Source organism: Streptosporangium sp. NPDC002524 (assembly GCF_040295985.1).
Classification (GTDB): domain Bacteria; phylum Actinomycetota; class Actinomycetes; order Streptosporangiales; family Streptosporangiaceae; genus Streptosporangium.
Genome location: NZ_JBEOWK010000016.1, coordinates 151,336 through 207,851, shown reverse-complemented (window position 1 = coordinate 207,851; position 56,516 = coordinate 151,336). Strand labels below are relative to the sequence as shown.

Genomic DNA, 56,516 nt, shown 5'->3' with positions numbered 1-56,516 from the left:
CGGAGGCGTACAGAGCATTGTTCTGGGAACGGTGTTGACCATAGGGTGACCACGGTCGCCACGGGCCCCGGTACGAAGCGAAGTTACTCGTCGGTAGGATTCGTGGAGACCTCTTGTCATCGTGGATGACCGGCGGTCGTACGCTGGCAGCCAACGCCGTCTGTGGGAGGACCCGTGCTCTGGGTAGCGATCATCGGGCTGGTCATGACAGCCGTCGCGGTCGCGCTTGCCGCGCGCCGCGTGTTGTTCCTGTACAAGCTCGCCACCGTCGGGCCCGCCGCGCCCGAACGCGTCGCGTACGCCAGGAGCCACCTGGGTGAGGAGATCAAGGCCCAGCTGGTCGAGGTCCTCGGGCAGCGGAAGCTGCTGAAGTGGACGGCGTCGGGCGTCGCGCACTTCTTCGTCATGTGGGCGTTCCTCATCCTGGCGACCGTCTATCTGGAGGCGTACGGCGCGCTGATCCAGGGGGCCGTCACCGGCACCCCCGACTTCCACATCCCGCTGGTCGGGACGTGGGCGGTCCTGGGCTTCCTGCAGGACTTCATCGCGGTCGCGGCCCTGCTCGGCCTCCTCGCCTTCGCGATCATCAGGATCAGGAACTCGCCGAAGAAGCTGGGCCGCAGGTCCCGCTTCTCCGGGTCGCACCTCGGCGGCGCCTGGCTCGTCCTCTTCATGATCTTCAACGTGATCTGGACGATGCTGCTCTTCCGCGGCGCGGCGGCCAACACCGGCAACCTGCCCTACGCCTCGGGGGCGTTCGCCTCCGACGCGGCCGCGGCCCTGCTGCGCCCGCTGGGGGCCTCGGCCAACGAGGCGCTCGAACACGTCGGGCTGCTCCTGCACATCGGCGTCATGCTGGTGTTCCTCGTGATCGTGGTGAACTCCAAGCACCTGCACATCTTCACCGCGCCGCTGAACGTGGCGTTCTCCCGGCGTCCCGACGGCAACGGCGCGGCCCAGCCGATGCGGATCGACGGCAAGCTCGTCGACTTCGAGGACGAGGAGCTCGACGGCGACCGGCTCGGCCGGGGCAAGATCGAGGACACCACCTGGAAGGGCTTCCTCGACTTCTACACCTGCACCGAGTGCGGACGCTGCCAGGACCAGTGCCCGGCCTGGAACACCGACAAGCCGCTCTCGCCGAAGATGCTGATCCTGGAGCAGCGCGACCACGCCTTCAAGGTCGCGCCGTACCTGACGGCCACCCAGGAGGAGCGGGCGGGCTTCCACGAGGACGTGCTGGCCCTGCTGGAGAAGCCGCTGGTCGGCGAGGACGGCGTCATCCACCCCGACGTGCTGTGGTCCTGCACCAACTGCGGCGCCTGCGTCGAGCAGTGCCCGGTCGACATCGAGCACATCGACCACATCCTCGACATGCGCCGCTACCAGGCGATGGTGGAGTCCAACTTCCCGTCCGAGGCCGGCGTCATGGTCAAGAACCTGGAGAACAAGGGCAACCCGTGGGGGATGTCCGAGACGAAGCGGGCCGACTGGATCGAGGAGCTGGCCGGACGCGAGGTCGACCCCATCGAGGTCACGCTCATCGATGACAAAATGGGCGAAGATGTCGAATATCTCTTCTGGGTCGGTTGCGCGGGAGCCCTGGAGGACCGGGCGAAGAAGACCACCAAGGCGGTCGCGGAGCTGCTGCACGTCGCGGGCGTCAAGTTCGCGGTGCTCGGCCCGATGGAGGCGTGCACCGGCGACCCGGCCCGCCGCCTGGGCATGGAGTATCTCTTCGACATGCTGGCCAAGCAGAACATCGAGACCCTCAACGAGGCCGGGGTCAAGAAGATCGTCGCGACCTGCCCGCACTGCTTCAACACCCTCGCCAACGAGTATCCCCAGCTCGGCGGCACCTACGAGGTGGTGCACCACACCCAGCTGCTCGCCAAGCTCGTGGACGAGGGCAAGCTGGTCCCGGTCACGCCGATCGAGGAGAAGATCACTTACCACGACCCGTGCTTCCTCGGACGCCACAACAAGGTTTACTCCCAGCCCCGCGACATCATGGCCAAGGTGCCCGGGGTGAAGACCCAGGAGATGCACCGCCACAAGGACCGCGGCTTCTGTTGCGGCGCGGGCGGCGCGCGGATGTGGATGGAGGAGCGGCTCGGCAAGCGCATCAACACCGAGCGGGTGGACGAGGCGCTGACCACCGAGCCGGACACCATCTCCACGGCGTGCCCGTTCTGCCTGGTCATGCTCGGTGACTCGATCAACGAGAAGAAGAACACGGGAGAGGCCAAGGAGACGCTGGAGGTCGTCGACGTCTCCCAGCTGCTGATCAAATCGATCAAGGGCCAGCCCGTCGAGGCGTCCTGACATCCGGCCGACAACCGCTCGGAGGGGACATCTTCCCGATGTTCCCTCTGACATATGGTCAAGTCATCGGGAAAAGGATGTCAGGTCCGAAAACCTTTCTCCACATAACGGGAAAATCACGGTAACCTCAACGTCGCGTAGCTCATTCAACGGGGAGGGGGCTTGACGATGCCCGTCGTCGTCAGCGATGCCGAGGTTACCCTGGCCGATGTTCTCTCACTTCGGCTGGCCGTCGACGAACCTCTGGCCGACGGCACCGAACTGGTCCTGCGTAACCGGGCCACCACGGTCGAGAGCCGGGTGCCGCTGGGCACGCCGGACGCACAGGTGCGCGAGGCGGAGCTGGCGGTCTCGCTCGCGCCGCTCGAACTCGGTCCCGGCCGCTGGGACACCTACCTGCAACAGGGCGCGGCGCGCACGCGGCTGCGCAGCGTCGATCCCGGATTCTCCCTCGACCACCTCGACGCGTACGCGCTGAGCCGCCGCACCCTGGCCTACCGCGCCTACCGGACCCGCAACGGTTTCCTCGCCCTGAAGGTCGACGACGCCCGGCCGGCGGCCGAGGTCCGTTCCGTCTGGTTCAGGGAGGGTCGCTTCGAGGTCACCGGGCTGCTCGCCTTCACCGGCCTCGACGACGACGAGGCGCGGCACGAGGCGAGGCTCGCCCTGCGCCGCAGCCGGCCCGACGCGGAGCTGACCTCCGTTGCAACGGTCCAGGGTGTGCGCTTCCACGCCGCGCTCTCGCTGTGCGACGTGCTCGCCGCCGCCCCCGACCAGACCGGCACCTGGGAGCCCTCGCTGGAGGTGCGCGGCGTGGCCACGCCGCTCCGCCTGGGCTCCCGGCTGGACGACGTCGACGGCAAACGCCGCCGCCTGCACTACCCCGCCGCGCGGATCGACGGCGTGCCGATCCGGCCCTGCTACACGGCGGACGACGAGCTCAGGATCGAGGTCGGCGGGTGAGGATCTGCCTGCTCACCCCCTCCGTCTACGGCATGCGCGGTGACGTCCGCTCGATCGTCAACCTCGCGGGGGAGCTGGCACGACATCACGAGGTCGAGATCATCAGCGTCCGCCGCCACCGGGAGAAACCGTTCTTCCCGGTGGCGTCCGGCGTGAGGCTCTCCTGGGTGGTCGACGCCCAGCCCGGGGTCAGATACCTGCTTCCGCGGGGCCAGATGCGCACCGAGGTCGCCCTCTGGCGGCGGCTGCGCGGGCTGCGGGCCGACGTGCTGATCAGCACCCGGCCGGGGCTGAGCGTCCAGGTGGCCAGGCACGCGCCGCGCGACGTCACGCGGATCGCCCGCGAGTGGGGCCGGCCGCCGGTGCCGGGGCCGATCAGGAAGTTCTACCCGCGCCTGGACGCGGTCGCCGCCGCCACCGAGACGAGCCGGGAGGAGTGGGACCGGCTGCTGGAGGGGAACGTCCAGGTGACCACGATCCCGGACGCGCTGCCCGCCGGGCCGTGGCCGCGCTCGCGGATGGACAACCGCATCGTCGCCGCGGGCGGGCGCCTGGTGCCGGTGAAGGCCCACGACCGGCTGATCCGCGCGTTCGCCGTCGTCGCGGGCAAGCGCCCCGACTGGCGGCTGCGGCTGTACGGCGGGGGTCCCGAGGAGAAACGCCTGCGCGCCCTCGTCGGCGACCTGGACCTGCACAACCACGTCTACTTCATGGGGACGACCTCCGACCTGACCGGCGAGTTCGCCAAGGCGTCGATCGTGGCGACGACCTCCAGGACGGAGGTGCTCGGGATGACCGTGATCGAGGCGATGGCCAGCGGGGTGCCGGTGATCGCGTTCGACGGCCCCCGGGGGCCGGGCGAGTTCGTGGCCGACGGTCGGAACGGGGTGCTGGTCCCCGAGGGGCCCGAGGGGGAGGACGAGATCGAGGCGTACGCGTCCGCGCTGCTCGCGCTCATCGACGACGAGCGGCGGCGCAGGGAGCTGGCCGCGGGCGCCCTGGAGGTCGCGGCGGGCCACGGCGCGGCCTCGGTGGCCGACCGCTGGGAGAAACTGATCGCGGCCGCGTCCCATCGCGCCTGACACCGGTACCGTTGGGACATGCATGGGTACAGCGGTGACAAGCAGGCTTATCTGACCCGGTTGCGGCGCATCGAGGGGCAGATCAGGGGCCTGCAGCGGATGGTCGAAGAGGATGCCTACTGCATCGACGTGCTGACCCAGGTCTCGGCCGCCACGCGGGCGCTCCAGGCGGTGGCGCTCGGCCTGCTAGAGGACCACATCGGGCACTGCGTCGCCGACGCCATCAGCACCGGGGGGCCGGAGGCGGAGGAGAAGGTGAAGGAGGCCTCGGCCGCGATCGCCCGTCTCGTCCGTTCGTGACTAGTCACATGACTATCTTTTCCGACCACGTCCCGGACCCCGTTGGAGGGTCCGGGACCAGGTCTTGGAAACGGTTCTTCCCGAGGCCTCAGCAAACAGCCGAAGCACTCAATCCGAGCGCGTTGTCGAGCTCCACCAAGGTGAGGGGCCGTTCGCTGATCGCGACGGCGGACAGCACCTCGGCATAGAGCGCGATCTCGTCCAACGCGACACGGTCGTGGACCCTAGAGTCCAGGTCGTCGTGCCCCACCGCGTCGTCCTTCCTTCCGCAGCCCACACCCACTTCGAGGTTACGGCGGGCGGTCATCGGTGCCCATGGCCCATCGGGACCATTCCTCGCCCCGCCCGTCACATCCTCAAGGAGGATCATTTCCCGTTTAGGAGATCACAATTCAGCTAATTGTCTGATGCGTAGGGGGGTAGAAGGATATAGGGAGAGTAAGGATGAAATAACTGTATTTGTGGTTTAGGTATACCGACGCGTGTCAGAAGTGACGGGGGTACGTTCCCGATACGCCGGGGACGGGATCGTCGCGCTCGTGCGTGAGCCGGTGCACCACCGCGGAGGCCGTCGCGAACCCGCGCTCCGGTATCTCGGTCCCCGTGAGGCGGCACCACGCGAGCCCGGTGGCGTAGGCGGCGCCGAGCAGGGCCGCCGCCGCGGCCCGGTCCGGCGGGTGGAGCGCCGAGGGCAGCTCCCCCGAACGCGGCCAGCACCCCCGCAGCGGGTGCGAGGCGTCGGTGAGCACCACGTGGAGGATGTGCCGCAGCTCGGGGTCCAGCCACGGGTAGAGGGCGTCGGCCGCCCTGGGCGCGACGCCCGACAGGTCGGCGGCGAGCAGCGAGGCGGCCACCGCCCTGGGGTCGGCGCCCATCGGGGCGAGGAAGCCCAGCGCCTGGACCAGGTCGTAGACCGCGTGCTGGAAGTACTCCCCGGGCGAGCTGTCGGGCAGCGTCAGGTGGGACGGGCAGCGCGAGAGCCACGCGTGCCGCAGGGCCTCGTCCCCCCGGTGGGCCACGGCGGGGTCCTGGCAGGCCCGGCGGAGCAGCGGCTCGACCATGGACAGCAGGGCGTCGGCCCTCGGCCTGAACCTCGGGTCCTCGCGCACCACGGCGGCGGTGTCGGCCATCAGCGCGACCAGCCGCAGGCCCGCCTCGGGGTGCCCGGCCCTGACCCGCTCGCCGTACAGCGCGACCAGGTCGTCCAGCGAGGTGGGCGGCAGCCAGCGGACCCACTCGTCACCGGGCAGCGGGCGGGCCAGGAACTCCCCGAACATCGACAGCAGCACCTCGTTGCCGTCGAAGGCCGGGGCGTAGGCGCACCACATGAGCGTGCCCCAGATCGCGGCGACGGGACTGGCCACCTCCCTGGCGAAGAGCTCGGCGAACGGCCCGGTGATCGGGAAGTCCTCCCTGCGCCTGCCGCGCTGGGCGATCACCAGCTCGCGGACCCGCTCGGTGATCTCGTACGGCACGTCGGGGCCGACGAACCCCTGGACCGACCCCCGGTCGGCGACGAGGTCGGCACCGGACGGCACCAGGTGCGGCATGATCATCGAGGTGACGTCGACCACGTGCGCCGCGGCGCGGAAGCCGCGGTCGGCGGGGGGAGCGGTCAGGTACCAGCGGCCGTCGGCGGGATCCTGGCGGTACCACCGGGCGTGGGCGCCGAACAGCCAGCGCCCGCCGTCCGGGGTGCCCAGCGTGCGCCGCGCGATGGCCTGGGCGCGCGCGAGCGGCGGCAGCGCAACCCACCGGTGGTCGGCGACCATGGTCCGCACGTCGTTCTCGATGGCGTCGAACCCGTCCCACTGCCACGCGCCGGTCATCGGCATTCCGGGGCGATGTCCCCTGGCCTGCGCCACGGGCGGGATGCCCCTGCCTCCCTTCGGTCAAGGTCGTGCAGGCCCCGCGATCCCCCGATGGGGCCTGGCACGATCGTAAGGCCCTCCCCGCCGACGCGTCGGGGCGCGTCCGGTGCGGCCCGGGGCCGGGAAACCCGAAAACGTCCGGGCACCTGGGCGTCCGGAGCTTCTGGATCTTCCGAGTTTCCGGACGTCCGGTCGTCCGGGGCCTTCAGGCCGGAGGGAGCGCGGTCGCGGCCCGGTGGCGGGCCGCCTTGGCGATGTAGCCGTCCGGTGTGCGGGCGAACGAGTCGCGGTCGTCGTCGGTGAGCTCACGGACGATCTTCCCGGGGACGCCCGCGACGAGCACCCCCGCCGGGATCCGCTTGCCGGGGCCCACCAGGGCGCCCGCCGCGATCAGCGATCCCGCGCCGATCCTGGCGCCGCCGAGCACGATCGCGCCGATGCCCACGAGCGCGCCGGTCTCCACGTGGGCCCCGTGCACCATGGCCTTGTGGCCGAGGCTCACCCGGGGCTCCAGCACGGCCGGCTCGCCGGGGTCGGAGTGCAGGCAGCACAGGTCCTGGATGTTGCACTCCTCCCCGACCTCGACGTCCTCGTCGTCTCCGCGCAGGACCGAGCCGTACCAGACGTTCGCGGCGCGGCCCAGCCGTACCCTCCCGACGACCACCGCTCCGGGGGCGATGTAGGCGTCCGGATGGATCCGGGGGACCGCGTCGCCGTCAAGGGCGGCGATGTAGGGCGTGGCGTTCATGAGGATGATGGTACGAGGGGGCGATCTGCCCGGTATTTCCGCAAGCAGGTCGGGCGTTCCGGTTGCGGACTTGGGCAGTAAGCAGGAAAGTCGTCTCCTGACGTCTCCTTTCCCGCCACACGACCTCCACGGGCAGTGCCATGACAAACCAGCACGAGAGCTTTCCCGACCTGATGCATGAGGACTCGTTCGAGGTCGTCATGCGCGGCTACAGCCGTCGTCAGGTTCACGACTACATGGACCGCCACCGCCACCAGATCCGCGACCTGGAGGAGCGGCTCGGGCGCGCGATCGACCAGGCCGAGCAGGGCCGGGTCGAGCTGGCCGAGGCCCGCAGGAGGCTCTCCGACGCCCCGCAGGACTACGACGAGCTCGGCCAGAGGCTGAGCCAGATCCTGAAACTGGGCGAGGAGGAGGCCACCTCCAAGAAGCAGGTCGCCGAGGCGGAGGCGATCAAGCTCCGCGACGACGCGGCCGCGGAGGCCGAGCGGCTGATCACCTCCGCGCGCGACCGGGCCGAGGGCATCCTGAACGCCGCGCAGCAGGAGGCCGAGCGCCGGGTCGCCGAGGCCACCGCCGCCGCCGAGCAGATGCTCGCCCAGGCCGGCAACGACGCCGAGGAGACGCTCAACGCGGCCCGTGCCGAGTCCGAGGAGACCCTGCGCGGCGCCCGCACCGAGGCCGACCGGATGGTCACCTCGGCGAGGAGCGAGGCCGAGCGGACGGTCCAGGAGGCCCGCGCCGAGGCCGACTCCACGCTGAGCGCCGCCAGCGCCGAGGCGGAGGCGACCGTCCTCGCCGCCAACACCGACGCGCACTCCACGCTGTCGACGGCCCAGCAGCGCGCCGCCGCCCTGGACGAGACCACCGGCCGCCGGGTCGTCTACCTCACCGACACCCACCACGAGGTCATGCGCCGCCTGCACGAGATGGGCGCCGTCCTGGGGGACCTGCTCCACCGCGAGGGCGCGGCCGGACCGCTGGTCGACGAGAACTCCGTGCTGCCCCCGGCCCGGGTCCAGCCCGCGCTGGCCGCCCCGGTCACCCCGGCCGCCGATCCCGCCCCCGCTTCCCCCTCCGACTCCACCCCCGCTCCCACTCCCGGCTCCGCCTCCGGCTCCACCGAGGCTCCCGGCGACGTCCAGGGCGCACCCGCCGCGCCTGACGGCGCGGAGACGCCGTCGGGACAGGCCGGGCACGCCCCGCGGTCCGGGTCCGAGGACACGCGGGACACCGGCTACGACGGCTCGGCCGACCTGGAGTCCGTACGCGTGATCGTGGACGACGAGGCCCCCGCCAAGAGCGCGGCCGAGCGGCGCGACCGTTCCGGTGAGGCGCGTGCCGAGGCGTACGACGACACCACCGCCCTCGACACCGACACCGACCTTGGCCCGGCCACGGAGAAGGCCGGCAAGGCCGGTAAGGACGAGGAGAAGTACGCCGCCCCCAGGAGGAAGTAGGGGATCCGCCCCCGGAGACCGTGAAGCGGGTTCGTGCGGCCGTGGAGACGTCGCGCGTCACGGGTGGCGGAGTGGACCCGGGGTCGTTCGACGGGAGCGGCCCGAGGGGCGATGGACGCGGTCCCGCGGATCGGCGGGAGCGGTCCTAGAGGTGATGGGCGTGACCCCGGAGATCGACAGGAGCGGCCCGAGGGGCGATGGGCGTGGTCCCGCGGATCGGCGGGAGCGGTCCTAGAGGTGATGGGCGCGGCCCTCGAGATCGCGGGAGTGGCCCGGAGATCGGCGGGAGCCGTCCGGAGATCGAGCGGGAGTGGTCCGGCGACCGGTGGAAGTGGTGCGGAGACCAAGCGGAAGCCCCCGCCCCCGATAGGGTCGGGGACTTCCGCGATTGGGGGCCCGGCGCCGGGACCGCATCGGATCCGCTCATCCCGGCACCGGGCGGTCTTCAGGTGTCCGCTCTCGGCTCCGTGTCGCCGGAACGTTCCCGTTGGTCGAGTAGCTGCTCGCGCAGCCCTTCCGGATCGTCCGCGTCGATGGTCATCGCGCAGCCGACGTCACGCTGGGCGGAGGTCAGCGGGTGGTGGCGGGTGGCCCACCACCTGCCCGCGTCGCTCCGCCAGATCGTCCAGTCGGGGAACTCCCGGGCGATTTCAGCGAGATGTCGGTCGAAAGACATCTGTGCACCTTCCCCGCGCCCAGGCCCGCCTTTGCGACGTTCCACCTCTGACGGTGAGGCACTTCTCTAGAGAAATCAATGATCGCGGGGGACAGGTCAACCTATCGGTTGACGGATGGCCTTGATCTATGAGTCGAAGTCGTACTGAAGTACGTAAGAGGCGGCGTCGAGGATCATCTCGTTGACCTCGACGGCGACGCCGTCGGCGGTGCGGGCGACCCGGGCGATCACGATGACCGGGGTGCCCGCGGGCAGGTCAAGCTGGACGGTCTCGTGGGGATGGGGCATGCGGGCCTTGATCTCCTCGGTGAAGTGCGCCGGGGCGTGGCCGAGTTCGCCGAGGCGCGCGTAGACGCCCCCCGGGCCCGTGTCCTCTCTCGTGATCGCGGTTCCCTCCACCAGGGCGGCGGGAAAGTGGGAGACCGACAGCTGCACCGGCCGCTCGTCCACCGAGTAGCGCCGCCTGCGGACCCACACCTCGGGGCCGCCCAGCACCCGGGCGACGGCGTCCTCGGCGGTCTCCCGGTCGATGTACACCTCGTCCACGGTGTAGGGGCGCCCCCTGGTGTCGGAGTCCCAGATGGCCTCACCGCGTCCCCACTGGTCACGGGAGAGCCGCCGGGAGCCGTGCCGCCTGATGGGGCGGAACTGCCTGACGTACACCCCCGAGCCGCGTTTGGGGACGGCCAGTCCTTCGTTGATTAGTACGGACAGTGCCTGCCTGGCGGTGGCGCGGGCTATGCCGTGCCTCGCCATCAGGGCGTTCTCGCCCGGAAGCCGATCCCCGTCTCGGAGATCGCCGGACAGGATCGCTTCGCGAAGCCCGTCGGCGATGCGCCGATAGATCGGGGGCTCGGGAGGTACCGGGGACTGCTGCACGTTCGATCACCCTCTGTCACCAACCGGGTTTGGCGTCTCCAGAGAACTTGCCCCGCCTTGTCCACGATCGCACAGATACGGAGGTTGGTATCGTGCTTCTTTTGGGAGGATCGTGCCCGTGTGGCGATCTTAAAGAGTTTCTCCGGTCCGTTACCGTGGAACGGTCCCGGCCGGTATTCGGACGGCCCACCACCGGCGCGTGACGAGCGCGGCCAGCACGGCCCCCGCCGCGTTGACGATCACGTCGTCGACGGAGCTCACCCGTCCCAGGCGCAGGGCGTACTGGAGGACCTCCACGGTGAGCGACGCCCCGGCCGCGACGGCCGCGATCCGGGCGGGTGAGGCGAACCGCGCCGAACGGACCGGAAGCATGGCACCGAGCGCGGCGAAGACGAGAAGGTTGCCTCCGACCTGCACGAACGCCGCCTGTCCCGGCCCGTTGAGAGTCGCCCACAGGTCCGCGAACGGGACGAGGCTGACGCCCGAGACCCCCGCACCGGGGGTGAGGATCATCCAGATCCAGGGCGCCGTCCCGGCCACCGCGACCACGTCGGCCAGGGCGGTGCGCGCGGGAAAGGGGTGGCCGGCGCGGGTGCGGCGCAGGGTCAGCAGGCGGACGGCCACGACGGCCGCGGGGACCGCCAGGAAGGCCGCCAGAACGATGTTCCCCCACTGCTGCCACGCCTGGTGCATGAGGCAATGATCAACGATGCGGCGCGCGGAGGCCCACCCGGCGGCCTCCACGGGTACGAGAAGGTGACCTTCGAGTAAGGGCCGTTCTCATCCTCGGCGGCGCCGGGAAGGCGTCCGGGCGCGGGGAGGCGGGCGCGAGGGAGGGGCCGTCCGGCGCGTCCTCCCGGGGGCGAGGGCCGGAGGTGAGCCGTCGCGGACAAAGCATCTCCGGGCCGAGGGTGAGCCGTCGCGGACACGGCGTCTCCAGGACGGGGATCTCAGGGGAGGGAGGCCGGGGCGAGGTTGCGTCCCAGGAAGTGCACGGCCCGGTCCCAGGCGGCCCGCGCGGCCTCCGGGTCGTGGAACTGCGGGGCCTCGTGGTTGTGGAAGGCGTGCCCGGCCTCCTCGGCGACGTACACCTCGACGTTCGGCCGCCCGGCCGCGGCCTTCTCCACCACGGAGACCCGCTCTCGCGGGATGTAGGGGTCGGAGCCGCCGAACACGAGCAGCAGCGGGCAGGTGATCTTCTCCAACATGCCCGCCGCGTCGGGTACGGAGGATCCGTAGAACGACAGGACCGCGTCCACCTCGACCGTGGCCGCGAGCAGGTAGCCGATCGAGCCGCCCAGGCAGAACCCGACCACCCCAGCCCCGCCCTCCGCCTCGGGCAGCCCCCGCAGGTGCGTCAGGGCCACGGCCGAGTCGGCCACCCCGTGGGGGACGTCGAACGTGGAGACCATCTCGACCGACAGGTTCGTCCCGGCGTCGTCGTGGTCGGACACCCAGTTGGGCCGGATCCGCCAGAACAGGTCGGGGGCGCCGACGACGTACCCGAGCGCCGCCAGGTCCTCGGCCACCTTCCTGATGTACGGCCCCACCCCGTAGATCTCCTGGACCAGCAGGACGACCGGTCCCCGGCCGGACGGGGGCAGCCACAGGTGCAGGTCGAACGAGCCGTCGGCGACGGTGACCGTCTCGGTGCGAGCTTCCACGTGTTCCTCCTGCTGGCATATGGCGACGGGCGGGTGGTTGAGACGAGCGGGCAGTGAGTCGCATACCCGTCGAACGCGGACAGATGTGCGAGCGGGTACACGTCCTGCCCGTCAGATGGTCCTGGCCAGGGCGCGGGAGATGCCCAGCGCGGCGGCCTTGACGGCCGGGGCGAGCCGGGTGGGCTGGAAGCGGGCGAGCGGCACCGAGACGGACAGCGCGGCCACGGCCACGCCGTCGCCGAACACCGGGGCCGCGATGCACGCGCCGCCCAGCTGGGCCTCCTCCCGCTCGTAGGCCAGCCCCGCCGCCTGGATCTGGCCGATGGCCTCCTCCAGGCGCCGGGGGTCGACGATCGAGTGCGGGGTCAACCGGCGCAGCGGGCGGCCGAGGACCTCGTCGATCAGGTCGGGCCCCGAGTAGGCCAGCAGGGCCTTGCCGATCCCGGTGCAGGTCAGCGGGAGGCGCCCGCCGACGCGCGAGGGCAGCGCGAAGGTCTCCTGGCCGCGGATCTTCTCGACGTAGACGACGTCGAGGCCGTCGCGTACGCCCAGGTGGACGGTCTCGTGGGTCGCCTCGTAAAGGTCGTGCATGAAGGGCAGCGCCGCGTGTCTCAGGTCGCGCTCCAGGGGCACGATGCTCCCGAGCTCGAAGAGGCGGCGGCCTAGGTAGTAGCCGTCCGGGCGGCGGGTGATCGCGCCGATCGAGGTCAGCTCGGTGAGCAGCCGGAAGGCGGTGGTCTTGGGCAGGTGGCAGCGCTCGGCGACGTCGGCCAGCCGCAGCGGTCCTCCCGTGGGACGGAACGCGTCCAGCACGAGCCAGGATTTCTCCAGCACGGACAGCCGGTCGGGGTTCCGTTTCACGGAACGCATTCTTGCCTATGGGCCACTCACGGCTCTATACCCGTACATAGTGACCTTAAGGAGTACATCCCCGAGGAGCAGTCTTGTCTGACCAGGTGAACCACTTCATCGGTGGGGTGCCGGTCGCCGAGGGCGCGACGTTCACCACCCACGACCCGGTGACCGGCCTGCCGGTACGCGAGGTCCGTGAGGCGGACCGGGAGGTCGTCGGCAGGGCGGTGGCCGCCGCCCGCGCGGCCCTGCCAGGGTGGGCGGCGCTGCCGGTGGCGGAACGCGCCGCGTGGGCGCGCCGCCTCGCCGACGCGATCGAGGAGCGGTTCGAGGACCTGGTCGCGGCGGAGATCGCCGACACCGGCAAGTCGGTCACCCAGACCCGCACCCTGGACATCCCGCGCGGCGCCGCGAACTTCCGGTCGTTCGCCGAGATCGCGGCCCAGCACCCGGAGGACGCGTTCCACCTGACGGACGTGCTGAGCTACACCGTCCGCAAGCCCCTCGGCGTGGTCGCGGTGATCGTGCCGTGGAACCTGCCGTTCCTGCTCGCGACCTGGAAGCTCGGTCCCGCGCTCGTGGCGGGCAACACCGTGGTGGTCAAGCCCTCGGAGCACACGCCGGGCTCGGTCGCGGTGCTCGCGGAGATCGCCGCGTCGATCGGCCTGCCCCCCGGCGTCCTCAACGTCGTGAACGGCTTCGGCGGCGGCTCGACCGGCCAGTTCCTGGTGGAGCACCCGGGGGTGGACGCGGTCACCTTCACCGGCGAGAGCCGTACCGGATCGACGATCATGAAGGCGGTCGCGGACCGGGTCAAGCCCGTCTCGTTCGAACTGGGCGGCAAGAACGCCGGGCTCGTCTTCGCCGACGCCGACCTGGACGCGGCCGTCGAGGGGAGCGTGCGGTCGGTCTTCACCAACGGCGGCCAGGTCTGCCTGTGCACCGAGCGGCTCTACGTGCAGCGGCCCGTCTTCGAGGAGTTCACCGGGCGGCTGGCCGCGCGCGCCGGGGAGCTGCGGTTCGGCCGCCCCTCCGACGAGGACGCCACGATGATGCCGATGATCTCCGCCGAGCACCGGGACAAGGTGCTCTCCTACTACGAGCTGGCCAGGCACGAGGGCGCCGAGATCCGCGCCGGGGGCGGGGTGCCGCGCTTCGGCGACGACCGCGACGGCGGCTACTACGTCGAGCCGACCGTGCTGACCGGCCTGCCGCCCGGCTCGCGGGTGAACCGGGAGGAGATCTTCGGCCCGGTCTGCCACATCGCCCCCTTCGACACCGAGGCCGAGGCGGTCGGGCTCGCCAACGACAGCGAGTACGGCCTCGCGGCGACCGTCTGGACCTCGAACCTGAGCAGGGCCCACCGGGTCGCCAGGTCGCTGGAGGCCGGGCTGGTCTGGGTCAACACCTGGTACCTGCGCGACCTGCGCACCCCCTTCGGCGGGGTGAAGCTCTCCGGCATCGGCCGCGAGGGCGGTACGCGCTCACTGGACTTCTACTCCGAGCCCACCACGATCACCATCAAGCTGGAGCCTGGACATGACTGACGAGTGGAGCGAGGCCACCGACGTGCACGCGGAGGCGGCCGACCGGCTGCTGGAGGCGGCCAGGAGCGGCAAGCCGTGCGCCCCGGTGCGCGACACGCTGCCGAGCGGGAGCGCCGAGACCGGCTACGCCGTACAGGAGATCAACACCAGGCGGGCGCTGGACGAGGGCCGCAGGCTGGTCGGCAGGAAGATCGGGCTGACCTCCGAGGCGGTCCGGCGCCAGCTCGGCGTGGACCGGCCCGACTTCGGGATGCTCTTCGCCGACATGGCCTACCTCGACGGCCTGCCCGTGCCGACCGGCCGCTTCCTGCAGCCCAGGGTCGAGGCGGAGGTCGCGCTGGTCCTCGGCGGCGACCTGGAGGGCGGCCCGTTCACGGTCGCCGACGTCATCCGGGCGGTCGACTTCGCGCTCCCGGCGATCGAGATCGTCGACAGCCGCATCGCGGGGTGGGACATCGCGCTCGTCGACACGATCGCCGACAACGCCTCCAGCGGGGCGTTCGTCCTCGGCAACACCCCGGTGAGCCTGCGCGGCCTGGACCTGCGCCTGGCCGGGATGACCATGAACCGGCGCGGCCAGGAGGTCTCCACCGGCGCGGGCGCGGCCTGCCTCGGGCACCCGCTCAACGCCGCGGTCTGGCTGGCCGACGCGCTGGGCCGCACGGACTTCCCGCTGCTCGCCGGGGACGTCGTGCTCACCGGCGCGCTCGGCCCGATGGTCGACGTCGAGCCGGGCGACGCGTTCGAGGCCCACATCGAGGGCCTCGGCTCGGTCAGGACGGTGTTCTCGTGAAACAGGACGGTGTTCTCGTGAAGGCTGCCCGTGCTCGTTCTCTCGCGGGAGTCGTGAAAGCTCCCGGCGCTCGTTCTCTCGCGGAACTCGCGGAACTCGCGGAACTCGCGGCACTCGCGGAACTCGCGGCACTCGTGGAAGCGGGTCCTGTCGTGGGGGTTGTGAAACTCACGGAAGCGAGCCTGTCGTGAAGATCGCCATCATCGGCTCGGGGAACATCGGCACCGACCTGATGTTCAAGGCCCTGCTGTCGGAGAAGGTGGAGGTCGTCGCGATGGCGGGCATCGACCCCGACTCCGACGGCCTGGCCCGCGCCCGCCGCCGCGGGGTCGCCACCACCCACGAGGGCGTCGAGGGACTGGTCGCGCTGCCCGGGTTCGACGAGGTGGACGTCGTCCTCGACGCGACCTCGGCCGGGGCGCACCGGCACAACGACCGGGTGCTCCGGGCGCACGGCAAGCGCGTCATCGACCTCACCCCCGCCGCCGTCGGCCCCTACGTGGTGCCCCCGGTCAACCTGGACGCCCACCTCGGCGAGCGGAACCTCAACATGGTCACCTGCGGCGGGCAGGCCACCATCCCGATCGTCGCGGCGGTCGCCTCGCGGGTGCCCGTCCGGTACGCGGAGATCGTCGCCTCGATCTCCTCCCGGTCGGCGGGACCCGGCACCCGGGCCAACATCGACGAGTTCACCGAGACGACCTCCCGGGCGATCGAGCGGGTCGGCGGGGCGGCGAGGGGGAAGGCGATCATCGTCCTCAACCCGGCCGAGCCGCCGCTGATCATGCGCGACACGGTCTACTGCCTGGTGGACGAGTGCGACGAGGCGACCCTGGCGGAGGTGGCGGGCGCCGTGCTGGAGATGGTGGCGCGGGTCAACGACTACGTGCCCGGCTACCGGCTCAAGCAGGACGTGCAGTTCGAGACGGTCCCGGCCGGGGAGCCGCTGCCCGACGGCACCCGCGACGGCGGCGTCAAGGTGACCGTCTTCCTGGAGGTGGAGGGCGCCGCCCACTACCTGCCCTCCTACGCGGGCAACCTCGACATCATGACCGCCGCCGCGCTGCGCACGGCCGAACGTCTCGCCGAGCTACCGGATCTGGCCGTGGACGCGGACGGCCGTACGGAGGACCGGGCCCGTACGGGTGCGGAGGTGGGCGCGTGAAGCTGTACGTGCAGGACGTGACGCTGCGGGACGGCATGCACGCCATCCGGCACCGCTACACCGTCGCCCAGGCGGCCGGGATCGCCGCGGCCCTCGACGCCGCCGGGGTGGCGGCCATCGAGATCGCGCACGGCGACGGCCTCTCCGGGGGCAGCTTCAACTACGGCGCGGGCGCGCACACCGACGACGAGTGGATCGAGGCTGTCGCCGGGGTCGTGCGGCGGGCGAGGCTGACCACCCTGCTGCTGCCCGGCATCGGCACCATCCAGGACCTCAGGCGCGCCCACGCCCTCGGCGTCACCTCGGTCAGGGTCGCCACCCACTGCACCGAGGCCGACATCTCCGCCCAGCACATCTCCACCGCACGCGAGCTCGGGATGGACGTGGCCGGGTTCCTGATGATGTCCCACATGGCCCCCGCCGAGGAGCTGGCCCGGCAGGCCGCGCTCATGGAGTCGTACGGCGCCCACTGCGTCTACGTGACCGACTCCGGCGGCCGGTTGACCATGGACGGGGTGAGGGAGCGGGTCCTGGCCTACCGCTCGGTGCTCGACGAGGGCACGGAGATCGGCATCCACGCCCACCACAACCTGGGGCTGGGCGTGGCCAATTCGGTCGTCGCGGTGGAGAACGGCACCTACCGGGTGGACGCCTCCCTCGCCGGGATGGGGGCGGGGGCGGGCAACTGCCCGATCGAGGTGTTCGCCGCGGTGGCCGACCTGATGGGCTGGGAGCACGGCTGCGACCTGCACGCCCTGATGGACGCGGCCGACGACCTGGTCAGGCCGCTGCAGGACCGGCCGGTCCGGGTGGACAGGGAGACGCTGACGCTCGGCTACGCGGGGGTCTACTCCAGCTTCCTGCGGCACGCCGAGGCGGCCTCCGCGCGGTACGGGGTCGACACCCGGACCATCCTGACCGAGGCGGGCCGCCGCCGGATGGTGGGCGGCCAGGAGGACATGATCGTGGACATCGCGCTGGACCTGGCCCGGTCACGGGACCAGCCGGACCAGCCGGACCAGCCGGGCCCGGCGGGGCCGTCGGGGCCGGAGAAGCGGCCGGACCCGGCGGGGACAGGGCCGGGGCCGGGGGATCGGCCGGGCCTGACGGAGCCGGGGGATCGGCCGGGCCTCGCGCGGACGGGGGAGCGGTCGTGACCGACGTCCACGAGCTCGCCGCCGTCCTGGACGAGGCCGCCCGCACCGCCCGCGCGGTGCCGAGGCCCGAGCAGGACTACGGCGTGGCCGACGCCTACCGGGTCCAGGAGGAGCTGATCCGGCTCCGCCTGGAGCGGGGGGACCGGCTCGCCGGGGTGAAGCTGGGCTTCACCAGCGAGGGCAAGCGCCGCCAGATGGGCGTGCGCGACATCATCTTCGGCCGGGTGCCGGAGTCGTCGGCCATCCTCGACGGCTCGTACGCGGATATGTCGAGATACATCCACCCGCGCGTGGAGCCGGAGGTCGTCTACCTCGTCGGGCGGCGCATCGCGTCGCCGGGCGACGCGCTCGCACCGGACGCCATCGCGGCCGTCGCGACGGGCATCGAGGTGATCGACTCGCGCTACGAGGACTTCCGGTTCTCGCTGCCCGACGTGATCGCCGACAACACCTCGGCCGCCGGGTACGCCGTCGGCCCCTGGCAGCCGTACGACCCCTCGCGCTGGAACCTGGGCGTCGTCCTGGAGATCGACGGGCGCGTGGTCCACGCCGGGTCGACCGGCGCGATCCTGGGCGACCCGCGCCGGGCCCTCGCGGAGGCCGCGCGCCTCGCCCTCCGGGCGGGGACGGTCCTGGAGCCGGGCTGGGTCCTCCTCGCGGGTGCCGCCACGCCCGCCGAGCCGCTCACGCCCGGCGCGCGGGTGCGGGCCGAGATCCAACACCTGGGTTCGGTCTCGTTCACCGCCTCCGCACCGGAACCCGCCCCAGAGGCACCGGGATCCGCTCCGAGGGCTTCGGGGTCCGTCTCCGCGCAGGGATCCGCTCCGAGGGCTCCGGGACCCGTCTCCGCACCGGGATCCGCTCCGAGGGCGTCGGAACCCGTCTCCGCACCGGGATCCGCTTCGAAGGTTCCGGGACCCGTCTCCGCGCCGGAACCCGCTCCCAAGGCTCCGGGACCCGAGGCCCCGGAAAGGGAGGGATCATGAGCGACGGGCTCGTCGTCGCGGGGAAGGCCACGCCGCGAGGCAGGTTCCCGCACGTCAAACGGGCGGGAGACTTCCTGTACGTGTCCGGGACCAGCTCGCGCAGGCCCGACAACACGATCGCCGGGGCCGAGGCCGACGAGTTAGGCACGGTCACGCTCGACATCGCCGAGCAGACCAGGGCCGTCATAGAGAACGTCGGCGACATCCTCAAGGCGGCCGGAGCCGACCTGAGCGATCTCGTGCAGATCACCACCTACCTGGTGAACATCAACGACTTCGGCGGATACAACGCGGTCTACGCGGAGTACTTCGACGAGACTGGCCCGGCGCGCACCACCGTGGCCGTCCACCAACTGCCCCACCCGCACCTGCTCATCGAGATTCAGGCCGTGGCCCACCGACCGGAGGAGCGCCCGTGATCCCGCCCATCGACCTCACCAAGTGGATCGACGAGCACGCCCACCTGCTCAAACCGCCGGTGGGCAACAAGATGGTCTTCGAGGGCGCCGGCGACTTCATCGTCATGGTCGTCGGCGGCCCGAACGCGCGGACCGACTTCCACATCGACCCGTACGAGGAGCTCTTCTACCAGATCCGCGGCAACATGCACGTCAACGTGATGACCCCCGAGGGGCCGGAGACCGTGCACGTGCGCGAGGGCCAGATGTGGCTGCTCCCGTCGAACACGCCGCACTCGCCGCAGCGCCCGGAGGAGGGGTCGGTCGGCCTGGTGGTGGAGCGGATCAGGCCGGAGGGTGTGCTGGAGCGGTTCCTCTGGTACTGCCCGGAGTGCAGCGGCGTGGTCCACGAGGTCGAGCTCCAGGTCCGCGACATCGTGACCGACCTGCCGCCGATCTTCCAGGCGTTCTACGACGACGAGAAGGCGCGCACCTGCGAGAACTGCGGCGCCCTGCACCCCGGCAGGGGACAGTAGTTGATCATCGACGTCCACACGCACCACGTCCCCAAAGGCTGGCCCGACCTCGGCTGGCCGGGGGCGCCCAGGCTCAGGGTCGACTCCGAGCGGGAGGCCGTGATCCTGCTCGGAGACCGGGAGTTCCGCCGGATCGCCGACGACTGCTGGAACCCCTCGGTCCGCCTGGAGCGGATGGACGCCGACGGGGTGGACGTCCAGGTCGTCTCGCCGACGCCGGTCTTCTTCTCCTACGAGCGCCCGGCGGCCGAGGCCGTACGGGTCGCGAGGGTGTTCAACGACCTGGCGCTGGAGATCTGCGCCTCCGAGCGGCTGGTGCCGTTCTGCCAGGTGCCGCTCCAGGACCCCGACCTGGCCTGCGCCGAGCTGGACCGGTGCCTGGCCGCGGGGCACGCGGGCGTCGAGATCGGCAACCACGTCGGCGACCGCGACCTCGACGACGAGGGGGTCGTCCAGTTCCTCCAGCACTGCGCCTCGGTGGGCGCGCCCGTCTTCGTCCACCCCTGGGACATGGCGGGCGGGCCCCGGCTGGAGCGCTGGATGGCCCAATGGCTGGTCGGCATGCCGGCCGAGACGCACCTGTCGGTGCTCGCCCTGATCCTGGGCGGCGTCCTCGACCGGGTGCCGGAGACGCTGCGCCTGTGCTTCGCGCACGGCGGCGGCTCGTTCGCCTTCTGGCTCGGCCGGTTCGAGAACGCCTGGCACCGCCGCAACGACCTGGTCGGGGTGTCGGAGTTCCCCCCGTCGCACTATCTCGGCCGGTTCAGCGTGGACTCGGTCGTGTTCGACGAGCGGGCGCTGCGGCTGCTCGTCGACACGATGGGGGAGGACGGGGTCATGCTCGGCTCCGATTTCCCCTACCCGCTGGGCGAGTCGCCGGTGGGCTCGCTGGTCCGCCGGGCGGGGTTCCTCTCCGGCACCGCCCGCGCCAAGCTGCTCGGCGGCAACGCCACCCGGTTTCTCGGCCGCTGATCGGGGCGGAATGCCATGAAATCTGACATTGACGGCATCATGGGAGGGTTGTCCGCCGCCTAACCGGGAGACGATTCGTGGCCATCAGCCGTGCGGAGTGCGTCGCGCTCGACGCCGCCGACCCCCTCAAGGACATCAGGGACGAGTTCGTCCTGCCCGACGGGACGATCTACCTGGTCGGCAACTCCCTCGGTGCCCCGCCGAAGGCAGCGGCGGCGGCGGTGACGCGGACCGTGGAGCAGGAGTGGGGAGGCCGCCTGGTCGGCGCCTGGAACGCCTCCGGCTGGTTCGACCTCCCGCTCACCACGGGCGACCGGCTCGCCCCCCTGATCGGCGCGGGACCCGGCCAGGTGGCGGTGGGCGACACCACCTCGATCTCCATCGTCAAGGCCGTGTCCGCCGCCCTGAGCCTGCGTCCCGGGCGCCGGGTCGTCATCTCGGACCTGGCCAACTTCCCCACCGACCGCTACGTGGTCGAAGGGCTGGCCGAGGCGCTGGGCGGCTACGAGATCCGCGACGTCACCGGCGCCGGAGACCTCTCCGGCGCCCTCTCCGACGAGGTCGCGTGCGTGCTGCTGTCGGAGGTGGACTACCGGACCGGGGCCCGTCACGACACGGCGCCGGTCACCGCGCTGGTCCAGGAGGCGGGCGCGCTGATGATCTGGGACCTGTGCCACAGCGCCGGCGCCTACCAGGTGGACGTCTCGGCGGCCGACTTCGCGGTCGGCTGCACCTACAAGTACCTGAACGGCGGCCCCGGATCCCCGGCCTTCGTCTACGTCCACCCGCGCCACCAGGCCGAGGCGCGGCCCATGCTGACCGGCTGGCACGGCCACGCGGCGCCGTTCGCGTTCGAGCCCGGCTTCCGCCCCGCCGACGGCATCCGGCGCTTCACCGTGAGCACCCCGCACGTGCTGTCCTTCGCCTCGCTCAACGCCTCGCTCGACATCTGGGAGCGCGTCGACCTGGCCGCCGTACGGGCCAAGAGCGTGGCGCTGAGCTCGATCTTCATCGAGCTCGTCGAGGAGCTCTGCGCGCCGTACGGGCTGGAGCTGGTCTCGCCCCGCGACCCGGAGCGCAGGGGCAGCCAGGTCAGCTTCGGCCACCCCGACGGCTATCCGGTCATGCGCGCCCTGATCGACCGTGGCGTCCACGGCGACTTCCGGGCTCCCGACGTCCTCAGGTTCGGGTTCGCGCCGCTCTACATCCGTTTCGCGGACGCCTACGACGCGGCCGTGATCCTGGCCGAGGTGCTGGAGAAGGAACACTGGCGCGACGACCGCTACGCCAACCGGCTCACCGTCACCTGAACCTTCACCTGAATCGTCACCTGAGGGGGATCCGCCCTCCGGCGGGCCTCGCCACCGGGTGGAGGGTTCGTCCTGCGGTGGGGCTGTTCCTCACCCGGTGAGGCGTCCCACCGCCCGCTGGGCGGCCCCTCGTCCGGGGAGCCGTCTCGCGAGGGCGCGCATGGGCCGCAGCGGGCCGCAGCGGGGCTCAGCGCCTGCTCAGCGCCTGCTCAGCCTGCGTCCCTTGTACATCGGGTGGTCGGTCTCCCAGTATCTCCAGCCCTCCACCCGCGCGGGGATGCTGGCCACCCCGGCGGCGATCTTCCGCACCCGGCAGTCGTAGATCTCGCGCCACGCCGAGAAGCCCACCCGGTAGCCGAAAACGCGATACCACATGTTTCCGTACTTGCCGTCGGTGATCTCCCGCGCGTATTCGTGCCCGGTCTCGACGATGTATTCCTCGGCGAGCAGCGGATTCACCATGTTTCGCAACTGACGGATCAATTCGTCTCTGTCGATCTCGCCGATTCTTTCCCTTTCGATTTCCATCTCGGCGTACACGCGGTGCTGCCGGGTGACGGAAACCGTCATCGTGCCGCCGGGGCCGTCGATGAAGCGCGTACGGGGGACGAAGAAATTCCTCGGCCTGAAGGAGTGGAATCTGAAGAAGGACCTCGGCTTGCATTTCCTGCGCGCCTGCTCCAGGAGCGAGTGGCGAGGGCCGTCGTCATCGTCGTCGTCACCGTCGGTGCCGAAGTCGGTGCCGGTGCCGGTGTCGGTCTCGCTGTTGGGGCCGGTGGCGGTCTCGGTGTCGGTGTCGTCGGGGCCGGCGTTGCTGGTGGAGGTGCTGGTCGAGGTGACGGACGACTTCGAGTCGGGGGGCGGGTCGCCGGGCGCGGACGCGGCGGCGGGCGAGGAGGCGGCGACGACAAGGGTCACGGAGAGCGATCCGGCCAGGGCCAGCATCGCGGGTCCTTTCCTCGGGCGGCGTCCCTTCCGCCGGTCACGCGTGATCGCGGCACTCGTTTGAAGGTCGGGGGTGAGCATGGAGACACCATTCCCTTCGAGACGTGGTCCGTGGCCGCGACCTAATCCGCTGACCGAAATACGGCTTTTGCTGGTGTACTGGGCCACTCAGCGTGACAGTGATGATGCTTACAGTCGTGATTGACGGTCATGTGATGCCACGCCGAGACCCAGTCCACCGAATAGGGAAAGGGCAAGTGAAAAGGGGTCCGGAGTGATGGGCTCGGTGGTTCAGGGGTGCGGGAGGCTTCGCAGGTTCGCCTTCGCCATGTCGATCATGCGCCCGACGCCGCCGTTCAGCACGATCTTGCCCGCCGCCAGGGCGAACCCCTTCACCTGCGCCCGGCTGATGTTCGGCGGCACGGCCAGCACGTCCGGATCGGTGACCACGTCCAGGAGGAAGGGCCCGGGGGGCGCGAAGGCCGTGGCGAGGGCCTCCCGTACGTCCGAGGGGTTCTCCACCCGCAACGACGGGATCCCGGCCGCGGCGGCGATCGCCGCGTAGTCGACGGGGGCGTGGTCGGTGCCGAAGTCGGGGATCCCGTCGACCATCATCTCCAGCTTCACCATGCCGAGCGAGGAGTTGTCGAACACCACCGTCTTCACCGGCAGGTCGTGCAGCCGGACGGTGAGAAGCTCCCCGAGGAGCATGCCGAGCCCGCCGTCCCCGGAGAGCGAGACGACCTGCCGGCGCCGGTCGGCGAACTGGGCGCCGACCGCGTGCGGGAGCGCGTTGGCCATGCTCCCGTGCCAGAACGAGCCGATCACCCGGCGGCGCCCGTTGGGGCTGAGGTAGCGGGCGGCCCAGACGGTGCACATCCCGGTGTCCACGGTGAACACCGCGTCGTCGGCGGCGAGCTCGTCGATCAGGTTCGCGACGTACTCGGGGTGGATCGGGAGGTGGTGCTCGATGTCGTGGGTGTACGCCTCCACGACGTTCTCCAGCGCCTTCAGGTGCTTGCCCAGCATCTTGTCGAGGTGGCGGCGGTCCGTCTTCTGGGTGACGTGGGGCAGCACCGCGCGGATCGTCGCGCCGACGTCGCCGTGCACGGCCAGCTCCAGCGGGGTCCTGCGGCCCAGCCGCGCCGGGTCGCGGTCGATCTGGACCGTACGCGCGCCCGGCAGGAAGTCGTCGTAGGGGAAGTCGGTCCCGGCCAGCACCACCAGGTCGGCCTCGTGCATCGCCTCGTAGCAGGATCCGTACCCGAGCAGCCCGCTCATCCCCACGTCGTACGGGTTGTCGTACTGGATCCACTCCTTGCCGCGCAGCGCGTGCCCGACCGGTGCCAGGACGCGTCCGGCCAGCGCCATGACCTCGTCGCGGGCGTGGCGCGTCCCGGCGCCGCAGAACAGCATCACCTTCTCGGCGCGGTTCAGCGCCGCCGCCAGCCCGGCCACCTGGTCGGGGTGCGGTACGACCGTGCCGGTCCTGGTCAGGAAGTCGTGCTCGCCGGTGGGGCGGGCGGCGGGCAGGTGCGCCACGTCGCCGGGAAGCACCACGACCGAGACGCCGCCGAGGCCGACCGCCTGCTGGACGGCGACGCGGAGCACCCGGGGCATCTGCTCGGGAGTGCTGATCATGTCGCAGAAGTGGCTGCACTCCAGGAACAGGCGCTCGGGGTGGGTCTCCTGGAAGAAGCCCGTGCCGATCTGCGGGGAGGGGATGTGCGAGGCCAGCGCGAGCACCGGGGCGCCGCTGCGGTGGGCGTCGTAGAGCCCCTGGACCAGGTGGGTGTTGCCGGGGCCGCAGCTGCCCGCGCAGACCGCCAGGCGCCCGGTGACCTGTGCCTCGGCCGCCGCGGCGAACGCCCCGGCCTCCTCGTTGCGCACGTGGACCCACTCGACGACGCCGGCCTTCCTGACGGCGTCGACCACCGGGTTCAGGCTGTCGCCCACCACCCCGTAGATCCGTTCCACCCCGGCCTGGCGGAGAACCTCGATGAACTGCTCTGCGACGGTCGCCATGGTGCCCCCTCGTGTCTGGCGTCACCGGGGTACCTCACCGTATTTCGCCGGATCACTCCGGGGCACCCGGGGTCACTCAGGGTCACCGCTGGCGTCATGCCTGGTGTCACCTCTGGCGTCACCCCTGGAGGAGGTGCCCGATCAGCTGCGCGGAGACCGCCTCCGGCCGCTCGACGTTCGCCAGGTGGGCCGCTCCGGGCAGGACGACCAGCCGGGAGCCGGGGATCCCCTCGGCGATCCGCTCCGCGTGCTCCGGCGGCGTGGCGGGGTCGTCGGCCCCGGCGAGCACGAGCGTGGGCGCCGAGATCAGGGGCAGCTCGGGGCGGAGGTCCATCGCCCCGACGGCCTCGCAGCAGGCGGCGTACCCCTCGGCGGAGATGCCGGCGAGCATCGTCGCGTACGGTTCCCGCCCGGTGAAGGCGGGGGTGAACCACCGGGCCATGGCCGTCTCGGCGATCGACGCCGTGCCCGACTCGCGGACCGCGCCCGCCCGCTCGGCCCAGTACTCGGGGGTGCCCAGCTTCGCCGACGTGCACAGCAGCGCGAGCCGGTCGATCCGCTCGGGCGCGTGCGCGGCCAGCCACATGCCGACCATGCCGCCGAGCGAGAGTCCCGCGAAGGAGACCTTCGGCAGGTCCAGCCGGTCGAGGAGGTCCAGCACGTCACCGGCGAGGTCGGCGATCGAGCACTTCCCGGTCGCCGGGGGTCGTTCGTGGGTGAGCGGGGACCGGCTGTGGGTCGCGTGGGTCGCGGTGGATCGCTCGCGGGTGAGCGGGGGCCGTTCGTGGGTCGCCGTGGGTCGCTCGCGGGTGAGTGGGGACGAGCTGTAGGTCGCCGTGGACCGCTCGCGGGTGAGCGGAGGCCGTTCGTCGGTCGCCTTGGAGCGCTCGTGGGCGAGCGGGGACCGGCCGTGGCCCCGGTGGTCGAAGCGGACCACCCTGAAGTGCCCGGCCAGCGCCTCCATCTGCGGATCCCACATCTCCAGCGTGGTGCCCAGGGAGCCGGCCAGCACGAGCGGGCGGCCGTCGGCCGGGCCTTCGATCTCGTGATACAGCATTGTTCACCTATCGCACATAAGTTCTTTATCCGGACATATTGTAGCCCGGAGGATATGTTCTCCAGTGAAGATGGCCAGGTCCGGCCGGAGGTCTGTCACTTTCCGTGGCGCCCTACCTACCATGCGGCGAGGTAACGGCTCATGGAAGGGTCCAAATGACCGGGCAGAACTCAGCGACCGCCTCCGGCTACGTGTTCGACAACGACGGGGACCACTCGTCCGACCAGCACCACTATCTCGCCCGGTTGCTCGATCCGCTCACCTTCGAACGCCTCGCCCTCACCGGTGTCGGCGCCGGCTGGAACTGCCTGGAGGTCGGGGCGGGCGGGGGCAGCGTGGCCCTCTGGCTGGCCGAGCGGGTGGCGCCGGGCGGGCGCGTGCTGGCGACCGACATCAAGCCGGGCCTGATCCCGTCCAGGCCGGGGCTGACCGTGGCCCGCCACGACATCGTCACCGACCCGCTGCCGGAGGGCGCGTTCGACCTGATCCACGCCAGGCTCGTGCTCAGCCACCTGCCGCGGCGCCACGAGGTCCTGCGACGCCTGCGGGCCGCGCTGCGGCCCGGTGGCTGGCTGCAGCTCGACGAGATCGACATCACCCGCTGGGTGGCGCCGCCCGCCTCCGGCACGCCCGACGGGGAGGTGTACGCCGCCTTCGTCACGGCGATGGCCCGGGTGCTGAGCGCGAGCGGCGGCGACCCGACCTGGGGCGGCTCCGCCGCGCGGGACATGGCGGCGGCGGGCCTGGCCGACGTCGACCAGGCCCGCTGGACCGAGGTGTGGGGGCGCGGCTCCGCCGGACTCGGCCTGCTGATCAGCAACAGCCACCACCTGGAGGACCACCTGATGGAGGTGGGGATGACCCTCGGGCAGCTCCGGAAGGTCCGGGAGGTCATGTCGGCCCCGGGCTTCAGCGCCCCCTCCTTCGAGATCCGCTCGATCCTCGGCCGCCGGGCCCTCGACGACTGAGCGTCACGCGGCCGAGCCTCCCGCGGGGCCCCTCACGGTCGCGAACCTCGCACGAGGCCGTCGACGCCGGGTGTCCCGCGGACCGGTGCGGCGGCCGAGGTTCACGCGGAACGCGTGACGGCCGGGGGCGGGGTGCGCGGATGGGGCGCCCCGGTTGTGGTAGGTGGGAGGGCCGGGGGTAAAGGCCCTGGTATGACGGTTACGGGTCTCACCGCGCGCATCTCCAGGGCGTGGACGCGTGCCCGCCGTCGGCACGGCCCGCTGGACCATCTCGTACGAGCGGGAGTGCGCTACGACGAGGTGGACGCCGGACGGCTCTCCGCGGCACTCACCTACTACTCCTTCTTCGCCGTGTTCGCGCTGGGGCTGCTCGGTTTCGCCGTCATCGGGCAGGTCCTCGACGACCCGCAGGTGGTGCACGCCGTCGAGGGCTACCTCTCGGAGAACTTCCCCCGCCTGGACGTACAGGCACTGCAGAGCGCCAGGGCCACGGCCGGGGCGATCGCCTTCGTCGGCCTGCCGCTCACCGGCCTGTTCTGGATGGACGCCCTGCGCTCGGCGATCAGGGCCATCTGGCGGATCGAGGAGTACCCGGGCCGCTTCATGATGCGCCAGGTCATCGACCTGGGGGTGATGGCCGGTCTGGGCCTGCTGCTGTCGGCCTCGCTCGCGGTGGCCTTCGTCGCCGAGACGGTGCTGAACTGGTTGTTCCTGCACACGGTGGGCGTCGACGACACGCTGTCGCGATGGCTGCTGTCGGCCGCCGCGTTCGTGATCGGACTCGCCGTCAACACCCTGCTGGCGATCGCCCTGCTCTGCGGCCCGCCGCGCCTGCGGCTGTCGTTGCGCCGGGTCGTCTGGCCCGCCCTGCTCATCACCGCGGGGCTGGAGATCCTCAAGTCCCTGGGGCAGGTCTATCTGGAGATGACCGTGGGCAACCCCGCCTACCACGTCGTCGCCGGTGCCGTCGGGATGCTCGTCTTCCTCAAGCTCCTCAACCAGCTGATCCTCTTCGCGGCGGCGCTCACCGCCACCGGCGAGGGCACCATGATCGACCTCGCCGCCCGCCGCGCCCGCTCCGAGGCCGCCCGCGAGTCCGAGGCGTCCGAGGTCGCCTACGAGTCCGAAGCCGCCCGCGAGTCCGAGGCGTCCGAGCCCGCCTGCGAGTCCAAGGTGTCCGAGGTCGCCCGCGAGTCCGAGGCCGTCCATGAATCCGAGGTCGCTCGCGAGTCCGAGGCCGTCTCGCGAGGTCCGGTGGGCGGTCCTTCCGCGCCCTCCCCGTCCGCCTCTCTGTCCGCCCCCCGCGACGGTCCGTAGGGGACCGAACGCCGCGACACGCCGAATCCCGGCGTCTCGTGTTTCGGCCATTTACCGGCGCTGTGATCTGTGTCACCCTCCATAACAAAGCTCTAGAAGCGAGTTCTAGATTTTGGCTACAGGAAGGCCGGCGCATGGTCGACACGCCCACCACCCCACGCCTGAAACTCGGAGCGCCTCGCAACGGGGAGGTCGACGCCGGGTCCCGTGCCCCCTACGGCTGGGCACCCCTGGCCGTGCTCTTCGTCGTCGGGCTGGTCGACCGCATCGAGTTCAACCTGCTGTCCGGAGTGCTGCCGCTCATCCAGGCCGAGTGGGGCTTCAGCGACACCGTCGCCGGTTCCATACCTACCGCCTCCGCCCTGGCCGCCGCGCTCGTCGCGCTGCCCGCCGGGTACTTCGCCGACCGGCGCAGCCGTACCCGGATCATCGCCGTCGTCGTCTTCTGCTGGGCCCTGGCCACGCTCGGCTCCGGACTGGCCACCGGGTTCGCGATGTTCTACGCGATGCGCGTCTTCCTCGCCGCCGCCGAGAGCATCGACAACCCGGCCGCGGGCAGTCTCCTGGCCGACTACTACCCCCCGGCCACCCGCGCCCAGGCCTACGGCTGGACCCGCGTGACCGCCTACCTGGGAGGCGTCGGCACGCTGCTCGGCGGCGTGCTCGCGGAGGCGTTCGGCTGGCGCAGCGCGTTCCTGATCATGGTCGTGCCGGGCGTGCTCACCGCGCTCCTCGTGTGGCGGCTGAACGAGCCCGTCAGGGGCCACCTCGACCGGCTGGTCGCCAACGCGGCCCCCGCCGGTGGCGGCGCCGACACCGAGCCCGTTCCCAGCGGCGATTCCGGTCTCGCCACCGCCGAGGCGCCCGCTCCCAAGCCGCCGTTCGCCCGCCAGCTCCGCGAGGTCCTCGGCATCCGCACCCTGCTCGCGGTCTCCATCGGCCTCATGCTGCTCAGCCTGGGCCTCGCCGGGGTCTTCTACTGGCTGCCGTCGCTGCTGGTACGCAACTTCGGCATCGGCCCCGCCGCCGCGGGTTCGCTGAGCGGTCTCATGACCATCGTCGGCGTGATCTCGGGCACCCTGATCGGCTCGTGGCTCGGCAGGCGCTGGCACGGCACCCGCAAGGGCGGCAGGCTCCTGGCGGGCGGCGGGGGCATCACGGCCGGGTCGGCCGTCCTGGCCGCCGCCCTCTCGATGGACTCCCTGGCCGTCTTCTGCCTGGTGGCCACGGCCTCCAGCGTGCTGATGTCGATGGCCATCCCCAACCTGACCGCCTCGCTCGCCGACGTGATCGGCGCGGCCTCCCGAGGACTCGGCTTCGCGGTCCTCCAGGTCCTCATCACCGCGGGCGCGGCGTTCGGGCCGCTGGTCGTCGGCATCGCCTCCGACAGCACCGGCTCGCTCATCTCCGCCATGTACGTCCTCATCGTGCCCATGGTGATCGGCGGCCTGCTCACCCTGTCCGCGCGCGGTTTCTTCGAGAGCGACGCGCGCCGGGTTCTCGAGGCGGCCCGCCGCTGACCCCGGCTCTATCGTTCCCCGGCACCACCGCTCCTCGGCACTATCGCTCCCCGGCCCACCGCTCCTCGGCCCACCGCTCCTCGGCCTCACCGCCGAACCCTGCCCCGTTGCCGGTCCCGGCCCGTCCCTGACCCCAGCCCGCCGCCGGCCCCGCTCGCCCGGCCCTGCCCTCCGGCCCCGCCACCGACCCCCGCCGCCCGATCCTGACGGCCGCCCGTCACCGGACGGGCGGCCGTCAGGCGGCGCCGGATGGTGACGGAATGATCTCAATCCGTGGTGACGGCGCAGGGGTGCTCGCTCGCGGACCGCACCCGGTGTGAGCTGGGTAATTGCCGAAAACCCCGGTTTTTACGGGGATGCGGTCGTCCGGTTCACCTGGAATATTGATACTCAATATTCGCTCCGGTGGCTTGAAGCGCGATATGTCCCATGGGCATAGTGTGTCGAATCACACACGCACCAGTCGCGGCGTGCGACCGCGGGGCACCTTACGCCCGCGGCTGGCGGCCACGCGCAGGAACCGCGGATTGGACAAGTCGAATGAGTTCCCCCCCTCCGATTCGCTCGAAGATCCTCCGGATCCTCATCCTTCCCGTGCTCTCGCTGATCGTCCTGTGGGCGTTCGTCGCCTACTCGACCGTCGCGCAGGTCGCCGGCATCGCCCAGACCCAGACCCGCTGGCAGGTGCTCGGGGCGCCGATGCGGCAGCTGACCGTCGAGATCCAGCGGGAACGCCAGCTCTCCGCCGAGGCGCCCGGTGCCACCGCCAAGAGCAGGCCGCTCGCCGACCAGCGGCGGATCACGAACGCCAAGCTGGACCTGGTGCGCCAGGCGATCTCCTCCGCCGCGGCCTACGAGTCCGGCAACGCCCCGAAGGACGTGCGGTCGCTGGAGGCGGCCATGGACGGGCTCATCCAGGTCCGCACCTTCGCCGACAGCGGTGCGATCACCCCCATCCAGGTCACCGACGGCTACAACGAGTTCATCAGCGTCGCCAACCGGCAGTTCGGCGACATCGCCGCGATCGCCGACCTGACGTCCTTCCGCAACGTCCGCGGCATGAGCGCCTACAGCACCACCGGCGAGTTCGCGGGCCGGGAACACGCCGTGCTCACCGCCGCGATGAAGCGCGGCGAGATGACGCCCGCCGAGCACGCCGCCTTCGTCTCGGCGATGACCAGCCGGAGGAACTACCTCGTCTACGCGGAGCGGGACATGAGTCCCGACCTGCGGGCGGACTACGAGACGTTCGCGCAGAACCCCGCCTACCTGCGGTTCAAGGCCCACGAGGACAGGATCTTCTCGTGGAACCTCATCGGTAAGCCCCCGCTGGACGCCGCCGAGTGGAAGCGCGACGCCGAGGCGGTCCTCGCCGCCGTCAGCAAGCAGAGCGTGCAGGCACTGGCCCGCTCCACGGCCAGGGGCGACGACCTCAGGAACGCGGCCTTCCTGCGGATCGGGCTGACCCTGGGGCTGGGCCTGCTCGCGATCGTCATCTCGATCATGGTCTCCTACCGGTTCGGCCGCTCCCTGATCGCCGAGCTGAAGCGGCTCCAGGCGTCGGCCGTGGAACTCGCCGAGGAGCGGTTGCCCCGGCTGGTCGAGCGGCTGCGCAAGGGCGAGGACGTGGACCCGGCGACCGAGGCCCCCGAGCTGGCCCCGGCGAACACCGCCGAGGTCGACCGCGTCGTGAACGCCTTCTCCAGCGTGCGGCGTACCGCGGTGGAGGCCGCGGTCGGCCAGGCCACGCTCCGCAAGGGCGTCGGCATGGTCTTCCTGAACCTCGCCTGGCGCAACCAGGCGCTGCTGCACCGCCAGCTCACGCTCCTCGACACGATGGAGCGCCGCGTCGAGGAGCCGGAGACCCTGGAGGGCCTCTTCAAGCTCGACCACCTGACCACCCGCATGCGGCGGCACGCGGAGAACCTCATCATCCTGTCCGACGCGGCCCCGGCCCGCAGGTGGCGCGACCCGGTGCCGATCTTCGACGTGGTGCGCAGCGCCGTGCTGGAGGTCGAGGACTACACCCGCGTCACCGTGCTTCCCATGCCGCAGGCGCCGCTGCTGGTCGGCGCCGCGGTCACCGACGTGATCCACCTGGTCGCCGAGCTGGTGGAGAACGCCACCATCTTCTCGCCGCCGAACACCGTGGTGCACGTACGGAGCATGGTCGCGGCGAACGGCTTCGCGCTGGAGGTCGAGGACCGGGGGCTGGGGCTGAGCCAGGCCAGCCTCGACGAGCTCAACGCCAAGCTCGCCGATCCGCCGGAGTTCGACCTGGCCGACAGCGACCGGCTCGGCCTGTTCGTCGTGGCCAGGCTCGCCGCCCGGCACGGGATCAAGGTCGTGCTGCGCCCCTCGCCGTACGACGGCACCACCGCGATCGTGCTGCTGCCGCAGAACCTGCTCGCCACCTGCGCGTCGCTGGCCGCGGAGGCCGCGTCGCACCGGACGCGCCAGGGGGGCGCGCACGCGGGCGGACCCGTCCGGGCGCTGAGCGCGTCACCGGAGGAGTGGCCCAAGGTCCTCCCCGGCACGCACGAGGAGGTGACGGTGAACGCCTCCGAGACCACGCAGAGCTGGTTCCCCACCCAGGAGCGGCGCGAGGCCCCCGCGTCCCCGAACGGCTCCCCGGCCACCTCCCTCAACGGGGCCTCGAACGGGGCCTCGAACGGGTCCCCGACGCAGGTGCGGCGGGCCGTGTTCGTTCCCGACACCGACGACGACCTGGACGGGCTGCCGATGCGGGTGCGGCAGGCTAATCTGGCCCCCCAGCTCCGCCAGACGCGTTCCCCCGAGAAGCGCGACATCAGCGCGCGAACTCCCGAGGAGCTCTCAAACCTCATGTCGTCCATGCAACGAGGCTGGCAGCAGGGCCGCAGCCAGGTCGAGCAGGAACTGGACGTGTGGAAGCGAAAGGATGGCCACTCCGATGCCCGACCCCAGATCTGAACTGAGCTGGTTGCTCGACGACCTGACCCAGCGGGTCACCGGTATCCGGCACGCCATCGTGCTGTCCGCCGACGGACTGGCGATGGGCGGTTCCCGGGAGCTGACCCGGGAGGACGCCGAGCATCTGTCCGCCATCTCGGCGGGGAGCCACAGCCTCGCGCTGGGCGCGGGGCGGCACTTCGGCCTCGGCGGGGTGCGGCAGACCATCATCGAGATGGAGGGCGGCTTCCTGTTCGTCACCGCGGCGGGGCAGGGGGCCAGGCTGGCCGTGCTGGCCGCGGGCGACGCCGAACTGGGCATGGTGACCTACGAGATGGCGCTGATGGTCAAGCGCGTCGGCGAGCACCTGTCCTCGCAGCCGAGGGGAGCTGCCCCGGCGCCGGCCTGGAATGGTGCGAGGACGTGACGGGAGAGGATCCCGGGCCCCTCGTCAGGCTCTTCGGGGTGACCGGCGGCCGGGCCCGCCCGGTCGGGGAGAGCTTCGACCTGGTGGCCATCGTCACGACCGTCGAGATGCCCTTCGAGCCGGTCGGGCTGATGCCCGAGCATCTCGACCTGCTGTCCACGTGCCGCCGGCCCACCCCCGTGGCGGACGTCGCGGCGCACCTCAAGCTGCCACTCAACATCACCCGCGTCCTCCTCAGCGAGCTCCGACGCGAGGGCCTGCTCACCATCGACAGGCCCCGGCCGATGGGGAAGACGATCGACGAACGCATCTACAGGGAAGTGCTGCATGGAATACGCGGCCTCTGAGCCGGGGATGACCCCGGCCGACAGCCCGGCCATGGCCATCAAGATCCTTGTCGCCGGTGGTTTCGGGGTCGGCAAGACGACCATGGTCGGCACGATCAGCGAGATCAGACCCCTGCACACCGAGGAACTGCTGAGCGAGCGCGGCATCTACGTGGACGACACCGCGGGCGTGGAGTCCAAGATCACCACGACCGTCGCGCTGGACTTCGGCCGGATCACCATCCGCGACGGGCTCTGGCTCTACCTGTTCGGCACCCCGGGCCAGGACCGGTTCTGGTTCATGTGGGACGAGCTGTCCGTCGGCGCCCTCGGCGCGGTCGTGCTCGCCGACACCCGCCGCCTGCAGGACTGCTTCCCCGCCGTCGACTACTTCGAGCAGCGCGGGCTCCCGTTCGTCGTCGCGGTCAACTGCTTCGACGGCGCGCGGCGGCACGACCCGATCAAGGTACGGCGGGCGCTGGGCCTGGACGGGGTGGCCCCGATCATCCTCTGCGACGTGCGCAGGCGCGACTCGGTCAAGGAAGTGCTGACCACGCTGGTCACCTACTCGGCGGGAGGAGCCTTCCAGGCGGCTCACGCGGGCGCCTGACGCCCTTCCCCGCCGAGCCCGGCCACTTCGTCGAGCCCTTTCACCCGTCGAGCCTGACCACCCCGTCGAGCTCGTTCACCCGCCGAGCCCGGCCACCCCGTCGCGCCCGTTCACCTGTCGGGCCCGTCTTCCGCGCCAAGACCGGCGGTGCCGGGGACCAGGGCCTCCCCGGCCCCCTTGCCGCGTTCCCTGTCGCGCTCTCCCAGCAGCCGCGCGGTCTCCTCGGAGACCTCGGTGGCCAGTACGGCCGACACGACGTCGATCAGGTGGCTGGTGAAGAGCCGGTCGTCCCTGCCCTCGGGCCCGGCGGCGCGGCGGGCCAGCTCCACGTACGTGACCCGGATCGCCATGAAGCGCTGGTGCAGGCGGCGCAGGGCGACCTCGGACAGCAGCGGGGCCACGAGCTCGCGCCACCGGTCGATGCTCTGCCCCGGGTCCGCGCTCCGCGTGGCGGGGAAGGGCGTGCGCTGGACGAGCTGCTCCATGATCCGCAGGTAGTGCCGGCCGCCGTCGGGGTCGGCCAGCTTGGCCGCCATCGGCCGTACCAGCGCGGCGGCGAGGGTGCGGCGGGCCTCGGCCTCCGGCAGGTCGCCCCGGGACTCGTACTCGTCGAGCAGCTGGTGGCGGCGCGCCTCGATCTCGGGGTGGTGCTTGGCGAGCACCGCGCCCAGCAGGCCCGCGCGGTCCCCGAAGTGGTACTGCAGCGCCGTCGAGTTGCGCTGCCCGGCGGCGCCGTTGATCTCGCGGAGTGACACGCCGTCGATCCCGCGCTCGGCGAACAGCCGCTCGGCCGCCGCGACCAGGCGCCTGCCGGTCGCTTCCGGGTTTGGGGGCATGCCGTGCTCCTGCCTTGCCAGTGTTTACCGACGCCTCGCCGGTCCTTACCGACGCCTCGCCGGTCCTTACCGACGCCTCGCCGGTCCTTACCGACGCCTCGCCGGTCCTTACCGACGCCTCGCCGGTGCCTTGCCGGTGAACGTACCGGTCGCTAGGGTAATAATGCATGTGTATCAAATCATGAAGCAGTCGCATCAAGGTCGCGGCACACGGCGGGGCTCCCCGCCCGGCGGCCCTCCGGACCCGTCAGCCGCTAAGGGGAGGACCCCATGGCCATCGACTTCACCCTCGCCCCCGAGCACGAGGAGATCCGCCGCCGCGTGCGGGCCTTCGTGCAGGAGACCGTCATCCCGGCCGTCAGTGGTTTCGACGACGAGGAGAAGGTGACCTCGCGCGACGAGTACATCCGGGTCATCTTCGAGCTGCGCGGCAAGGCGCAGGCCGAGGGGCTGTGGCTGCCGCACATGCCCAAGGAGTGGGGCGGCATGGGCCTCGGCCACGTCGAGCTGGCCATGGTGCAGTCGGAGGCGGCCAAGACCCGGCTCGGGCCGTGGGTCCTCAACTGCTCGGCGCCCGACGAGGGCAACATGCACACGCTGCTGCACTGGGGGACCGACGAGCAGAAGGAGAAGTACCTCAAGCCACTGCTCAAGGGCCACAAGATGTCGTGCTTCGCGATGACCGAGCCGGAGGTGGCCGGTTCCGACCCCACGCTCATCCGTACCCACGCCGTCCAGGACGGCGAGGAGTGGGTCGTCAACGGCCACAAGTGGTTCATCTCCAACGCCCGCCGTTCGAGCTTCGCCATCCTCATCGCCAAGACCGAGCTCGACGTGCCCGAGGGTTCGCGCGGCGGCAACACGGCCTTCCTCGTCGACCTCCCCCAGGAGGGGTGGAACGACGTCCGCGAGGTCGAGACGATGCACGGCTCCACCGGCCACAGCGAGATCGTCATCACCGACCTGCGGCTGCACGACAGCCAGATCCTCGGCGGGCGCGGCAACGGCCACCGGCTCGGCCAGTACCGCCTGGGCCCGGCGCGGCTGGCGCACTGCATGCGCTGGATCTCCCAGGCCGAGACGGCGCTCGACATGATGGTCGACCGCGCGCTCAACCGCTACAGCCACGGATCGCTGCTCGCCGAGAAGCAGGGCATCCAGTGGCTGATCGCCGATTCGGCCATGGAGCTGTACCAGTGCAAGCTGATGGTCCTGCACGCCGCCTCGAAGATCGACAAAGGGGAGGACTTCCGGACCGAGGTCTCGATGTCGAAGCATTTCGTGGCCAACAGCCTCAACCGGATCGTCGACCGGGCGATCCAGGTGCACGGCGCGCTCGGCTACTCGACCGACACCCCGCTCGCCAAGATGCTCCAGCACGCCCGCTGGGCCCGCTTCGCGGACGGGGCCGACGAGATCCACCAGATGCGCATCGCCGAGCGTACGATCGCGGCGTACCGGAGCACGGGCTCGACCAACGCCGCCACCGGAGGGCTGCCACTGTGAGTACGGAGAAGACAGGCGAGTCCACCGGATCCACCGGGTCCACAGGGTCCACAGGGTCCACCGGGTTCACCGGGGCGGGCGGCGGGGGCGGGCTGCTCAGCGGGCTGGGGGTCCAGGGGGGCCGGGAAAGCGCGGCCGGGACGTTCAACGTGGTCCGCGGCGACGATCTGGAGGGCAGGGTCGCCCTCGTCACCGGCGGCGGCAACGGCATCGGCGCGGGCGTGGCCCGGCGGCTGGCCGAGGGCGGGGCCCGCCTCGTCCTCGCCGACATCGACGACGTCGCGGGCGGGAAGCTCGCCGACGAGCTGGGCGCGACGTACGTCCACTGCGACGTGTCGCGGCTGGAGGACAACGAGGCGGCGGTGGCGGCCGCGGTCGAGCGGTACGGCAGGCTCGACCTCGCCTTCCTCAACGCGGGCATCGCCTCGGGCTTCGGGCTGGGAGAGGATTTCGACGTCCGGCGCTACCGCCTGGCGATGGGCGTCAACCTCGACGGCGTCGTCTTCGGGGTACACGCCGCCCTCCCGGCCCTGCGCGCGGCGGGCGGCGGCACGATCGTGGCGACCGCGAGCATGGCGGGCATCGTCGGCATCCCGACCGACCCCGTCTACGCCGCCAACAAGCACGCCGTCGTCGGCCTCGTCCGCTCGCTCGGCGAGGACCTCCGGCCGCACGGCGTCAAGGTGCAGGCACTTTGCCCGTCGTTCGCCGACACCGCGATCCTCGGCGAGGGCCGGGCGGTGCTGGAGGAGTTCGGCTTCCCGATCCTGGACGTCTCGGTCGTCGTCGACACCTTCGTCCGGCTGCTCGACAGCGACGGCACCGGCGAGTGCTGGTTCGTCATCCCGGGCCGCGAGAGCGAGCCCTTCACCTTCCGCCGAGCCCCGGGCCCACGAACCTGAGCCGGTTTCCTGACCTCGCGGTCGTGCTGTGACCGGCGGTGCTCTTTTCGTCGCCGCCGGCAAAACCGGTGCTCGCGGACCGACTGGCGTAGACTCCGGCTATGACCGCTGCTCACGAAGAGTACGAGGACATGCATCGGCTGGTTGATCGGCTGACGCCGGACCAGCTTCACGAGGTGCGTGTGCACACTCTGCGTCTCGTTCACTCCGGCGGGGGCGAGCCGGGCCAGGAGTGGCCGCCTTCCTGGTTCGGATCTGTCGCCACCGAGCAGGACGACATCGCCGAACGCACTGAGGAGATCTTGCGCGAGGAGTATGGTCGCGAAGTGTGATCGTCGTTGACACCGGCCCCATCGTCGCCGCTGCCATCCGGAATGACCGCAAGCACGATGTCTGCGTTGAGGTGTTCAATCATTTCCGTAGGGAACGCCGCGAACTTCTTGTTCCCAGTTTCGTAGCCGGTGAAGTTTCCTACATGCTGGGCAAAATCGGCGGCGCCAAGGTGGAGGCCGGTTTCCTCCGTTCGCTGAGATCTGGAGTCTTTCACCTGATTGATCTCACCGACGATGATCTCGACCGCATCGCAGACCTGGTGGAGCGCTATGCGGACCTTCCATTGGGATCGGCTGACGCTTCGGTTGTCGCCGTCGCGGAGCGCTTTCGAATCCCTGAGGTGTTCACCGTGGACAACAGGGATTTCTCCGTGGTCCGGCCTGCGCACGTCGCCGCGCTCACGCTGGTGCCTGGCTGATCCCTTGCATCATTGACCACATTACCTTGGTGGGCACCAACCTTAAGCTAAGTGACCATCAGATGTGATCATGCGATGCGATGTTACTGTACGGTTCTCTCTCGCGGCCCAGAATATCGGGCAATTCCTTGCTTCTGGACACGCACTACGGTGGGATTGGCGGGTGGACACTCCAGCTTTCCTTCCCCCTTCTTGTTAGAGCGCTCAACGGCGGTGGCTTCTCGGGAAACTCGCAGAGCAGCTTTCGTGTCAACGATGACGAAAACTTCTTCGTGAACCCGGAACTGCTGGTGAAAGAGGGCTTTGGTGATCTAGCCTCATCAGTCCTGCTGGTCTCCGCTCGAGGGGCTGCAGGTAAGAGTCGGTCAGCGGAAGAGTTATCGCGCCAGCTGGGTGCGCCTCTTTGGAAGCTTGAGAAGGACAAGGCAGTCAGCGCGACCTCGCTGTCGTTCGTCGTCGGGCGGTACTTGGGGGTAGCTGACGTACCCGTGACATGCATGGGATCTCTGAGCTATGGACGCGCCCAGGGCAATGTTCAAAATACGGCTGTTCCGTGCCCGGACAGGCAGAGGAACTATCGCTATTTCTGTTAAATCAGAAGTCGTTGGCGCGGATGCTTGTGAGGAAGTTGGTCCAGTCCCTTGGGGTGAAGGTCAACACTGGGCCGGACGGGTCCTTGCTGTCGCGGACGATGACGAGGCCCGGAAGGTTTGTCGCCACCTCGACGCAATTGTCGTTCGTGCCGCCGGAGTAGCTACTTTTGCGGAACTCGGCGTCAGTCAGGTCGGGGAAGATCATGTTCGCTCCTTGACCGCAGCGATGAACGCCACGGACTCCTCGGGGGACAGCGCTAGTTCGGCAAGATGCCCAAACGTCAGCTTAAGGTTCCGGACCTGATCTGCCGCCTCTATGTAGACATCGCCACCAGGACACCCGACGTAGCCGACGTCTGGGTCCTCAGCATCGAACGACAGCACCGAGAAGGCGCCGTCGAGACCAGCATGCGGACCAGCCGTCAGTGGCAGGATCTGGAGCGTGATGTTGGGCTGCCTGGTGAGCTGAATGAGGTCGCCGAGTTGCTGGGCCATGGCACGCGGTGGTCCGACGGGACGTCGCAGGGCGCTTTCGTCCACCAGGGCATGTAGTGCTGGCGCGTTTGATCCTGAAAGAGTGATTTTGCGTGCCATCCGAGCATCTACACGCCGCTTCAGTTCGGAGTGATCCAATCCCGGACGGGCTGCATGGATGAGCTCACGGGCGTATTCCTCACTTTGAAGCAGGCCCGGCACCAGCAAGGGTTCCCACGTACGGATGGCCGACGCTTCAGCCTCCAGAACCACGTAGGAGCCGGAAAGCACGTCGGAGTACGCCGTCCACCAACCGCGTACGGCGGCGTCCTTGCAGAGCTGGATCAGTCCGGCCTTTGCGGACGAGTCTGTGCCATAAAGGTCGCAGGCGTTGGCTACATCCGAGGCGGTTACCGTGATTCGTGCGTTCTCGATGCGGTTGACTTTTGGTCGGCTCCAGCCGAGTTGCGCCGCTGCGGCCTCGGGTGTGAGACCCGCCGCTTCGCGGAGTCGTCGCAGCTCACGGCCCAGGCGGCGGTGCCGGACTGTAGGACTCTTCGTGACCATGGTGCCCAGTGTGATGTGAGGGAGACAAAAAATCCACGTGAACAGTGCTTGCGCTCGTGCACAGTACAGCGCATGATGGTCCTGTGACACCGCTACCGTGAGTGAGGACATCATGACACTGGAGTGTCGCGCTTCTCCGTGGATCGGGCCGATTGCGGTCACCGGGGTCCGCTACTCCACGGGACGATCACCTTGCTCGGGCGCGGTTGGGGGCAGCACGAAGGTTCCAAGGCTGGGCACGAGCTTGACGAGTCCCAGGTCGCGTAGGTGTTGAAGCACGTGGCGAGCCGTGTTGTTCCCGACGGCGTGTTCTCCCATGATCGCTACGATGCTCGGAATCTTGTGTCCGGGTGGCCATTCGCCGTTGTGAATGCGCTGTTCGAATACCTCTGCTATCTGCTCCCACTTAGGTCGTCCGGGCTCGAAATTGATCATGCGAGCGACGGTATTGGGCCCTGGCGCGCCTGGGCGATACCGGACAGGCCTAGACCTGCTTAGGCATGCCTAGGCATGCATGGACACGCCTTTATGGGTGGCCTGCTCCTTTTGCTGTGTTCCAACACGTAGATCCACCTGGTGCTCACCGGCTCTGGGCGGATCCCTGATCAGGAAGGTTCTCCTGGCCAGTGAACGTTTTCAGTGCTTCGGTTCTTGACCGGGCCATGTCGAGTGGATGCGGCTGTTTCACTGAGGTCGCGCCGATGCCGATGGGGTGTGCCGTCTGTGGGCATGCGCCGTACGCGCACGGTTGTCCCGACCGGCCCGCCGGTCACGAGTACGCGCAGCCGTCCGGGGAGTTGATGGCGGTGCGCCTGGAGGCTCGTCGCCTCGGTCTTCCGCCGTCAGGCTTTGAGTCGTCCGCCGATGAGGCACCCGCCGAGGCGGTTCCGGTCGAGGTGATCCCGCTGGTGCCCGCGCAGCGCCGTCCCGACCCGTCCGAAATCGACCCGGCCGCACCCGGCCCGGTCGTGCCCGGCCCGGTCGCGCCCGTCGTGCCCGCGCCGCTTCCCCGGCGGGCGCTCCGGCCTCGGGGAGCGCTCCGGTCCCGGGGAGCAGGACCCGCCGGGCCGCCTCGGCGTACGGACACCCGGTGCCCGATCGCCGGTGACGGGCATCCGGTCGCCCCGCGTTCTCACCGATCCAGGACCGTTCCGCCTAGGCCGTCGTACGACGACGTATCCCAGACCCCTCCTTCTCACCTCATAAGCCGGACCCGCCCGGCGCTCGCGACGTCCGGGCGGGTCCTTGATCGGATGGAGGTCCGATCCATGGACGATGGTAGATCCACGACACCCGGGCCGGTGATTTCGGGATGGCGGGTCATTCTGAGTGACAGGGGGCGGTTGTGGGCCTCCCGCGTTGTCCCGTTCAGTGATGCCGAGTTCGACGCCGGAGCGGCGCGTACGGTCGACGCCGACACCCTCGACGAGTTGCGGGGCGAGGTCGAGAGGCAGGAGAGCACGGCGCGGCGGGTGAGCGGGCAGGCGGTCTCGTGATCCGGCGTGGGCCCGCGTCCGCCGGAGGGCGGCACCGGGACGGCTTAATCCCCACCCTCGTTCCCCGCCGTTCGTGGGATCGGCGGGCCCGCGCGGACGCGGAGCGGCTGGATCGCGAGTGGAAGGACTGGGCCGTCTTCTACGGCACGCACTCGCGCCTGTTCTACGCGATCGCGGGCTGGCCGGTGCCCGGTCCGGAGATCCTGCGGGCCTCCACCGCCGACGACCTCGAAGCCCAGATGTACGAGGTGGTCATGGCTCTGGCTGTCCGGCCTGAGGCGGCTACCGCCCGTACGTCCCCTGAACGGGCGCGGCTGCGGGAACGCCGCCGCGCCGACGACTCCCGCGAGCGGCGGTGCGAACCTTCCGGGACCGCTCGCGGGACCGGGGGCGACCGGGGACCATGAGCCCGGTCGCCACGCGGTGCCCTCGTCAGGGGTGGCGAGGGCACCGCTCCCGCCGGGGGCCTCGGATCCTGCGGAGTTGACCGCTCCCGCCGGGGGACTCGGACCCTGCGGAATTAACCGCTCCCCCCGGTCTTCGGGCCCCACGGAGTGACCGAACCAGGGAACGTTATTTGGGAGGTCATAAGCGCTTTGCGGTAATTAGTGGGAACTGGCTGATATTAGGGGAAAGTTCTGCTCATGCCATGTGACCTCCTCCTGCTCGGGCCCGGGTGACCGTCGCGAGCGAGCGGACGGGCCACGACCCGAGAACCATCAAGAGAACGGGGAGAGTGCCATGTCCCATCACCTTGACTCACCGGGTGCCCGGCAGGACGTCCGTCTGGACATCACCGATCTCTACGTCTTCCGGGGCGAGACGGGCACCGTGTTCGTGATGGACGTCTGCCCCTCCATCGCCGGTGACGACGCCCCCAGGGGCTTCCACCCCGAGGCCGCGTACGAATTCAAGATCGACGGCGACGGCGACCACGTCGAGGACCTCACCTATCGCCTCACCTTCGGCGAACGTGACGCGGCGGGAGACCAGGACGTGGAGCTGCGCCGTCTCTCCGGTGCGGAGGCCCGCGAGGTCGAAGCGGCCGGCGCCGTGGTCGGCCGGGGGACCACCGGCCGGCGGATCGACGCCGAAAGCGGCCTGCGGCTGTGGGCCGGCGAGACGAGCGATCCCTTCTGGATCGAGCCCGACGTCCTCGCCGCGATCGGGAAGGCCTTCGCGAACGGCACCAGGGCCGACCTGTCCCTGTGGGACCCGGCGGGCGCGAAGAACCTGTTCGTCGGGAACAGGGTGTACGCCATCGTGCTGGAGGTCCCCGACGGCGACCTGCTTCCCGTCGCCGGTGACGACCGGCGCGTCGACGTGTGGGCCCTCACCAGCCTGGCCACCGACGCCGGTGGCCGGCGGGTCGTCAACCGTGCCGGGCACCCCATGGTCCACCCGCTCTTCACCCAGCACGACGGGGATCTCGGCGACCGGCTCAACGTCACCCCGCCCGCCGACGACCGCCAGAACTTCGGCAAGGTCGTCGCCGACATGGTCGCCGGTGTCGTCGGCGCCTACGGCACCGCCGAGGACCCGCACGCGTACGGCAGGCTGGTCGCCGACCGGATCTTCCCCAACGTGCTGCCGTACACCGTCGGCACCCCGGCGGTGTACGGCTTCGCCCGGTGGAACGGCCGCTCGCTCACCGACAACGCGCCGGACGTGATGTTCTCCTTCGCCACGAACACCGCGTTCACGATCGGCCTGGACAGCGACTCCGTCGCCGCCAGGCCGACCCGGAGCTTCCCGTACGTCCCGTCGGTTACCTGATCAGTCCGAATCGCTCACCGAGATGGCGCCCGAGGGGCAGAGCTGCCGGGCCCGGCGGGCGGCGGCGTGCTGCTCGGGCGGGGGCGTCTCGTCGAGGAGCACGACGGTGCCCTCGTCCTCGCTCTGGTCGAAGACCTCGGGTGCGGTGAGCACGCACATGCCCGCTCCGATGCACCGTCCCAGGTCTGTGGTGATCTTCATGTTTCTTCCTACCATCTGACCGGCAGCTCCCGTACACCGTAGATGGACATCGTGTCCCGCATCGGGACCTCCTCCGCCGGTACGGCGAGGCGCAGGCCGGGGAAGCGGTCGAACAGCATCGGGAACGCGGTGCGCATCTCCACGCGGGCGAGCTGCTGGCCGAGGCACTGGTGCAGCCCGTGCCCGAACGCCAGGTGCCCGGTCGCCGGGTGGGTGATGTCCAGGTTATCGGGGTCGGAGAAGCGCGCGGGGTCGCGGTTGGCGGCCACGAGGGAGAGGGTGACCGGGTCTCCGGACCTGATGAGCTCTCCCTCCACCTCGACGTCCTCCAGGGCCGCGCGGAGCGGGCCGACGTGGATGATCCCGAGGTAGCGCAGCAGCTCCTCGACCGTGTTGTCGATCAGCGAGGGGTCGGCGCGCAGCGCGGCGAGCTGGCCGGGGTGCTGGAGCAGGGCGAACGTGCCGAGGCCGAGCATGTTCGCCGTCGTCTCGTGCCCGGCGGCGAGCAGCAGGAACCCGACGTTGCTCAGCTCCTCGTCGGTCAGGTCGTCGGCCGTGATCAGCCCGCTGAGCAGGTCGTCGGCCGGGTCGGCCCGCTTGGCCGCGATGAGCCGGGCGAAGAACGCCCTGAAGCCCGCGATCGTCGCGCGGACCTCCTCGATGGAGGACTCCAGGTTCAGCAGCACCGCCGTGGACCGCTGGAACTCGTCGCGGTCGGCGTACGGGACGCCGAGCAGCTCGCAGATCACCAGCGAGGGGATGGGCAGCGCGAACTCCCGTACCAGGTCCTGGGGAGGTCCGGCCTTCTCCATCGCGGCGAGCCGCTCCTCGGTGATCTCCTGGATCCTGGGCTCCAGCTGCTTCATCCGCCGCACCGTGAACTGCGCGGTGAGCGGCTTGCGGTAGCGGGTGTGGTCGGGCGGGTCCATCCGGATGAACATGCCCGGGTCGGCGGGGGTGCGCATCTCCTGCATCAGCGCGAAGGGCACCGGGACGTTCAGCAGCTCGCGCCGGGAGCTGAACCGGGGGTCGGCCAGGATCGCCCGTACGGCGGAGTAGCCGGTCACCAGCCAGCCCGTCGTGCCGTCCGGGTAGGCCATCGGGGTGACGGGCCGCTCCTCGCGCAACGAGGCCAGGCGCTCGGGCGGTTCGAAGGGGCCGGGACGCCCGAAGGGGAAGGTGACCGCTTCCGGATGAGACTGCGTCATTTCACACTCCTCATGCAGCGACGCGCTTCGTCCCATCCAGAAAACTACATCAGATGCAAAATTACAACACATGCAAAGTGTGACCAGATGGACTAAGCTGCCCGCATGAGTGAGGTCCCGGGGCTGCGCGAACGCAAGAAGATCCGCACCCGGCACGCGCTCATCGCCGCCGCGCTGGAGCTCTTCATGGAGAAGGGCTACGAGCAGACCACCGTCTCGGAGATCGCCACGGCCGCCGACGTCTCGACGCGCACCTTCTTCAGCTATTTCGCGAGCAAGGAGGACGTGATCTTCCACAACTCGCGCGAAGGCATCGAGCGCGTGCTGAGGGTGATCGCGGAGCCCCGCCCGGGAGACCGGGCGATCGACCTGCTGACCCGCGCCGTCGCCTCCGGCTTCACCGTGCTCGCCCTCGACGAGCGGCTCCAGAGCGAGATAGGCCCGGCCAACTACCTCGTCATGACGGTCCCCTCGCTGCGGGCGCGCGGCCTGCTGCTCCTCTTCGAGAGCCAGCGGGAGTTCGCCGAGGCCCTGCATCGGGCCTGCCCGGAGGAGCTGAGCCTCGTCGAGGCGTCGGCGCTCGTCGGCGCGGTGGTCGGCGGGGGCAAGCTCGCCGCCTTCGTCAGCATGAGCAACGGCGCCTCGCCGGGGGAGATGCTGGACGCCGGTCGCCGGGCCAGCGAGTTCGCCCTCTCGGCCCTCCGCGCCGCCGCCTCACAGCCCTCCTGACCTCTCTGGATCTCTTTTCCTGGTTGTTATACCGGCAGGCCATCCGAAATAAAATTTCACGCATGTCCAAAAATATTAAATCGGACATAAGTGTGAAGATGGGGAAAATGTGAGTGTTTCGCACTAGGCTGCTGGTCGTGCGAGCAAGAGGTGGAGAACGGAACGGGCAGGGCCGAAGCGCCAGGTCATCTGAGTTCGAGAAGCAGGCAAAACGCCACGCAAGACCATTGGTATTGATAGGAACGGCTGCAGAAGTCATCGCTGCGGCGAGCACCCTGACCTCAAAGCTTCCCGATTGGGTGGCGAGTGCGATCATCGTTGGTATTCCGCTGGCCACTTTCGGTCTTTACCAGTGGCGGAGGGCGCGATTTCTCGATGATCAGGTGAAACAGCTTTATTATTTCGATCGTAAATACGTCAGAAGTTTATCTCGATGGACCATGCGTGAATCGGAGGTCGATGGGTACCTGAATGGAACGCATCACGGTGAGAGAGAGATGATCGCACTCGCGCCCATTCGTCAGTGGACATGGAGCATCATGCGCCGCGCCGAAGGCGATCTGCCTTTCTACGACCACCCGCCGGTGTTGCGAAACCAGCAGGCCAGCCGCTCTGGCGCGGGGGTTTGCATTTTCCGGCAGCCTCACAAGCAGGGGACGAGTTTAAGCTTCAGGATCGAGTTCGATCCGATGCTCCGGCCGGGAGAGCGGGTCAATATTTCTTTTGATATCGACGTTCCGGTTTACAAACCAGCAACCCTGGAAGGGGTGAGGATGCGGCCTTCGCCAAGGGTGGCGACGCCGGGGGAAGCCGAGTTCAGTTCGACGTACATAGAATATCCTGTTGATGAGCTGGTGAAAGAGATTGTGATCCCAGAGCGCTTGCGCACTTATCGACATGGAATACAGGTCATTCGTCTAGACAACGAATTCGCCGAAGAGGCGAATTTTGTGTCGAATAACGAATGCTTTCATATCGATCGATCAACCATAGACAATCAGGCGGTCTGGATACTGCGGTTAGAACGATATCGCCCTCCTTTGAACACCCTTTATCGGATCTACTGGGAACCGCCGAAAGAGTCGCAGTTGTGATCTTTCTGTTCGTGTCCGTGTGCTCCCGCGTAGCACTGCCTGCCCTCATTCTGTCGGCCCTCCGTGCGCCTCTCCTTCGCTGTCCTGACCTTCCCCTTTTCCGTAGGTCGCGTACGGTCGTGCCGTTCATACCTCGGACCAGCCGGTCTTCCTGGTATGCCACCGGCGATGCTTTCGCGTCTACGCTGACGTGACATGGCGACGTCCTCTCCCACCCGGGTACTGCTGAGAGAGCGGCGCTTCGTCCTGCTCGCCTCGGCTCGGACGATCTCCGTGCTGGGAGACGGTTTCGCCCGGGTCGCCCTGGCGTTCGGCGTGATCGCGGTTCCCGGGAGCACCCCCGCGCAGCTGTCGCTGGTGCTGGCCTGCCAGGCCGTGCCGCAGCTGCTGCTCATCCTCGTCGGCGGCGTGCTGGCCGACCGGTTCTCCCGGTCGGGGCTGATGGTGATCGCCGACGTCCTGGGCACCGTCGCGTACGGCGGGCTGGCGGTGATGTTCCTCACCGGCGACGCGCCGATCCCCGCGGTGGCGCTGCTGGCGACCCTGGCGGGGGTGGCGACCGCGCTGTTCGCACCGGCGATGACCGGGGTGGTGCCGGAGGTCGTCCCCCGGGAGCGGCTGCAGGAGGCCAACGCGCTGCTCGGGGTCGCGAGGAACGGCGCCATGGTGCTGGGACTGGCGCTGTCCGGTGTCGCCGTCGCCCTGGTCGGCGCCGGGTGGGCCCTCGCGCTCAACGCCGTCTCGTTCCTCGCCAGCGCCGCGCTGATCCGCGCCATGCGCCTGCCGCGCCTTCTCCGGGTGTCCGTGGGATCCGGCTGGTCCGATCTGCGGCACGGCTGGCGGGAGTTCGTCTCACGCCAGTGGCTGTGGGTCGTGGTGGTGCAGTACGCCTTCGTCGTCGCCGCCGTCGGGGCCAATGTCGGCGTGCTCGGTCCCCTGACCGCCGAGCGGGACCTGGACGGGGCGAGCTCCTGGGCGCTGATCGTCACGGCCCAGGCGCTGGGGACCGTCGCGGGCGCGGGTCTCGCCGCGCGCCTGCGGCCCCGGCGGCCGATGCTCCTCGCCGTCCTGGCCACCTTTCCCACGGCGCTGCCGATGGTGCTCCTCGGGGCGGGAGCGCCGCTGTGGACGATCGTGGCCGCGATGTTCGCCGCCGGTGTGGCCGGGGACGTGTTCGGCGTGCTGTGGACCACCACCATGCAGCGCGAGGTGCCTCCCGACGCGCTCTCCCGCGTCAGCTCCTACGACTGGTTCGGGTCCCTGGCGCTGGCGCCCCTCGGCATCCTCGCCGCCGGTCCCGTCGCCGCCGCGGTCGGTCCCGGCACGGCCCTTCTCGGCTGCTCCGGCCTCGTCGTGGTCGCCACGCTCGCGGCACTGCTCTCCCCGCAGGTCCGCACCCTCCGGGCGCCGGTCACCGAAGAGGCGCCGGTCCCCGAAGAGGCGCCCGTCCCCGAAGAGGCGCCGGTCACCGAAGAGGCGTCCGTCACCGAAGGGGCGCCCGACGCCGGGGAGGCGCCGGACGCCGGGGAAGACGTACGGCCCGCGTCTGGGGAGACCGCGGGCCGTACTCACATCCGGGAGGGCGGTTAGGGGTTGGGGACGGTGTCGACCCAGGTGGTCGAGGCGGAGCGGTAGTTGTTGACGCGGCTCAGGACCGTGGCCGGGGCGACGACCTCGTTCTTGGAGTGGTAGAACCAGTCGACCTGCTGGACGTAGTTACGCGAGGTCGAGCTGCCGACCAGGCCGCCGCTGATGAACCAGAGGTTGAAGTTCACCGACTGCACGGTCTCCGGGTAGTAGTCGCCGCCGTGCTCGGCGAAGAGGGCGCCGTCGATGTAGTACCTGATCTGGCCGCCGGAGACCTGCAGGACCAGGTCGTGCCAGCCCGCGTAGCTCTGCCTGACCTCGGTGTGCACGTTCACCGCCTGCCAGGGCTCGTTGCGGTAGGTCTCCCAGGAGGTGGCGTACATGATGTTGGCGGGCTCGCCCCAGCCGCCGTTGGGCAGGTACTCGAAGTCCTGCTCGCTGTAGTTGGGGTCCATGTCGGCGGCGAGCGGGGTGATCGTGAAGAAGGTCTGCACGATGTGGTCCCCGTCGGGGCCGCTGACCGGGGTGTCGGAGAACTTCACCCGGGCCGCGTAGGTGCCCTCCAGGAACTTGCGCTGGTGCAGCACCTCCGACTGCTGGGTGCCCGACGCGGTGCCGTCGGTCACGGCCTTGAGCTGCAGCGCCTTGTTGGTGCCGGAGACCGTCGGGAAGGTCACGTTCTGCTTGGGCCAGCTCGCGCCGGGCACGCCGGGGCCGCCGCTGTTGGTGCGCACGGTCCAGTTGTGCGCGGAGATGTTCGGGTCGTCGGCGTTGTTGTACGCGAAGTCGTCGAAGACCACCCCGCTGCCCCCGGGAGGGTTCGTGATCGTCGGGGTGGGCGTCGGGGTCGGGTCGCCGCCACCGCCGGAGGGCGAGGTGCCCCAGACCAGGGCGCCGTTCTGGTAGACGGTCACCTTGGTCCAGTCGCCGTACGTCGTGCGGGCCGGGCCGAAGGAGTAGTCGTCGCTCTGGGTCAGCCGCTGCCAGTCGGACCGGTGGAAGCGCAGCTGCAGGTCACCGGTCTGCGCCCCGACCGCGAGGTTCCCCGAGGTGAAGCCCACCTCCAGGTAGCGGTCGGCGGTGGCCGTGCCGGGGGAGAGCGTCCCGAAGGTCCCGGTGACCGTGGAGCAGGAGACCACCGCCCACGAGCAGGCGAAACGGTACTGCGGCGATCCGGCGTCCGCCTTGAAGTAGTAGCGGATCTTCACGCCGCTGAGCGGGACGGCCGAGGTGCCGCCGTTGACCAGGTTGAACCACGGCTCGACCTGGTCGGCGGTCGCTCCGGTGGCGCTCGTCTTGTACTGGAGCCTGAGGGACTGCTGGGCGCTGGCCGGGTTGGCCGCGACGCCCACCAGCGTGAGGAGCATGGCGGACACGAGCCCGCCGAGTAACAGCTTTCTGCGCACTTTCTTTCCTTTCGTGGGTGCTTCCCGGGCTTGCGGGTTCTGGGGGGTGAGCGGGCCGCCGCATCCGGGGATGAGCGGGCTCCGGGGAGATCCGGGGGAGCTCTAAGGGACGAGCGGTTCTAGGAAGTGAGCGGGCTCCAGGGGATGGAGCTCTAGGAAGTGAGCGGGCCTTAAGGGATGAGCGGGCCGCCGCGGACGCCCTGGGCGCTGAGCCGGGCGAGGTGCGGGCCGAGCCGCCGGAGGAAGTCGGGGTAGTCGCCGGGCGAGCCCCAGGCGACCTCGGCGAAGGCGCACATCCTGGGCAGGGCCATGAACTCGACCCGTTCCGGCGTGGGCATGTACTCGGTCCACAGCTGGCACTGCACGCCCCGCGCGGCCGGGTCGGGCGCGAACGCGTAGGTGTCGGCCAGCGTGAGGACGCTCTCCTGGACGGTCGGCCGTTCGGGGTCGGCCGGCTGGTCGTCGAAGGGCGCGGCCGAGGGACGGTAGTCGAAGTAGGTCCGCGTGTGCGGTGCCAGGATGATGTCGTTGCCGCCGCGTTCGGCCTGCTCGTCGCGCCAGACCATCACGGTCGTGCCGGGGGTGGGCTCGCGCTCGGGCTCGTCCCAGCAGACCAGCTTGCGCGAGTGCTTCTCCAGGTGCGCGGCCATCCGGCCGATGAACCAGGCGCACGCCTCCCGGGGCCCCGCCAGCCCCAGCTCCGCCAGCCGCCGCCGCGCCCGGGGCTCGCGCTCCCACTCGGTGGTGGGGCACTCGTCCCCTCCGACGTGCACGTACGGGCTCGGGAAGAGTTCCACGACCTCGTCGAGCACGTCCTGGCAGAAGCGGACGGTGGACTCCTCAAGGTTGAGGACGTGCTCGCTGATCCCCCACTCCGACCAGACCTCCAGCTCGCGGGACGGGTCGTTGCCCAGGTGCGGGTAGGCGGCGACGGCGGCCTGGACGTGGCCGGGCATCTCGATCTCGGGCACCACGGTGACGAAGCGCTCCGCCGCGTACGCGACGATCTCCCGCACGTCCTCCCGCGTGTAGAAGCCGCCGCGCCGCGCGCCGACCTCGGTGAGCAGGGGGTAGCGCTCGATCTCCAGGCGCCACCCCTGGTCGTCGGTGAGGTGCAGGTGCAGCACGTTGAGCTTGTGCTCGGCGAGCAGGTCGACGAGGCGCAGGACGAACGCCTTGGGCATGAAGTGCCGCGCGACGTCCAGCATCACCCCGCGCCAGGCGAACCTCGGCCGGTCCTCGATCGTCCCGTACGGGATCAGCGGCCCCAGCTGGGAGAGGGTCCGCGAGCCGTAGAAGCGCCCGGCCGGGCCGCCCGCGGTGAGCTCGACGCCGGAGGGGGAGACGTCGAGGCGGTAACCCTCCTCGCCGAGGGAGGGGTCGTCGGGCATCGGCCGCAGGAGGTCCCGCCGGAACGCGACGGAGCCCCCGTCGACGGCCACTTCCCGTGGCCTCGGAATGATCACGTTGGTCTTCCCTTCGCGGCGTCCCGAGGGCACGCCTGTGGACGGTGAGCCCTCTGGGAGGGCACGCTTGTGGACGGTGGGAGGGCATGGCGGCAGGAAGGTGTGGCGCAGAGAGGGGCCGGGGAGGTCCGCTCACCCCTTGACGGCGCCGGCGATCATTCCCGAGGTGACCCTGCGCTGCAGGACGAGGAAGATCAGCAGCACCGGCAGCATGAAGAGGGTCGAGGCGGCCATGGTGGCCCCCCAGTCGGTGCCGAAGACGTTGCTGAAGGAGGAGAGCCAGACGGGCAGGGTCCGGTCGTCCTGGTTCTTGATGATCAGTGCGTTGGCGAAGGCGAACTCGTTCCACGCGGTGATGAAGCCGAACAGGGAGGTGGACATCAGGCCGGGGGCGAGCAGCGGCAGGACCACCCGGCGGAAGGCGGCCGCCCGGTCGCACCCGTCCATCAGCGCGGCCTCCTCCAGTTCCGGGGGGATCGCGGCGAGGAACCCGCGCAGGGTCACGATGGTGAACGGCAGCGTCGTCATGAAGTAGATCAGGGTGAGCATCGACAGCTTGTCGAGCATGCCGGTGTCGCGGGCGATGATGAACATCGACACCAGCAGCGCCTCCCAGGGGGCCATCTGGGCGACGAAGACCATCAGGATGAACGCCTTGCGCCCGCGCCAGCGCATCCGGGCCACCGCGAACGCGGCGAGCAGCGCGACCACCAGGGCGAGGAGCACCGCGCTCGCGGTGACGGTGAGGCTGTTGCGCCAGAACGTCCAGAAACCGTCCGCGCTCACCGCGGTCGCGAAGTGGTCGAGGGTGGGGTCGGCGGGCCAGAAGGTCGGCGTCTGCGACTGGATGTCCCGGGTGGGCTTGAACGCGGTCAGCACCATCCAGTAGACGGGGAAGACCGAGACGGCCAGCACGGCCAGGGCCGCCAGGTTCAGCGGCGCGCGGCGCAGCGGGCGGGCGAGCGTCAGGTGGCGGGGCGTCGGGCGGCCGGACGGCGTACGGCCGGACGGAGTGGGGCCGGATGCCGGTCGGCCCGACGTCGAGGCGGTCGTCACAGTGCCTCCCCTTCGTGCTTGAGCATCCGCCGGAGGTGGGTGATCAGCAGGGCGATCAGGATCAGCACGGTGAGGGTGGAGATCGCCGAGCCGAGGTCGTACTTGTGGAGTGACTGCGCGACCTGGAACGCGTAGACGGGAAGCGTGGTGGTGGCCTCTCCCGGGCCGCCCTTGCTGATCGCCCAGATCTGGGCGAAGCACTTGAACACCCAGATCACCTCCAGCGAGGTGATCAGGCCGAAGAGCGGTCGCAGGATGGGGAAGGTGACGGAGGTGAAGACCTGCCGGCCGCTCGCGCCGTCGATCCGCGCGGCCTCGTACAGCTCGGAGGGGATGGTGGTCAGGCCCGCGTAGAGGGTGAGGGCGGCGAACGGCACGGACTGCCAGACGACCAGGGCGACCAGGATGGCGAAGGTGGACGTGCCGTCGGCGAACCAGGTGTAGTCCCTGAAGGACTCGAACCCCAGCGTGACCAGCAGCCAGTTGACCACCCCCAGCCGCGACTGGAACAACCACTGGAAGATCGTGGTGGCGGCGAGGACGGGGGTGGCCCAGGTGAGCACCAGGCCGCCCATCACGGCCAGGCGCATCCCCCGGCCCAGCCGGGCGATCATCAGGGCCACCGCGGTGGAGATGACCATGATCAGGACGACATTGACGGCCGTCCAGACCAGGGTCCTGCGCACCACGGCCCAGAACTCCGCCCCGCCGAGCACCTCCGCGTAGTTGCCCAGGCCGACGAACTCCGCGCCGCCCCGGATGAGCTCACCGGTCCTGAAGTGCTGGAAGGAGATGACGACGCTGCGGACCAGCGGGTAGAGCAGCAGGTAGGCGGTGCCCGCCAGGGTGGGCGCGATCAGCAGGTAGGGCCAGAGACCGGCGATCCGGGACCGCCGCGCCCCGGATCGCGCCGCGGCCTGTCCGGGTGACGCGGGCCGTCCGGGATCTCCGGGCTGTCCGGGGTCTCCGGCCTGTTCGGGGTGCTCTGGCGCGGAGGCGTCCCGGTCGCGGGCGCGCCGCCGGGTCGGGCGCCCGGTCGGGGCCTGGGGGGCAGCGGGCATGGCACTCCTCGGAGCGGGCGAGCGGGTACGGACGGGTGGGCGGGGAGGGGTCAGGACTTGGTGTTGAGGATCTCGGCGATGCCCTGGTCCACCGTGGCGGCCTCGGTGGCGGGGTCGCCCCCGGTGAGCACCCTGGTCAGATACTCCTTGATCAGGTTCTTGGCCTCGACCGCCGCCCAGTTGGGGGAGTTGGGGGTGGCGTGCCCGTTGGCGGCGCCCGCGGCCATCGCGGCCGTCGCCTCGTTGTCGCTCAGCACGCCGGCGAGGGAGACGCGGTTGGGCACGTAGCTCATCTCCTTGGCCATGTCGGTCTGGAACTTCTCGCCCGCGAGCGCCTTCACCACCTCGTACGCCGCCTCGGGGTTCTTCGACGCCTCGGGGATGACCAGGTCGGAGCCGCCGGTGAACACCGCGCCCGGCCTGTCGGCGGTCTTGCCGGGGATGGGGAAGAAGCCGAGCTTGCCCTTGAGGTCCGGGTTCGCCTTCTCGATCGCCACCGCGCCGCCCGGGGCGGAGATGAGCTGGGCGACGTCGCCCTTGGCGAAGACGTCGGCCTGCGGGGGCCTGGCCTCGTCGGAGTCCTTGGGGCCCTTGCCCAGCGCCTGGAGCTTCTTGTAGAACTCGACCCCGGCCAATGCCTGGGGGGTGCCGAGGCCGCCCTTCCAGGTGCCGCCCTCGTCGACGGCGAGGTCGCCGCCCTCGTCCCAGACGAACCCCGCGAGGGTGTACCAGTTCTGGCCGGGCAGGTAGATGCCCTGGTCACCGCCCTTGTTGAGCTTGGCCGTGACCTCCAGCCACTCGTCCCTCGTCTTGGGCGGCGTGCTGATCGAGGCCTTGGCGAACAGGTCCTTGTTGTAGATGACCACCCGGTTCGCGGCGTACCACGGGATGCCGTACTGGCGTCCGTCGATCTTGCCCGGTTCCGCCAGGCCGGGCAGCCAGTCGCCGCCGGCCAGGTCGGTGACCTTGTCGGTGAGGTCCTTCACCCCGCCGCTGGCGGCGTACTCGGCGACCTGGGTGTTTCCGACCTCGATGACGTCCGGGGCGTCGTTGCTGGCCAGGGCGCTGGTGACCCGCTGGCCGATGCCGTCCCACTCCTGGATCTGGATGTCGAGGGCGACGCCGGGGTGGGCCGCCTGGTAGTCGGTGCGGAAGCGGTCGAGCAGGGCGTCGGAGAAGCTGTCGCGCATGACCCACACGGTCAGGTTCGTGGAGCCCTGCCCGGTGCCGGCCGAGCCGGGCGAGTCCGCGGAGGGGGACGGCTCGGAGGAGCCGCATGCGGTGAGGCCTGCGGCGAGTGTCAGCACTGCCGCGGTGGCACGGAGGCGGTACCCCATCGGTACTCCCAGAGGTCAGATATTGGTAAGTAATTGGCCTGCTCCGCATAGGGTGGCTCTTACCACTTCTGACGTCAAGACCTGTTTTTTCCAGGACGAGAGGTAACAAATAGGTAAGTTCTTGGTAAGCTGGGGTGGTGACTCTAAACATGAGGTCCGGGCTCAAGCGCGACCGGGTGCGCGATGTCCTGCTCGACTTCATCGCCGACATGAAACCGGGCGAGGCGATCCCCTCCGAGCGGGATCTCTGCAAGGAGCTCGGGGTCTCGCGGCCCACGGTGCGCGCGGCGATCGACGATCTGGTCATGTCGGGGCTGCTCGTCCGCGAGCACGGGCGCGGCACGTTCACCGGGCCGCACCGGGTCACCCAGGCGCTCGCCTCGACCACCGGCAACTCGTTCTACGCGCCGCCCGCCGAGGGCAACTGGCTCAGCCGGATCCTGGAGTTCGGCTCCACCCCCGCGGGCGCCCGGCTCGCCACCCGGCTCCAGCTCTCTCCCGCCGACCCCGTCCTGAGGGTCGTGCGGCTGCGCGTCGTCGACGACGAGCCCATGGCGATCGAGCGCATCCACCTGCCGTACGCCCTGGTCGACGGCCTCGTCCCGGCCGACATGGAGTCGGGCTCGTTCTACCGGCTGCTGCGGGAACGTTTCAACGTCGACGTCCGCACCGCCGTGCAGACGATAGAGCCCACCGTCACCGACGAGACCGAGGCCGAGCTCCTCCACGTCCCCCAGCACGCCCCGGCCCTGCTCTTCGAGCGCACCACCCGCGACGTCGGCGGCCGGATCGTCGAGTTCACCCGCTCGATCTACCGAGGCGACCGCTACCGGGTGACCTCCGAGCTGTCCTTCAACGCCGACTCCGGCTGACCCCCGGATGCCCCCGCCGGTGAGCCCTGCCCGGCCGCCTTCCCGGAGGGAGGCGGCCGGGCGTGGGCCTTTTCCTTCGGCCTTTTCCTTCGGCCGCTTCCTTCGGCCGCTTCCTTCGCCGCTCTCCTCCGCTACTTGATCGCGGTCAGGTTCACGACGTACCTCTTCTGCCCGATCTGATAGCTCAGCCAGCCGAAACCCGCGTCGGCGAGTGTCATGTTCCTGGTCGTGGCACGTCGCAGGTCCAGATCGGCGGACACACCGGTGACCAGGTCGTAGAGGGCGAGGTCTCCCTTGATGTGCTTCAGGTAGAACCGCTCCAGGCGGGAGGTGCTGCCCGCGAGGACCCCGGTCGGCAGCGCGCGCTCCCGGGAACCGTCGCGGTCGCGGACGAAGAGGCTCCGGCCGGATTCTCCGGATTCGCGCCGACCGTGGCACCGCGTGATGCCGCAGTCGACGGACTTCTCACCGGGCCTGATCACGGCATCACGCCGTTCCCCCGTCTCGGCGTCGAACAGCTCGGCGAAGACGGCCCGCTCGCTGTCACGGCCCACCCAGGGCCACCGCAGGAGATTCCGCCCCTCGGTGCCCGGCACCGTCCGCGGCTCACCCCCGCGCAGCGGCACCCGGTACACCCCGCTGTTCTCGCTGGAGAAGACCACGTCCGGTCCCACCACCTCCAGCGCCTTGATGTGGTCCTTTCCCGCGGCGCTCGCCAGCGGGACGTCGGCCACCTTCCGCGGGGTGCCGCCGCCGACGGGCACCGTCCAGATCCGCGCGACCCGCTGCCCACCCGGTTTCCTGTACGACCCCCACCAGGCGATGTTCCCGCCGCCCACGGCGACCTGGTGGGAGGAGGTCATCGAACCCGGGACCAGGGAGATCGCGGCGGACTTCGGGAGGATCTCGGCGATCCGCCGGACCCTGCCGCTCTCCAGACCGTAGGTCCACAGGGACTGCTTCGTCTTTTTCCCCGCCTCCGTCATGACGAGCAGCGTCCGGTCGTCGAGAAGCGACTGCGGGACGTAGGTACGGCCGTCGGGAAGCCTGGCCGGGACCTTGTGCACGGCTTGCGGCCACACCTGCTCGACGGGCGGCGGATTCTCCTCCGGCGCCGGGCTCCGCACGCTCGTGCTCGTGGCGTTCACCGCGGGCTGCCGCGAGTCCGGCGCGTCCGGCGAGTCCAGGGTCCGTACCGCCGTACCCGCCCCACCGGCCACCGCGGCCACGGCCACCGCCGCGAGCAGGGCGGCGGGCGCCCGCCGGGGGCGGCGGCGCGCCCTGACCGCCGCGGACAGCCCGGCCCGCGCCCGCTCGGGCACCTGCTCCGCGGCTCCGGCCAGGACGCGGGTCAGCTTGTCTTCGATGTCGGTCATCGCGTGCTCCCGTGGGCCGCCGGTGAGGTGGAGAGGGAGGACCGCAGCTTGTCCAGGCCGCGGGAGGCCTGGCTGCGCACGGTCCCCTGGGAGATGCGCAGCACCTCGGCGATCTCGGCGTCGGCCAGCTGCTCGTAGTAGCGGAGCACCAGCACGGCGCGCTGTCTGCGGGGCAGCGCGGCGAGTTCCCGCCAGAGTCCCTGGTCCTCGTCGGAGGGGAAGACCGCCTCCCAGGTCCGTTCGGGCGGCTCCCCGGTGAGGTGCTCGCGCCTGTGCCGCCGCCAGATGCTGATGTGCAGCCGCGCCATCGTCGTCCGGGCGTAGCTGTGCGCGTCGGTCTTGCGCCGCACCCTCGGCCAGGCGTCGCGCAACCGGGTCAGCGCCTCCTGCGTGAGATCGGCGGCGTCGTGCG

General features: G+C 70.3%; 55 protein-coding genes (1 of these 55 running past the window's edge). 32 read left to right on the top strand and 23 right to left on the bottom strand.

Translation table 11 applies throughout. The features are described 5' to 3' along the window. The first annotated feature begins 174 nt into the window (after positions 1–174). From ABT053_RS27145 to ABT053_RS27130, 4 genes are all read left to right on the top strand, one after another. Complete coding sequence (locus ABT053_RS27145) at positions 175–2,325, top strand: (Fe-S)-binding protein (protein ID WP_350972494.1); 2,151 nt, start codon at positions 175–177, stop codon at positions 2,323–2,325. 168 nt (positions 2,326–2,493) lie between these two features. Continuing rightward, complete coding sequence (locus ABT053_RS27140) at positions 2,494–3,288, top strand: hypothetical protein (protein WP_350972573.1); 795 nt, start codon at positions 2,494–2,496, stop codon at positions 3,286–3,288. Next, positions 3,285–4,370, top strand: coding sequence for a glycosyltransferase (locus ABT053_RS27135; protein WP_350972492.1), 1,086 nt, complete (start codon positions 3,285–3,287; stop codon positions 4,368–4,370). The genes ABT053_RS27140 and ABT053_RS27135 overlap by 4 nt, the downstream gene beginning before the upstream one ends. Before the next feature lie 18 nt (positions 4,371–4,388). Beyond that, the gene (locus tag ABT053_RS27130) at positions 4,389–4,670 is read left to right on the top strand and encodes a metal-sensitive transcriptional regulator (RefSeq protein WP_031157959.1); all 282 of its coding nucleotides are present in this window, start codon (positions 4,389–4,391) and stop codon (positions 4,668–4,670) included. 485 nt (positions 4,671–5,155) lie between these two features. Here the strand turns inward: ABT053_RS27130 and ABT053_RS27125 are convergent, their stop codons facing one another. Both ABT053_RS27125 and ABT053_RS27120 read right to left on the bottom strand, forming a co-directional pair. Further along, positions 5,156–6,499: a hypothetical protein gene (locus ABT053_RS27125; protein WP_350972489.1), complete on the bottom strand. Its 1,344-nt coding sequence runs from the start codon at positions 6,497–6,499 to the stop codon at positions 5,156–5,158. A gap of 247 nt (positions 6,500–6,746) precedes the next feature. After that, the gene (locus tag ABT053_RS27120) at positions 6,747–7,289 is read right to left on the bottom strand and encodes a gamma carbonic anhydrase family protein (protein WP_350972487.1); all 543 of its coding nucleotides are present in this window, start codon (positions 7,287–7,289) and stop codon (positions 6,747–6,749) included. Between the two features lie 140 nt (positions 7,290–7,429). On the opposite strand from ABT053_RS27120, the gene ABT053_RS27115 reads away from it, so the two are divergent. Continuing rightward, positions 7,430–8,749 carry a hypothetical protein gene (locus ABT053_RS27115; RefSeq protein WP_350972485.1) on the top strand — a complete coding sequence of 440 codons (1,320 nt, stop codon included), beginning with the start codon at positions 7,430–7,432 and terminating at the stop codon, positions 8,747–8,749. A gap of 445 nt (positions 8,750–9,194) precedes the next feature. Here the strand turns inward: ABT053_RS27115 and ABT053_RS27110 are convergent, their stop codons facing one another. The 5 genes from ABT053_RS27110 to ABT053_RS27090 all read right to left on the bottom strand — a co-directional run bounded on the left by ABT053_RS27110 (position 9,195) and on the right by ABT053_RS27090 (position 12,838). Beyond that, positions 9,195–9,425, bottom strand: a complete 231-nt coding sequence (locus ABT053_RS27110; protein ID WP_344744038.1) for a hypothetical protein — start codon at positions 9,423–9,425, stop codon at positions 9,195–9,197. A 126-nt stretch (positions 9,426–9,551) separates the two neighbouring features. After that, positions 9,552–10,304, bottom strand: a complete 753-nt coding sequence (locus ABT053_RS27105) for a GntR family transcriptional regulator (RefSeq protein ID WP_350972483.1) — start codon at positions 10,302–10,304, stop codon at positions 9,552–9,554. 150 nt (positions 10,305–10,454) lie between these two features. After that, a complete protein-coding gene (locus tag ABT053_RS27100) occupies positions 10,455–10,997 on the bottom strand; it encodes a VanZ family protein (RefSeq protein ID WP_350972482.1) in 543 nt (180 codons plus the stop codon). 257 nt (positions 10,998–11,254) lie between these two features. Then, positions 11,255–11,968: a dienelactone hydrolase family protein gene (locus ABT053_RS27095; RefSeq protein ID WP_350972480.1), complete on the bottom strand. Its 714-nt coding sequence runs from the start codon at positions 11,966–11,968 to the stop codon at positions 11,255–11,257. Between the two features lie 111 nt (positions 11,969–12,079). Further along, positions 12,080–12,838: an IclR family transcriptional regulator gene (locus tag ABT053_RS27090; protein ID WP_350972479.1), complete on the bottom strand. Its 759-nt coding sequence runs from the start codon at positions 12,836–12,838 to the stop codon at positions 12,080–12,082. A gap of 74 nt (positions 12,839–12,912) precedes the next feature. Here ABT053_RS27090 and ABT053_RS27085 point away from each other — a divergent pair, with 74 nt between their 5' ends. From ABT053_RS27085 to kynU, 9 genes are all read left to right on the top strand, one after another. Beyond that, positions 12,913–14,367, top strand: a complete 1,455-nt coding sequence (locus ABT053_RS27085; protein WP_350972476.1) for a 2-hydroxymuconic semialdehyde dehydrogenase — start codon at positions 12,913–12,915, stop codon at positions 14,365–14,367. Then, positions 14,360–15,160 (top strand): 2-keto-4-pentenoate hydratase, encoded by an 801-nt coding sequence (locus ABT053_RS27080; RefSeq protein ID WP_350972474.1) that lies wholly within the window; start codon positions 14,360–14,362, stop codon positions 15,158–15,160. Before ABT053_RS27085 ends, ABT053_RS27080 begins: the two co-directional genes overlap by 8 nt. A 187-nt stretch (positions 15,161–15,347) precedes the next feature. Then, complete coding sequence (locus ABT053_RS27075) at positions 15,348–16,325, top strand: acetaldehyde dehydrogenase (acetylating) (protein WP_350972472.1); 978 nt, start codon at positions 15,348–15,350, stop codon at positions 16,323–16,325. Next, the gene (gene dmpG / locus ABT053_RS27070; protein WP_350972471.1) at positions 16,322–17,482 is read left to right on the top strand and encodes a 4-hydroxy-2-oxovalerate aldolase; all 1,161 of its coding nucleotides are present in this window, start codon (positions 16,322–16,324) and stop codon (positions 17,480–17,482) included. Before ABT053_RS27075 ends, dmpG begins: the two co-directional genes overlap by 4 nt. Then, positions 17,479–18,468, top strand: a complete 990-nt coding sequence (locus ABT053_RS27065) for a 2-keto-4-pentenoate hydratase (protein WP_350972470.1) — start codon at positions 17,479–17,481, stop codon at positions 18,466–18,468. Before dmpG ends, ABT053_RS27065 begins: the two co-directional genes overlap by 4 nt. Then, positions 18,465–18,887, top strand: a complete 423-nt coding sequence (locus tag ABT053_RS27060) for a RidA family protein (RefSeq protein WP_350972468.1) — start codon at positions 18,465–18,467, stop codon at positions 18,885–18,887. The genes ABT053_RS27065 and ABT053_RS27060 overlap by 4 nt, the downstream gene beginning before the upstream one ends. Next, positions 18,884–19,402 (top strand): 3-hydroxyanthranilate 3,4-dioxygenase, encoded by a 519-nt coding sequence (locus ABT053_RS27055; protein WP_350972466.1) that lies wholly within the window; start codon positions 18,884–18,886, stop codon positions 19,400–19,402. Before ABT053_RS27060 ends, ABT053_RS27055 begins: the two co-directional genes overlap by 4 nt. Further along, entirely contained in the window at positions 19,403–20,374 is a 972-nt protein-coding gene (locus tag ABT053_RS27050; protein ID WP_350972464.1) for an amidohydrolase family protein, read from the top strand. It abuts the gene before it with no gap. Positions 20,375–20,451: 77 nt separating this feature from the next. Continuing rightward, the gene (kynU, locus tag ABT053_RS27045) at positions 20,452–21,684 is read left to right on the top strand and encodes a kynureninase (protein ID WP_350972462.1); all 1,233 of its coding nucleotides are present in this window, start codon (positions 20,452–20,454) and stop codon (positions 21,682–21,684) included. 198 nt (positions 21,685–21,882) lie between these two features. Here kynU and ABT053_RS27040 read toward each other — a convergent pair whose 3' ends face one another. From ABT053_RS27040 to ABT053_RS27030, 3 genes are all read right to left on the bottom strand, one after another. Beyond that, positions 21,883–22,629 carry a hypothetical protein gene (locus ABT053_RS27040; RefSeq protein ID WP_350972461.1) on the bottom strand — a complete coding sequence of 249 codons (747 nt, stop codon included), beginning with the start codon at positions 22,627–22,629 and terminating at the stop codon, positions 21,883–21,885. 291 nt (positions 22,630–22,920) lie between these two features. Beyond that, complete coding sequence (locus ABT053_RS27035) at positions 22,921–24,654, bottom strand: pyruvate dehydrogenase (protein ID WP_350972459.1); 1,734 nt, start codon at positions 24,652–24,654, stop codon at positions 22,921–22,923. A gap of 118 nt (positions 24,655–24,772) precedes the next feature. Continuing rightward, a complete protein-coding gene (locus ABT053_RS27030) occupies positions 24,773–25,711 on the bottom strand; it encodes an alpha/beta fold hydrolase (RefSeq protein WP_350972457.1) in 939 nt (312 codons plus the stop codon). Positions 25,712–25,866: 155 nt separating this feature from the next. Here ABT053_RS27030 and ABT053_RS27025 point away from each other — a divergent pair, with 155 nt between their 5' ends. The 7 genes from ABT053_RS27025 (at position 25,867) to ABT053_RS26995 (ending at position 33,810) form a co-directional block, all read left to right on the top strand. Continuing rightward, entirely contained in the window at positions 25,867–26,679 is an 813-nt protein-coding gene (locus tag ABT053_RS27025; RefSeq protein WP_350972455.1) for a class I SAM-dependent methyltransferase, read from the top strand. 192 nt (positions 26,680–26,871) lie between these two features. Next, positions 26,872–27,996, top strand: a complete 1,125-nt coding sequence (locus ABT053_RS27020; RefSeq protein WP_350972453.1) for a YihY/virulence factor BrkB family protein — start codon at positions 26,872–26,874, stop codon at positions 27,994–27,996. Positions 27,997–28,130: 134 nt separating this feature from the next. Continuing rightward, a complete protein-coding gene (locus tag ABT053_RS27015; protein WP_350972451.1) occupies positions 28,131–29,516 on the top strand; it encodes an MFS transporter in 1,386 nt (461 codons plus the stop codon). 594 nt (positions 29,517–30,110) lie between these two features. Then, positions 30,111–32,468, top strand: a complete 2,358-nt coding sequence (locus tag ABT053_RS27010) for a sensor histidine kinase (protein WP_350972450.1) — start codon at positions 30,111–30,113, stop codon at positions 32,466–32,468. After that, positions 32,449–32,874 carry a roadblock/LC7 domain-containing protein gene (locus ABT053_RS27005; RefSeq protein ID WP_350972448.1) on the top strand — a complete coding sequence of 142 codons (426 nt, stop codon included), beginning with the start codon at positions 32,449–32,451 and terminating at the stop codon, positions 32,872–32,874. The genes ABT053_RS27010 and ABT053_RS27005 overlap by 20 nt, the downstream gene beginning before the upstream one ends. Then, a complete protein-coding gene (locus ABT053_RS27000; RefSeq protein ID WP_350972445.1) occupies positions 32,871–33,221 on the top strand; it encodes a DUF742 domain-containing protein in 351 nt (116 codons plus the stop codon). The genes ABT053_RS27005 and ABT053_RS27000 overlap by 4 nt, the downstream gene beginning before the upstream one ends. After that, positions 33,202–33,810, top strand: a complete 609-nt coding sequence (locus ABT053_RS26995) for a GTP-binding protein (protein WP_350972443.1) — start codon at positions 33,202–33,204, stop codon at positions 33,808–33,810. Before ABT053_RS27000 ends, ABT053_RS26995 begins: the two co-directional genes overlap by 20 nt. Positions 33,811–33,920: 110 nt before the next feature. On the opposite strand, the gene ABT053_RS26990 is transcribed toward ABT053_RS26995, so the two are convergent. Further along, positions 33,921–34,646, bottom strand: coding sequence for a TetR/AcrR family transcriptional regulator (locus ABT053_RS26990; RefSeq protein WP_350972441.1), 726 nt, complete (start codon positions 34,644–34,646; stop codon positions 33,921–33,923). Between the two features lie 270 nt (positions 34,647–34,916). Here ABT053_RS26990 and ABT053_RS26985 point away from each other — a divergent pair, with 270 nt between their 5' ends. The 4 genes from ABT053_RS26985 (at position 34,917) to ABT053_RS26970 (ending at position 37,805) form a co-directional block, all read left to right on the top strand. Continuing rightward, positions 34,917–36,152, top strand: coding sequence for an acyl-CoA dehydrogenase family protein (locus ABT053_RS26985; RefSeq protein ID WP_350972439.1), 1,236 nt, complete (start codon positions 34,917–34,919; stop codon positions 36,150–36,152). Continuing rightward, entirely contained in the window at positions 36,149–37,054 is a 906-nt protein-coding gene (locus ABT053_RS26980; RefSeq protein WP_350972436.1) for an SDR family oxidoreductase, read from the top strand. Before ABT053_RS26985 ends, ABT053_RS26980 begins: the two co-directional genes overlap by 4 nt. A gap of 101 nt (positions 37,055–37,155) precedes the next feature. Further along, positions 37,156–37,386, top strand: a complete 231-nt coding sequence (locus ABT053_RS26975; protein ID WP_350972434.1) for a hypothetical protein — start codon at positions 37,156–37,158, stop codon at positions 37,384–37,386. Then, positions 37,383–37,805, top strand: a complete 423-nt coding sequence (locus ABT053_RS26970) for a type II toxin-antitoxin system VapC family toxin (RefSeq protein WP_350972432.1) — start codon at positions 37,383–37,385, stop codon at positions 37,803–37,805. Before ABT053_RS26975 ends, ABT053_RS26970 begins: the two co-directional genes overlap by 4 nt. A 594-nt stretch (positions 37,806–38,399) precedes the next feature. Here ABT053_RS26970 and ABT053_RS26965 read toward each other — a convergent pair. The 3 genes from ABT053_RS26965 to ABT053_RS26955 all read right to left on the bottom strand — a co-directional run bounded on the left by ABT053_RS26965 (position 38,400) and on the right by ABT053_RS26955 (position 39,874). Then, the gene (locus tag ABT053_RS26965; protein WP_350972430.1) at positions 38,400–38,603 is read right to left on the bottom strand and encodes a DUF397 domain-containing protein; all 204 of its coding nucleotides are present in this window, start codon (positions 38,601–38,603) and stop codon (positions 38,400–38,402) included. Then, positions 38,600–39,439: a helix-turn-helix domain-containing protein gene (locus tag ABT053_RS26960; protein ID WP_350972427.1), complete on the bottom strand. Its 840-nt coding sequence runs from the start codon at positions 39,437–39,439 to the stop codon at positions 38,600–38,602. Before ABT053_RS26960 ends, ABT053_RS26965 begins: the two co-directional genes overlap by 4 nt. 171 nt (positions 39,440–39,610) lie before the next feature. Next, positions 39,611–39,874: a GntR family transcriptional regulator gene (locus ABT053_RS26955; protein ID WP_350972425.1), complete on the bottom strand. Its 264-nt coding sequence runs from the start codon at positions 39,872–39,874 to the stop codon at positions 39,611–39,613. 833 nt (positions 39,875–40,707) lie between these two features. Here ABT053_RS26955 and ABT053_RS26950 point away from each other — a divergent pair. The 3 genes from ABT053_RS26950 to ABT053_RS26940 all read left to right on the top strand — a co-directional run bounded on the left by ABT053_RS26950 (position 40,708) and on the right by ABT053_RS26940 (position 42,711). Then, the gene (locus ABT053_RS26950; RefSeq protein ID WP_350972423.1) at positions 40,708–40,935 is read left to right on the top strand and encodes a hypothetical protein; all 228 of its coding nucleotides are present in this window, start codon (positions 40,708–40,710) and stop codon (positions 40,933–40,935) included. Further along, complete coding sequence (locus ABT053_RS26945; protein WP_350972421.1) at positions 40,932–41,342, top strand: hypothetical protein; 411 nt, start codon at positions 40,932–40,934, stop codon at positions 41,340–41,342. The genes ABT053_RS26950 and ABT053_RS26945 overlap by 4 nt, the downstream gene beginning before the upstream one ends. Positions 41,343–41,676: 334 nt before the next feature. Continuing rightward, positions 41,677–42,711 carry a DUF4331 family protein gene (locus ABT053_RS26940; protein WP_350972419.1) on the top strand — a complete coding sequence of 345 codons (1,035 nt, stop codon included), beginning with the start codon at positions 41,677–41,679 and terminating at the stop codon, positions 42,709–42,711. Here the strand turns inward: ABT053_RS26940 and ABT053_RS26935 are convergent, their stop codons facing one another. Continuing rightward, entirely contained in the window at positions 42,712–42,912 is a 201-nt protein-coding gene (locus ABT053_RS26935; protein ID WP_350972417.1) for a ferredoxin, read from the bottom strand. An 8-nt stretch (positions 42,913–42,920) separates the two neighbouring features. Then, on the bottom strand, positions 42,921–44,120 hold the full coding sequence (locus ABT053_RS26930; protein ID WP_350972415.1) for a cytochrome P450: 1,200 nt from the start codon (positions 44,118–44,120) through the stop codon (positions 42,921–42,923). A gap of 105 nt (positions 44,121–44,225) precedes the next feature. Here ABT053_RS26930 and ABT053_RS26925 point away from each other — a divergent pair, with 105 nt between their 5' ends. The 3 genes from ABT053_RS26925 to ABT053_RS26915 all read left to right on the top strand — a co-directional run bounded on the left by ABT053_RS26925 (position 44,226) and on the right by ABT053_RS26915 (position 47,533). Continuing rightward, the gene (locus tag ABT053_RS26925; protein ID WP_350972413.1) at positions 44,226–44,849 is read left to right on the top strand and encodes a TetR/AcrR family transcriptional regulator; all 624 of its coding nucleotides are present in this window, start codon (positions 44,226–44,228) and stop codon (positions 44,847–44,849) included. A 137-nt stretch (positions 44,850–44,986) separates the two neighbouring features. Next, positions 44,987–45,943, top strand: a complete 957-nt coding sequence (locus ABT053_RS26920; protein ID WP_350972412.1) for a hypothetical protein — start codon at positions 44,987–44,989, stop codon at positions 45,941–45,943. Between the two features lie 195 nt (positions 45,944–46,138). After that, on the top strand, positions 46,139–47,533 hold the full coding sequence (locus ABT053_RS26915; RefSeq protein ID WP_350972411.1) for an MFS transporter: 1,395 nt from the start codon (positions 46,139–46,141) through the stop codon (positions 47,531–47,533). Here ABT053_RS26915 and ABT053_RS26910 read toward each other — a convergent pair. The 5 genes from ABT053_RS26910 to ABT053_RS26890 form a co-directional block, all read right to left on the bottom strand. Next, positions 47,530–48,936: a cellulose binding domain-containing protein gene (locus ABT053_RS26910; RefSeq protein ID WP_350972409.1), complete on the bottom strand. Its 1,407-nt coding sequence runs from the start codon at positions 48,934–48,936 to the stop codon at positions 47,530–47,532. The genes ABT053_RS26915 and ABT053_RS26910 overlap by 4 nt on opposite strands. Positions 48,937–49,106: 170 nt before the next feature. Then, positions 49,107–50,402, bottom strand: coding sequence for a beta-N-acetylhexosaminidase (locus ABT053_RS26905; RefSeq protein WP_350972408.1), 1,296 nt, complete (start codon positions 50,400–50,402; stop codon positions 49,107–49,109). Between the two features lie 132 nt (positions 50,403–50,534). Beyond that, positions 50,535–51,458, bottom strand: a complete 924-nt coding sequence (locus ABT053_RS26900) for a carbohydrate ABC transporter permease (protein WP_350972406.1) — start codon at positions 51,456–51,458, stop codon at positions 50,535–50,537. Continuing rightward, positions 51,455–52,519 carry an ABC transporter permease subunit gene (locus ABT053_RS26895; protein WP_350972404.1) on the bottom strand — a complete coding sequence of 355 codons (1,065 nt, stop codon included), beginning with the start codon at positions 52,517–52,519 and terminating at the stop codon, positions 51,455–51,457. The genes ABT053_RS26900 and ABT053_RS26895 overlap by 4 nt, the downstream gene beginning before the upstream one ends. A gap of 50 nt (positions 52,520–52,569) precedes the next feature. After that, entirely contained in the window at positions 52,570–53,856 is a 1,287-nt protein-coding gene (locus ABT053_RS26890) for an extracellular solute-binding protein (RefSeq protein ID WP_350972402.1), read from the bottom strand. 137 nt (positions 53,857–53,993) lie between these two features. On the opposite strand from ABT053_RS26890, the gene ABT053_RS26885 reads away from it, so the two are divergent. Beyond that, entirely contained in the window at positions 53,994–54,728 is a 735-nt protein-coding gene (locus ABT053_RS26885) for a GntR family transcriptional regulator (RefSeq protein WP_350972401.1), read from the top strand. A 131-nt stretch (positions 54,729–54,859) separates the two neighbouring features. Here the strand turns inward: ABT053_RS26885 and ABT053_RS26880 are convergent, their stop codons facing one another. After that, complete coding sequence (locus ABT053_RS26880) at positions 54,860–56,104, bottom strand: TolB-like translocation protein (RefSeq protein ID WP_350972399.1); 1,245 nt, start codon at positions 56,102–56,104, stop codon at positions 54,860–54,862. Beyond that, positions 56,101–56,516, bottom strand: the 3' portion of a protein-coding gene (locus ABT053_RS26875) for a SigE family RNA polymerase sigma factor (RefSeq protein WP_350972398.1). Its footprint extends 85 nt past the window's final position; 416 of the gene's 501 nt are visible here — the last part of the coding sequence; its start codon lies off the right edge, out of view; its stop codon occupies positions 56,101–56,103. The genes ABT053_RS26880 and ABT053_RS26875 overlap by 4 nt, the downstream gene beginning before the upstream one ends.

Coding starts and splice junctions, on each gene's coding strand:
- ABT053_RS27140 (WP_350972573.1), top strand. CDS start 2,494: ATGCCCGTCGTCGTCAGCGATGCCGAGGTTACCCTGGCCGATGTTCTC.
- ABT053_RS27130 (WP_031157959.1), top strand. CDS start 4,389: ATGCATGGGTACAGCGGTGACAAGCAGGCTTATCTGACCCGGTTGCGG.
- ABT053_RS27125 (WP_350972489.1), bottom strand. CDS start 6,499: ATGACCGGCGCGTGGCAGTGGGACGGGTTCGACGCCATCGAGAACGAC.
- ABT053_RS27120 (WP_350972487.1), bottom strand. CDS start 7,289: ATGAACGCCACGCCCTACATCGCCGCCCTTGACGGCGACGCGGTCCCC.
- ABT053_RS27115 (WP_350972485.1), top strand. CDS start 7,430: ATGACAAACCAGCACGAGAGCTTTCCCGACCTGATGCATGAGGACTCG.
- ABT053_RS27110 (WP_344744038.1), bottom strand. CDS start 9,425: ATGTCTTTCGACCGACATCTCGCTGAAATCGCCCGGGAGTTCCCCGAC.
- ABT053_RS27100 (WP_350972482.1), bottom strand. CDS start 10,997: ATGCACCAGGCGTGGCAGCAGTGGGGGAACATCGTTCTGGCGGCCTTC.
- ABT053_RS27090 (WP_350972479.1), bottom strand. CDS start 12,838: ATGCGTTCCGTGAAACGGAACCCCGACCGGCTGTCCGTGCTGGAGAAA.
- ABT053_RS27080 (WP_350972474.1), top strand. CDS start 14,360: ATGACTGACGAGTGGAGCGAGGCCACCGACGTGCACGCGGAGGCGGCC.
- ABT053_RS27060 (WP_350972468.1), top strand. CDS start 18,465: ATGAGCGACGGGCTCGTCGTCGCGGGGAAGGCCACGCCGCGAGGCAGG.
- ABT053_RS27040 (WP_350972461.1), bottom strand. CDS start 22,629: ATGCTGGCCCTGGCCGGATCGCTCTCCGTGACCCTTGTCGTCGCCGCC.
- ABT053_RS27035 (WP_350972459.1), bottom strand. CDS start 24,654: ATGGCGACCGTCGCAGAGCAGTTCATCGAGGTTCTCCGCCAGGCCGGG.
- ABT053_RS27030 (WP_350972457.1), bottom strand. CDS start 25,711: ATGCTGTATCACGAGATCGAAGGCCCGGCCGACGGCCGCCCGCTCGTG.
- ABT053_RS27025 (WP_350972455.1), top strand. CDS start 25,867: ATGACCGGGCAGAACTCAGCGACCGCCTCCGGCTACGTGTTCGACAAC.
- ABT053_RS27020 (WP_350972453.1), top strand. CDS start 26,872: ATGACGGTTACGGGTCTCACCGCGCGCATCTCCAGGGCGTGGACGCGT.
- ABT053_RS27015 (WP_350972451.1), top strand. CDS start 28,131: ATGGTCGACACGCCCACCACCCCACGCCTGAAACTCGGAGCGCCTCGC.
- ABT053_RS27005 (WP_350972448.1), top strand. CDS start 32,449: ATGCCCGACCCCAGATCTGAACTGAGCTGGTTGCTCGACGACCTGACC.
- ABT053_RS26995 (WP_350972443.1), top strand. CDS start 33,202: ATGGAATACGCGGCCTCTGAGCCGGGGATGACCCCGGCCGACAGCCCG.
- ABT053_RS26990 (WP_350972441.1), bottom strand. CDS start 34,646: ATGCCCCCAAACCCGGAAGCGACCGGCAGGCGCCTGGTCGCGGCGGCC.
- ABT053_RS26985 (WP_350972439.1), top strand. CDS start 34,917: ATGGCCATCGACTTCACCCTCGCCCCCGAGCACGAGGAGATCCGCCGC.
- ABT053_RS26975 (WP_350972434.1), top strand. CDS start 37,156: ATGACCGCTGCTCACGAAGAGTACGAGGACATGCATCGGCTGGTTGAT.
- ABT053_RS26965 (WP_350972430.1), bottom strand. CDS start 38,603: ATGATCTTCCCCGACCTGACTGACGCCGAGTTCCGCAAAAGTAGCTAC.
- ABT053_RS26960 (WP_350972427.1), bottom strand. CDS start 39,439: ATGGTCACGAAGAGTCCTACAGTCCGGCACCGCCGCCTGGGCCGTGAG.
- ABT053_RS26955 (WP_350972425.1), bottom strand. CDS start 39,874: ATGATCAATTTCGAGCCCGGACGACCTAAGTGGGAGCAGATAGCAGAG.
- ABT053_RS26950 (WP_350972423.1), top strand. CDS start 40,708: ATGGACGATGGTAGATCCACGACACCCGGGCCGGTGATTTCGGGATGG.
- ABT053_RS26940 (WP_350972419.1), top strand. CDS start 41,677: ATGTCCCATCACCTTGACTCACCGGGTGCCCGGCAGGACGTCCGTCTG.
- ABT053_RS26935 (WP_350972417.1), bottom strand. CDS start 42,912: ATGAAGATCACCACAGACCTGGGACGGTGCATCGGAGCGGGCATGTGC.
- ABT053_RS26930 (WP_350972415.1), bottom strand. CDS start 44,120: ATGACGCAGTCTCATCCGGAAGCGGTCACCTTCCCCTTCGGGCGTCCC.
- ABT053_RS26925 (WP_350972413.1), top strand. CDS start 44,226: ATGAGTGAGGTCCCGGGGCTGCGCGAACGCAAGAAGATCCGCACCCGG.
- ABT053_RS26915 (WP_350972411.1), top strand. CDS start 46,139: ATGGCGACGTCCTCTCCCACCCGGGTACTGCTGAGAGAGCGGCGCTTC.
- ABT053_RS26895 (WP_350972404.1), bottom strand. CDS start 52,519: ATGCCCGCTGCCCCCCAGGCCCCGACCGGGCGCCCGACCCGGCGGCGC.
- ABT053_RS26890 (WP_350972402.1), bottom strand. CDS start 53,856: ATGGGGTACCGCCTCCGTGCCACCGCGGCAGTGCTGACACTCGCCGCA.
- ABT053_RS26880 (WP_350972399.1), bottom strand. CDS start 56,104: ATGACCGACATCGAAGACAAGCTGACCCGCGTCCTGGCCGGAGCCGCG.